The sequence below is a fragment of the Amycolatopsis mediterranei genome (assembly GCF_026017845.1).
GTDB classification, from domain to species: Bacteria; Actinomycetota; Actinomycetes; order Mycobacteriales; family Pseudonocardiaceae; genus Amycolatopsis; species Amycolatopsis mediterranei.
The window spans coordinates 2,162,145-2,207,242 of sequence record NZ_CP100416.1 but is presented as its reverse complement, the minus strand read 5'-3'; the positions used below and the strand labels follow the sequence as shown (position 1 = coordinate 2,207,242).

The window sequence follows — 45,098 nt, the reverse complement described above, 5'->3', positions numbered from 1 at the left end:
CGCGGGGGGGCGGCCCGGGCCCGGGCCCGCGGGGGGGTTGTGTTTGCGATTTCGGATCACGCGGTGCATGTCCTGTATTGGGGGGGTGGCGGCCCCCCGGGCGCGCCGCCGGGGGCGGGCCCCCCCCACGGACGGTGGAGCATCAGGAGGAGGCGGTCGCCTGCTCGGTGGCGGCCTCGGCCGGGGCCGCCTCGACGGCAGCGGCGGCTTCGGTCGCGTCGGCGGCGGCGGTCTCGGAGCCGGCGAGCAGCTCCTTCTCCCACTCGGCCAGCGGCTCGTCCGCGGCGACGCCCGGCTCCGGCTTGGAGTCGGCCGAAGCACCGTTGCGGCTGGAACGCTGCATCAGACCGGCGGCCGCGGCCTCGGCGACGACCTTGGTCAGCAGCGCGGCCGAGCGGATCGCGTCGTCGTTGCCCGGGATCGGGTAGTCGACCTCGTCCGGGTCGCAGTTGGTGTCCAGGATCGCGACGACCGGGATGTTCAGCTTTCGAGCCTCGCCGACGGCGATGTGCTCCTTCTTCGTGTCGACGATCCACACCGCGCTCGGCACCTTCGCCATGTCGCGGATACCGCCGAGGGTCTTCTCGAGCTTGTCCTTCTCGCGGGTCAGCGTCAGGATCTCGCGCTTCGTGAGACCTTCGAAGCCACCGGTCTGCTCCCGCGCCTCGAGCTCCTTGAGGCGGAGGAGGCGCTTGTGCACGGTCTGGAAGTTGGTCAGCATGCCGCCGAGCCAGCGCTGGTTGACGTAGGGCATGCCCACGCGCGCGGCCTCGTTGGCGATGGCTTCCTGAGCCTGCTTCTTGGTGCCGACGAACATGATGGTGCCGCCGTGCGCGACGGTTTCCTTGATGAATTCGTACGCGCGGTCGATGTAGGTCAGCGTCTGCTGCAGGTCGATGATGTAGATGCCGTTGCGCTCGGTGAAGATGTAGCGCTTCATCTTCGGGTTCCACCGGCGGGTCTGGTGCCCGAAGTGCACGCCGCTGTCGAGCAGCTGCTTCATGGTGACGACGGCCATTGCCGGAATCACACCTCTTCTGTGTAGTGCGCGCTCGCGGTGCTGCCGCGGACGCGCTGCTCGGTTTGTCGCTCCCGGCCGGGTGGCCGTTCGCCCTGGTGCCCGTACCGGTGCCCGGACCCCGGGAGTAGAGGACCCCAGGGACCGCCGGACCCCGTGCGCCCGCCGGGCTGTTTCCAGACCGGGGAACGCGCACGTGCACGCGAAGTCAGCCCGCTGAAACGGACTGCGCAGAAGATTCTACCCCCTCCCACCACCCCCTCCCCCACCGGCGGCCACTGGGCGACGCAGTTGTCCACATCGCCTCCGGTTATCCACAGATTCGCGATCGGCCCCCCACGGACCGCCGCGCTGCCGCACGCTGGAGCCATGAAGTCGATCATGCAGGTCCGACGGTGGGTGCCGGGGTGGTTGCTGGGCACGAGTGCGCTGGTCATGGCGCTTTTCGGAGGGATGCTGACCGGAGGAGGCATGGGCGTTCGAGCCCCGGCAGCGGCGGCTTGGGGAGGCGAGCTGCCGGCGCCGACGGCGCTGGGGATAGACGTGGTTCGAACGGGTGATTACCGGCCACCGCGAGCGGTGCCCTGGACGGGCGGCCTGCCACCGCCGGCGCCGGGTTCACCGCCTCCGACGCCTGGGGCAGCCGGGCACCGGGCAAGCCGCCTGGCTTCAACAGCGCCGGGCTACCAGCTCACCAAGCGGACGCCGGCCAGGACTCGGCCAGGCAACTTGGCGGCGCTCCCGGCGGAGCCGGCCCGGCGCCAAGCAGCGGCGGCGGCTCCGTCAAGCAACCTCCTCCCATCCGCGGCGGAGCCGGCCCGGTGGCCGCTCCAGGCGACACCACCCGAGTCTCAGGCAAGTCGGCTCGCAACCACCGCACCCCTATCGTCGGTTCAGCGCGCAATCTCCCCTACGGCCGCGCCGGCGCCGACCGTGTCCCTCGAAACCGCACGGGCGCAGGCCGTTTCCCTCGAAGGTGCGCCGGGGAAGGCCATTTCCCTCGAGGCCGCGCAGGCGCCCACCGTGTCCCTCGAAACCGCGCAGGCGCCGACCGTGCCGTGGGCGCTCGCGCTCATGGCCGACCCGGCCTTGCCACCGCCCGTTGTGGCCGAACCCGGGGCAGACCGTTCCCTCACCACGCGGCAACCGAGGCTCTCCTGGCCTCTTTCACCCGTTCCGGTGATCATCAAGTATTTCGACGCCCCCGATACCCCCTTCGGCCCCGGCCATCGCGGAGTGGACCTGGCCGCCGCGCCCGGGCAGGACGTGCTGGCCGCCGATGCGGGCGTCGTCGTCTTCGCCGGTTCCGTGGGCGGACGACCCGTGCTCTCCGTCGACCACGATGGCGGGCTGCGGACCACTTACGAGCCCGTCGTGCCGAAAGTGGCCGTGGGCGAACAGGTCTACCGAGGCCAAGTGCTCGGTACCGTCCTCGCCGGGCATCCCGGCTGCACGGTCGCAGCGTGCCTGCACTGGGGCGTACGGCGCGGCGAGGAGTACATCGATCCACTCGCGCTGACCGGCGAGGTGGGCGAATACCGGCTCAAGCCGTGGGGAGGTGGTCGGTGATCAGGTGCCGGTCTGCTCGACCAGCTTGGCGCGCAGCCGCATGACGGCCCGCGTGTGCAGCTGGCTCACCCGCGACTCCGTGACCCCGAGAACCTTGCCGATCTCGGCGAGGGTCAGGCTTTCGAAGTAGTAGAGGCTGACCACGATCTTGTCCCGCTCGGTCAGCTGCGCGATCGCCTGGGCGAGCTGGCGGCGGTTGTCCTGGTCGACGAGCACCGCGACCGGGTCGACGGCGTCGTCGTCGGGCAGCGTGTCGACCAGGGAGCCGCTGTCCTTGCCCGCGGCCACCAGGTCCTCCAGCGCGACGACGCTGGTCAGCTGCAGCTGGCCGTAGAAGTCGCGCAGGTCGTCGAGGCCGATGCCGAGTTCGGCGGCGAGCTCCGCGTCGGTCGGGGTGCGGTGCAGGCGGGCGCCGAGGCGCTCCATCGCGCGCTCGGCCTCCTTGGCCTTGCTGCGCACCGCGCGCGGCACCCAGTCCTGCGAACGGAGGTCGTCGAGGATCGCGCCGCGGATGCGCTGCATCGCGTACGTCTCGAAGCGCAGGCCGCGCTCGGGGTCGAACTTCTCGATCGCGTCGACGAGCCCGAAGATGCCCGACTGCACGAGGTCACCGACGTCGATGTGGGTGGGCAGCCCGGTGCCGACCCGGCCGGCGACGTACTTGACGAGCGGGGCGTAGTGCAGCACGAGCCGATCGCGCGACGCCTGGTCCGGGCTGTCGGCGAACTGCTGCCACAGGGCCGCGATCCCGGCGTCCACGTCGTAGCCGACCCGGGTTTCCGCGGGCGCGGCAACCTCACCGTGAGTGGTCACTCCGGCGGCTTCGGTCACGTGCGGGCCTGCGGTCATTGCACAGTCGTTCTCGGCATGCGGCTCAGTGTCGTCTCCGTGCTCGTGCGGATGCGCGTGCGCCGCCGGGCCTGCTGGTGACGACCCCGGCGAGCCTCCCCGGACCGCCTCAGGCCCTGGGGTGCGCTCGGTCATGGATCGCTTTCAACCGGTCGACGGTCACATGAGTGTAGAGCTGCGTCGTGGCAAGCGTAGCGTGACCAAGCAGTTCCTGAACGCTCCTGAGATCGGCACCCCCTTCGAGCAGATGCGTCGCGGCGGAATGCCGCAGGCCGTGGGGCCCCATGTCGAGTGCTCCGGGCACCGCCGTGACGGCGTCGTGCACGACGCGCCGCACCGCACGCGGGTCCACGCGTTTGCCCCGGACACCGAGGAAAAGCGCGGCCTCGGCGCTCTCACCACCGCTTTCGGTGATGATCTTCGGCCGCCCCTCGTCGATCCAGTCCGCGAGCGCCTCCGCCGCCGGAACGCCGAACGGGACGACCCGTTCCTTGCCGCCCTTCCCCAGCACCGTCACGACACGACGGGAGAAGTCGGCCTCGCCGACGTCCAGCCCGCACAACTCGGACACGCGGATGCCGGTGGCGTAGAGCAGCTCGACGATCGCGCGATCACGCAGGGCGACGGGATCACGTTGCGCCGCGCCGGCGGCCGACGCCTGCATGACTTCCCCCGCCTGCCCGGCACGCAGCACCCCGGGCAGGGTGCGGTGCGCCCGCGGCGCCGCGAGCCGCCCGCCCGGGTCGGTGGCCAGGACGCCGGTGCGGTGCGCCCAGGCGGTGAACGTCCGCGCCGAAGCGGCCCGCCGGGCGAGCGTCGTCCGGCTCGCCCCACCGGACTGCTGGGCGGCGAGCCACGCGCGCAGCCGGGCGAGGTCCAGCTCCGCGACCTCGCTACCACCGTCCACGACGAACCCCAGCAGCGACACCGCATCGCCGACGTACGCCCGGACGGTGTGCGCGGACAGGCCGCGTTCGAGCCCGAGGTGCCGTTCGTAGGCGGTGACGACGGCCCGCACGGGCTCGGGCAACGCGGCCCGCAGCGCGCGCAGGTCGGGACGGCGGGCCCGTCCGGAGCGTGGTGGCGGCATGGCTGTCACGCTGCGCGAACAACCGCCTTCGGTCAAGGATCGCCACGCGGCCCCACCGGACCGGCCGAACGTCGTCGACCATTTCGCCCGGATTTCGTCGTGGTCACGCGCTTTCCTTCCGTCGTCGCCAGCCGGCTTCCCCGCGGACGGCGAATCCGTCGATTTCCAGTTCGGGCAGCAACGCCCGCACCCGCCGCAACGGGAGGCCGGATTCGGCCGCGACCTCGGCGTCGGACCGGTCGGCGCGCACGGCCAGTGCCTCGAAGGCGCGCAACGCGTCGGGCCCCAGCCGGTCGGTACGCCGTTTCGGCCGGCTCGAAACGGTGTCCTCGGCGAGGCCGAACCGTCCGACGGTCTCGAGAACTTCGTCGACGGTGGAGACCAGCGTCGCTTTGGCGTCGCGGATCAGTTCGTGACAGCCGATGGACATCCCCGACGAAACCGGTCCGGGCAGGGCCATCACCACCTTGCCGAGGGCGCCGGCGGTGCTCGCGGTGTTGCGGGCGCCGCTGCGCCGTCCCGCCTCGACCACCAGGGTGCCCTCGGTGAGGGCAGCGATGAGCCGGTTGCGGACGAGGAAGCGGTGCCGCGCCGGCGGGGTGCCGGGCGGGTACTCGCTGATGACAGCGCCGCCGGAGCCGGCGATCCGGTTCAGCAGCCCGATGTGCCCTGCCGGATAGCCGTTGTCGACGGCGCATCCCAACACCGCGACGGTGACGCCCTCGGCGGCGAGCGCGCCGCGATGGGCCGCGCCGTCGATGCCGTAGGCGGCCCCCGAGAACACGGGCACGCCCCGGCCGGCCAGGCCGTAGGCGAACTCGGCGGCGTGGTGTTCGCCGTAGTCGGTCGCGGCACGAGCGCCGACGATGGCCACGGCCCGATCGGCCGCGGTGCCGAGCGCAACCTCCCCGGCAACCCACAAGGCCAAGGGCGGCACGGCTTCGGCAACGCCTCGCCCGGCCGCTTGGTCCAGAACGAGCAGTGGCCAAGCGGGCCACTCGTCGTCCTCGGGCACGACCAGCCGAGCGCCGGCCGCTGCGGCTCGGGCGAAGTCCTGGCTGACGAGGTCGTAGTCCCGCCGCGCCTCGGTCACCTTGAGCACTTCGTCCGGGCAATCGCCCCGCCGGACCCGCGCGGCTGCCGCTATCGGCCCGTGTTCGGCAACAAACGCAACGAGGGCGGCGGCCGGCGGCTCGGCCACCCGCAGCAGGTACGCGCGAGCCCGCCGCAGCTCATCGGCACTCATGCCCCCACCCGCTTCCGAACGTTCACCATCGGCACCGGCTCGCAATCGCCGGCGAGTGCCACGCCAGCCGACGCCAGCTGCTCGAGCCCTCGATCCCGGAAAGCCACCAGCCCGAGCTCAGCGATGAAGGCGACCAGGGCGGGTGCCAGTGGCTGGGCGACCCGCAGCAGGGAGGGGCCGGCCAGCCGCAGCTTGTCGGGTCTCATGCCGCCACCTGCTCCCGAACAGCCAACATCGGACTCTCCGGCAAACGCGACGCCGACTGACGCCAACGGCTCGACCACCTGCTTCCGAAAAACGACCCGACCGCACTCGGAAACGAAGACCATGGCAAGCGTCGATGGCTGGGCGACCCGCAGCAGGGAGGGGCCGGCCAGCCGCAGCTTGTCGGGTCTCATGCCGCCACCTGCTCCCGAACAGCCAACATCGGACTCTCCGGCAAAGGCGACGCCGACCGACGCCGACGGCTCGACCACCTGCTCCCGAAAAACGACCCGACCGCACTCGCGGACGAAGACAATGGCGAGTCCTGGCGGCTCGGCCACCCGCAGCAGCGAGGCACAAGCCGGCCCCAGCTTGTCGGGGCTCATGGCGTCACCCTCTCCCGAATGGCCGTTATCGACGCCGGCTCGTGACCGCCGACTGACGCCACGCGAGTCGACGCCGGCGGCTTGACCGCCTGCTCCTGAATAGCGACCTGTCCGCGCTCGGAGACGATCATGACGGCCGCCGATGGCTCGACCGCCCGCTCTCGAAAAGCGAGGCCGCCCCAGCTCGGAGACAGAGACCATGGCGGGCGTCGGTGACTCGATCGGGCCCTCTCGAAAAGCGACCGGTCGCATTCGAAGACGACAGCGACCACGGCGGCCGCCGGTGGCTTGACCGCATGGCCTTGACGAACGACCCGCGTGAGCTCGGAGGCGACGACCATGACGGCCGCCGGTGGCTCGGCCATCCGCCGCCGGGAGGGGGTGGCCGGCCGTGGCTTGGCGGGGGTCATGCCGCCACTCGCTCTCGGAACGCCAGTGCTGCGCCGACTTGTTCGGGGCCCGGGCGGGGCTCGGCGTCCAGGTCGGCCAATGTCCAGGCTATTCGCAAGCAACGGTCGGCGCCTCGGCCGCTCAGGGCGCCTCTGTTCATGGCTCTGTCCAGCAGGGTCGTTGCGTTGGCCGGCAGGGCGAACTGACGACGGAGGGCTGGGCCGGGTACCTCCGAGTTGGACAGCCAGCCGTGTTCGCTCCAGCGGTGTGCCGCGCGCTCGCGAGCTGCGAAGACGCGCTGGCGCACCGCTTCCGATGGCTCCGCCGCGCCGGTGTCGTGCGCGCTGATCGCGGTCAGCGGGCGCAACCGGACCCTCAGGTCGACGCGATCGAGCAGCGGTCCGGAAAGCTTGGCGAGGTAGCGGCGGCGGGCACTCGGCGAGCAGACGCAGTCCGATTCCTTCGGCGGCGCGCACGCACACGGGTTGGTCGCGAGGACCAGCTGGAACCGCGCGGGGTAGGTGATCGATCCCTTGACCCGGGAAATGCGCACCTCGCCTTCTTCGAGGACCGTCCGGAGCGACTCGAGGCACTGCCCGCCGAATTCGCAGACCTCGTCGAGGAACAACACACCTCGGTGTGCCCGGCTGATCGCGCCCGGTGAAGCGATCCCGCTGCCTCCGCCGATCAGCGCCGGCAAGGAGATCGAGTAGTGCGGGGCGACGAACGGTGGGACGGTGACCAGCGGCGAGAACTTCGACAGCGAACCGTCGACCGAGTGGACCGCGGTGACCTCCAAGGACTCCTCCGGTGTCAGCTGCGGGAGGAGCCCGGGCAGCCGCTTCGCCAGCATCGTCTTGCCCACACCGGGCGGTCCGGTGAGAAGGAGGTGGTGACCACCCGCCGCGGCGACCTCCAGGGCCCAGCGGGCCTCCGGCTGGCCGACGACGTCCGCGAGATCCGGCACGTCCGGCGGTGTCGCCGGGCCCGGCGGCTCCGGGTGGGCCAGCTCGGCTTCGCGATTCAGCCAAGCCACGAAGTCCCGCAGGTGCGGCGCGCCCGCGACTTCGATGCCGTCCACGAGGGCCGCCTCGACGAGGGAGTCCGTCGGCACGACGGCTCGTCCGTAGCCGGCCGCCCGGGCCGCCAGCAGGCCCGGGAGGATGCCGCGGACCGCGCGGATCCGGCCGTCCAAGGCGAGCTCGCCGAGCAACACCGTGCCGAGCAGGCGGGTGGCCGGGACCGCCCCCGATGCCGCGAGCACCGCCGCGGCGATGCCCAGGTCGAAGGCGGACCCCATCTTGGGGAGGTTCGCCGGGGACAGACCCAGCGTGACCTTGCCGTCGGGCCAGGGCTGCCCGGAATTGCGGACGGCGGACCGGACGCGGTCCTTCGCCTCGCGCAACCCGGCGTCCGGCAGGCCCACGAGGGTGATCCGGCTCAGCCCGCCGCCGAGGTCGGCTTCGATCTCGATCACCCGGCCGTTGATGCCGAGCAGGCCCGCGGACCAGGCTTTGGCGATGGGCATCAGAACGCCGCCTCGATGTGCTGCAGCCGCGGCCGGGTGCCCGGTTCCGCGAGGATCGTGACCACGTCGTAGCGCACGGAACACCAGCCGAGGCGGAATTCGCGGAGCCAGCGTTGAGCGGCTCGGCGGACCCGGCCTGCTTTCTCTTCGGTAACCGTTTCCGTGGGGAGGCCGAATTCGGTGCCGGAGCGGGTTTTCACCTCGCAGACGATGATCCGGGTGCGGTCGGTGAAGACGAGGTCCAGCTCGCCTTCGCGGCAGCGCCAGTTGCGGGCCAACAGGACGAGGCCGCGGTCCCGGAGGTAGCCGAGGGCGATGTCCTCGCCCCAGGCACCCAGATCGCGGCGGTGTCTTGCGAGCTCGTCGGTGCCCGTCATCGTGTTCGCCCCCTCGTCGGTTCGCTCCCGTCACCGGGGCGGTCCCGGCGATCACGGTGCGTGTGCGTTCGACGATGCCAGCGGGCGGACGGGGTTCACCAGACCCGGATCGCGCAGCTGTGGACAACCGGGGTGTTGGGGACAACTGGTCCACGGATCGGGCTCGAACGATCCGGACTGTCGGTGGGGTGTGCTAGCGAACGAGGCCGCGAAAAAGAACCGCGCCGGCTCGTCCAGCGAGCCGGCGCGGCCGGTAGGTCGGTCGGAACCGGGACTAACCCGAGAACGGCCCGTCTTCGGGGAGGCGGAGGTCCGGCTTGTCCAGCTCCTCCACGTTGACGTCCTTGAACGTGATGACCCGGACGTGCTTGACGAAGCGGGCCGGGCGGTACATGTCCCAGACCCACGCGTCGGACATGCGGACCTCGAAGTACACCTCGCCGCCGCCGTCCCGGACCTGGACGTCCACCGCGTTCGCCAGGTAGAACCGCCGCTCGGTCTCCACCACGTACGAGAACTGGCCCACTATGTCGCGGTACTCGCGGTACAGCGAGAGCTCCATCTCGGTCTCGTACTTCTCGAGATCCTCTGCGCTCATGAAATCCGCGCCCCTCCTCGGGATCGTGCTGCTGCTCCGCCGGCGGAGCGTTCATTGTGACCCACACCCGCGGCCGGGGCATGCAGCGGCAGGCTGAGTTGTGGCTCTAATGCCTCGTCGAGGACCGCGGCCAGGCCGGCCGCGCCGGGCGTCTCCATGGCTTTTTCCAGCGCCGCGTACGTCAGCAGGACCGGCCGCGCCGGGCGCAGGCCGTGCTTGACGGCCACCGTGGCCACGTTCGTGTACGACCAGCGGTGGACGTCGCTGGGCCCGTGCTCCCGCAGCGCCGCCAGGTGGTCGGATGTGCTGTACCCCTTGTGCACGTCGAACCCGTAGTGCGGGAAGTCGTCGTGGTAGCCCGCCATGATGCGGTCTCGCGTCACCTTCGCCAGCACGGACGCGGCCGCGATGCAGGCCACCGACCGGTCGCCCTTGATGACCGCCGTGTTCGGAGCCGTCAGACCCGGGACGCGGAACCCGTCGGTGAGGACGTAACCCGGCTGCACGCGCAGGGCCGCCGCGGCGCGGCGCATACCCTCCAGGTTCATCACCCGGATGCCGTAGAGGTCGACCTCTTCGGTCGGGATGACGATCACCGAGTAGTCGACCGCCCGGGCGAGGACCAGGTCGTAGACCCGGTCCCGCGCCTTGGCCGTCATCATCTTCGAATCCGTCAGCTCGATCAGCTTCGCCGCGTCGCCCTGCTTCAGCACGCAGGCCGCGACCACCAGCGGCCCCGCGCACGCCCCGGCGCCGGCTTCGTCCACGCCGGCGACCGGGCCGAGGCCACGGCGGTCGAGTGCACCCTGCAGACCCCAGAAGAGGTCGCCGCGCACCACGGCTCGCGGTGGCCGGATCGGCTCGGCCGCCGTCAGGGGAACGGGAAGTGTCAAGGCTGGATCACCCGTCTGCCGGCAAAGGTCGGGTGGCTAGGGTTTCCGCCCGGCCGCCCGGCGCAGTCCGGACTTCAGCTTGCGCCCGAGGAACAGCGCCGGCCACGCCGCCGCGATCCCGGCACCCAGCGGGAGCCCGCTCTGCCAGGCCGGCGCACCCAGTGCCACCGGCTGCCCCGACGCCTGCGGGTTGTGGTCGGTGATCCCGCCCCACCGGCTCGGCGGCAGGACGATGATCCGCGCCTTGCCGATGATGTTGTCCACCGGGACCGCACCGTTCACGCCGCCGCCGCCCTGGAACCGCGAGTCGTCGGAGTTGTTGCGGTTGTCGCCCTGCACCCAGACCATCCCGGCCGGCACCTTGACCGGCTCGAAGGTCTTCTGCTCCTGGACCGACGGGTCTTCCCAGTGGATGTACGGCTCGTCGAGCGACTTGCCGTCCACGATCATGCGCCCCTGCTGGTCGCAGCACTGGACGGTCTGGCCGCCGACCGCGATCACCCGCTTGACGAAGTCGCGCTCGTCCGGCGGGGCGAACCCGACCAGCGAGCCGAGACCGCGCAGGCCCTGGACGACGATGTTGCTCGACTCCTGCGGGGCGATCTCGTTGTTGATCCACGCCTGCGGACCCTTGAACACGATCACGTCGCCCGGGGAGGGCTCGGTGAAGTCGTAGGTGACCCGGTCGACCAGGATCCGGTCGCCGGTGCACCCGGGACACCCGTGCAGGGTGGCCTCCATGGAGCCCGAAGGGATCATGAAGACCTTCGCGAGGAATGTCTGGATCAAGATCGTGAGCACCAGGGCGATCACGAGCAGGATCGGCAGTTCCTTCCAGAACGACCGTTTCTTGGCGGGCTTGGCTCGCCGCCGGGATCCCCCGCGCTCCTCGGAACGGGACAGCCTGGGCTTGTCCTCTTCGGAGCGATCGGGGTCATCCTCGGGAGCGTTCTGGGACACGGGTTCGGCCACGTCGTCAGGCTACCGGTAACCGGGTGGTGACTCAGTTAGCCGAAGCGGTCTCGCGGTTTTCGCGCCGCTCCTTGATCTTGGCCTTCTTGCCGCGCAGGTCGCGGAGGTAGTACAGCTTCGCGCGCCGCACGTCACCGCGCTTGTGCACCTCGATCTCGGCCAGGTTCGGCGAGTGCACCGGGAAGGTGCGCTCCACGCCGACGCCGAAGGAGACCTTGCGAACGGTGAAGGTCTCCCGGATGCCGCCGCCCTGACGGCGGATCACGACGCCCTGGAAGACCTGGTTGCGCTCGCGGTTGCCCTCGATGACGCGGACGTGCACCTTGAGCGTGTCGCCCGGGCGGAAGTCCGGGATGTCGGAACGCAGCGACTGCTTGTCCAGCGCGTCCAGGGTGTTCATCGGTGGTCCGTCCTCGTCTTCGGTATGGCTTGCGTACAGATCCCGGGCGCGCAACGGTGCCGCTGCGGGCGACCCGGGGGGCTGCTGACGGGCTCGTGGACGACGAGGTCCACTCACGCCAACCTGTCAAGTATTACAGACCGGGCCACCGGTCAAGTAACCGGCCCCTTGGCCTGCTCGGGGTCCAAGCCCTCCAGGACCCCGCGATCGTGCTTGTCGAGACTACCTTCCGGCAGCGCCGCCAGGAGATCGGGGCGGCGCCGGGCCGTGCGTTCGAGAGCCTGGTCACGCCGCCAGCGGTCGATCAGCGCGTGGTTGCCCGACCGCAGCACGTCCGGCACGGCCAGGTCCCGCCACACCTCCGGGCGCGTGTAGCTGGGCCCCTCGAGCAGGCCGTCGGAGAACGAGTCCTCGGCGGCCGAACGCGCGTTGCCGAGCACCCCGGGCAGCAGCCGGACGACGGCCTCGACGATGACCAGCACCGCCGCCTCGCCGCCGACCAGGACGTAGTCGCCGATCGACACCTCGTCGACCGGCATCCGGCGGGCCGCGTCGTCGACGACCCGCTGGTCGATGCCCTCGTAGCGGCCGCAGGCGAACACCAGGTGCTGCTCCGCCGCGTAGGCGTGCGCCAGCTCCTGGGTGAACGGCCGACCAGCCGGCGTCGGGACGACGAGCCGCGTTTCGGGCCGGCAGACGTCGTCCAGCGCCGGGCCCCAGATCTGGGGCTTCATGACCATGCCGGGGCCGCCGCCGTAGGGTGCGTCGTCGACCGCGCGGTGCACGTCGTGCGTCCAGTCGCGCAGGTCGTGCACGCCGACCTCGATGAGGCCGCGGTCGATCGCCCGGCCCAGCAGCGCGGCGCGCAGCGGGTCGAGGTACTCGGGGAAGATCGTGACGACGTCGATCCGCACGCGGTCACCACTTCCAGTACGCGGTGGCCTCGGCGTGCCACGCGCTCGGGACGTCCTGGTCGATCGCGAAGGCCATGCCGAGCCCCTTCGCGATCTTGATACTGCGGTGCAGCGTGCGCCGGATCGGCGATCCGGCGGGCAGGTCCTTGTCGTCCGACCAGGTCTCGGTCTGCGTGACGCAGGTCTGCGCACCGAACCGGGCGGAGCCGCAGGGGGCGGGCGCGCCCCAGGTCTGCTCGTGCCGGAACCGGAAGGGCCGGCCGCTGCCCTGCTCCGTGACGGTCCCGTCCGCGACCAGCCGGTAGTCCGACGACGGCACGTTCCAGCGCACATAGTGCTGCCGGCCGCCGTCCGAGGAGATCGGGGAGCAGGTGCTCCCCCGGCAGAACGACTCGCTCGTCACGCGCTCGGTGTAGTACGTGCCGTTGCCACCCCAGCCGTCGAGCAGGATCCAGTCACCCGATCGAATGAAATGTTCCGCGTACGACGGCGGCCAGGCGACCGGGTCGCCCCAGGAGATCTCGGACTCGGTGGCCGACTGCGGCGACCACGCCCACTGGAAGGCCTTCTCCCCCGGCGGGGCGTACTGACCGGCGCTGCGCTGGAACATCAGCGAAAAGTCGCCGTAGACGGCAGCCGCGGCCTGAGCCGGCGGAGCGAGGACGACGACGGCGAGCAAGGCCGCGAACGCGGCCGTCCGGCGCCTCATTCGTCCAGGAGCCCTTCCGGTGGGTCGAGCACGACCCGGCCGCCGGCGATGTCCACGGTCGGGACGATCGCGTGGACGAACGGCACGAGCACCTCGCGGCCCTCGACGTCGAGCTCGAGGAGCTCGCCCGCCGGTGAGTGGACGATCTCGACGACCTTGCCCACGACCGTGCCGTCGGTCAGCTCGGCCCGCAGACCGGCGAGCTCGTGGTCGTAGAACTCGTCGGGGTCCTCGGTCGGCGGCAGCGTGGCCGTGTCGGCCAGGAGCAGCGCGCCCCGCAGCGTCTCGGCGACGTCGCGGGTGAGGACCTCCTCGAAACGCACCAGCAGCCGCCCGCTGTGTTCGCGGGCGGCTGCGATGGTGAGTTCCCTCTTGCTGCCGTCACGCAGCTTCGTCGTGACGGCCGCACCGATCTTGAACCGCTGTTCGGGCGAGTCCGTGCGCACGTCCACCGCGAGTTCCCCGCGGATGCCGTGCGCCTTCGCGATGCGGCCGACTACGACGTCCATCCTGACCGTTTCCGTGAAGGCTCAGCGGTCGGTGTCGACGACGTCCACGCGGACGCCGCGGCCACCGATGCCACCCATGACGGTTCGCAGGGCGGTCGCCGTGCGACCGCCCCGGCCGATCACCTTGCCGAGGTCGTCGGGGTGCACGTGCACCTCGAGCGTGCGGCCACGGCGAGTGGTCAGCAGCTCGACCCGGACCTCGTCCGGGTTGTCGACGATCCCGCGCACCAGGTGCTCGAGGGAGTCCGCGAGGAAACTCACTCGGACTTCTCGCCCTCAGCGGCCTCCGCCTTCTCGGCCTCGGCCTTCTTCGGGGCGGATTTCTTCTTCGGCGTGGTGGCCTCGGTGGAGGGCTCCTCGCCGGCCGCGGCCAGCGCCGCGTTGAACAGGTCCTGCTTGGACGGCTTCGGCTCGGCCACCTTCAGGGTGCCCTCGGTGCCCGGCAGGCCCTTGAACTTCTGCCAGTCACCGGTGATCTCCAGCAGGCGCTGGACCGGCTCGGTCGGCAGCGCACCGACACCCAGCCAGTACTGGGCGCGCTCGGAGACGACCTCGATCAGGCTCGGCTCTTCCTTCGGGTGGTACTTGCCGATCGTCTCGATGGCCTTGCCGTCCCGGCGGGTGCGCGCGTCGGCAACGATGATGCGGTAGTACGGCGCACGGATCTTGCCGAGGCGCTGCAGCTTGATCTTGACGGCCACGGGTGTGGGTTCTCCTCGAATCTCTCTGGTGCTGGGCTGGGCGCACGCGGGCCGAGTGGGGACACGGACGCGGGCACCCGAAGGTCAGGAGCTTTCGCACGGTGAGAGGGTCCGGCGGAAGCAGGCAGTGCACCATTCTGCCAGACGGCGCTCCCGGGACCGGAAACAGGCCTAGAAAGAGGCCACCCCGAGCGCCCCGAGCAGGATGGTCAGCGCCGGCAGGAAGTTGTTGACCTGGTGCGCGACGATGCTACCCGGCAGGCGGCCGGTGACCAGCCGTACCAGGCCGATCGGCACCGCGATGACCAGCAGCAACGTCGTCCGCAGGGGCTCCAGGTGGCTGGCCGCGAACACCGCCGTCGACAGCAGGAAAGCGGCCACGCGGCCCCAGCGCTCGCTCCGCCACTGCAGCTGTTCGGCCGCGCCCCAGAGCAGGCCGCGGTAGATGATCTCCTCGCAGATCGGGCCGAGCAGCCAGAGGTAGACGAACATCACCAAGGCCGCCGACACCGACATCCGGCGGTCCTCGACCAGCGCGCTGATCGCCGACGTCGCGTTCGCGTCGCCGACCAGCCTCGTCCACAGATAGGCGGCGAGGGTGGTGAAGACGAGCCCGACGCAGCCGTACCGGAACCCGGTCTTCACGTCGGCCCAGCGCCACTCGAGCCGCAGGTCGGACAGCGGCCCGTTGCCGCGGACGAACGTGATCAGCACCGCGACGCCGGCCGCGATCATCGTCGGCAGCATCGTGCCGAGCAGCACGACGCGCATCGGCAGCGGCCCGGGGCCGGTGTTGCCGACGAGGACGGACACGAAGGCCGCGGACGCCAGCAGCACGCCCTCGACGAGCAGGAAGGCGCCGAAGCCCCACCGGTGCCGCGGCACCGGCGGCAGGAAGGCGGTCGCGGCGGCCTCCTCGGGTTCGGGGAACGGCGTCGCGTCGGGAGCCGGGTCCCGGGGCTGGGAAGTGGTCACGCCTTGCCCTCCGCGTCGCTCGGCTCCAGATGTCGAGCCTAGCGGCCGGGATGTGATCGCACAGTATCCGTCCAGCTACTGTCCATCGATCTTCGCAACGTTCAGTGTGCGACGAACAGCAGCACCGCGGGCGGCAGGTTGTTGGCCGCGTGCGCGATCACCCCGGCGCTGACCCGGCCCGAGAGGTACCGGGCCAGGCCCATCGCGATGCCCTGGCCGAACAGCGCGATGGTGCGGGTCGGCTCGCCGTGCAACTGGGCGAACACGAGCGAGGTGAGCACCAGCACCGCCCACGGCGGGACCCGGTGGAACCACAGCGCGTTCCACAGCGTGCCGCGGACCAGCAGTTCCTCGGTGATCGGCGCGCCGGCGATGACGATCACCGCCGCGAGCACCAGCCACACCGTGTCGCCGTCGAAGGTGTCGGCGAGGTCGGTCAGCGGGCTGTCGGAGACGTCGTCGGCGCCGTAGACCGCGATCAGCATCAGGTTGAGCAGGTAGCCGACGACCAGCGCGAGCACCCCGCACGCGAGGCCGATCCGGACGTCGCGCCAGGTCGGCACGAGGCCGAAGTCGGTGCGCAGGCCCTCCCCCCAGCGCCACGAGCCGGCCGCCGGGCCGAGGCCGAGCAGCAGGTTGGGCACGAACGCCAGGAGCAGCAGCGGGCCGATGTCGTGCAGCTCGAGAGGGTCGAACTCGCCGACGTTGCGGTTGACCGCCGCGGCGATGATCAAGTTGGCCAGGTAGTAGCCGGCGATGCCCGCGAAGAACGCCACGAAACACCAGTGCGCCCCGAGCACGCGCCGTGCGCCGTCGTCGTCCGTCACGCGTCCCACGCTAAAGTGCCGCCCCCGCAAGGAAATCGGCGGGGGTCTAGGCGTACACGACTCCACCGAGCACGATGTGCGAAGGATGCCGGAGGACGCCCAGGTCCTCGCGCGGATCGCTCGGGTACACGAGCAGGTCGGCGGGCGCGCCGTCGTCGAGGCCGGGGTGGCCGAGCCAGTCGCGGGCGCCCCAGGACGCGCTCGCGAGGGCCTGCTCGCGGGTCATGCCCGCGCGGTGGAGCGCCTCGATCTCGTCGACGAGCCTGCCGTGCTCGACCATGCCCCCGGCGTCGCTGCCCGCGAAGACGCGTACGCCGGCTTCGATGGCCGAAGCGACCATCTCGCCGACGCCGGCGTGCAACGCGCGCATGTGCGCCGCGTAGGCCGGGTACTTGCCCGCCTTGTCGGCGATGCCCGGGAAGTTCTCGATGTTGATCAGCGTCGGGACCAGCGCGACGTCGTGGCGCGCCAGCTCGGCCAGCTGGTCGGCGCTCAGGCCGGTGCCGTGTTCGAGGCAGTCGATGCCGGCCGCGATCAGCCCCGGCAACGCCGCTTCGCCGAACACGTGCGCGGTGACGCGGGCGCCGAGGTCGTGCGCCACCTTGACGGCTTCGGCCAGGACGTCGTCCGGCCACAGCGGCGCCAGGTCGCCCACGCCGCGGTCGATCCAGTCGCCGACGAGCTTGACCCAGCCGTCGCCGGCACGGGCCTGCTCGGCGACGGCCTCCGGCAGCTGGGCGGGGTCGTCCAGCTCGATGCCGAGGCCGGGGAGGTACCGCTTGGTGAGGGCGAGGTGCCGCCCGGCGCGGATGATCGCCGGCAGGTCCGCCCGCCGCTGCAGCGGCCGGACGTCGATGGGGAGGCCGCAGTCGCGGATGAGCAGCGTCCCGGCGTTCCGGTCGGTGATCGCCTGGTCGGCCGCCTCCTCGAGCGACACGGGGCCGCCGACGCCGATGCCGGGGTGGCAGTGCGCGTCGACCAGGCCGGGCACCAGGAAGACGTCCCGGCCGAGGCTCTCGGCGTCCTCCACCGGCTCGAACGAGATCCGGCCGCCGGTGATCCACAGCTCCCGCGGCTCGCCGCCGGGCAGGATCACCCCGGCGGCGTGCAGTGTCTTCTCCAAAGCGCGGCTCAATTGTCCTTGGGGTTCTTCGGCAGCTTGAACTTCGTCGGGTCGAAGCCCGGGACGTCGTTCATGCCGCCCAGCTGCGAGAGGTCGGGCATGCCGCCCGGCATCTGCCCGCCCGGGGGCAGCATCGGCATGCCGCCGGGGAAGCCGCCGCGGACCTTGGGCTGGGTCGGGCCGCGCCCGCCCTTCTTGCCCTTCTTGCCCTTGCGCTTGGAGCTGCCGCCCCCGCCGCCGAAGCCGAACCGGCCGGCCATCTGGGCCATCATCTTGCGGGCCTCGAAGAACCGGTTGACCAGGTCGTTGACCTCGCGGACGGTGACGCCGGAGCCGTTGGCGATGCGCAACCGCCGCGACCCGTTGATCATCTTCGGGTCTTCGCGCTCGGCCGGGGTCATGCCGCGGATGATCGCCTGCAGCTTGTCGAGGTGCTTGTCGTCGACCTGGGCCAGCTGGTCCTTCATCTGGCCGGCGCCCGGGAGCATGCCAAGCAGGTTGCCGATCGGGCCCATCTTGCGGACCGCGAGCATCTGCTCGAGGAAGTCCTCCAGGGTGAGCTGGCCGCTGGAGAGCTTCTCGGCGGCCTTCTCGGCCTGCTTCTGGTCGAAGGCCTGCTCGGCCTGCTCGATCAGGGTGAGCACGTCACCCATGCCGAGGATCCGCGACGCCATCCGGTCCGGGTGGAAGGTGTCGAAGTCCTCGAGCTTTTCGCCGTTGGAGGCGAAGAGGATCGGCTGGCCGGTGACCTCGCGGACGCTCAGCGCGGCACCACCGCGGGCGTCGCCGTCGAGCTTGGTGAGCACGACCCCGCTGAAGCCGACGCCGTCCTGGAACGCCTGCGCCGTGGTCACGGCGTCCTGGCCGATCATCGCGTCGACGACGAACAGGACCTCGTCCGGCTCGACCGCGTCGCGGATGTCGGCGGCCTGCTTCATCAGCTCTTCGTCGACACCCAGGCGGCCCGCGGTGTCGACCACGACGACGTCGTGCTGCGCGTGTTTGGCCTCGGCGATGGCGCGGCGGGCGACGTCGACCGGGTCGCCGACGCCGTTGCCCGGCTCGGGAGCGAACGTGACGACGCCGGCGCGCTCGCCGACGACCTGCAGCTGCGTGACGGCGTTCGGGCGCTGGAGGTCGCAGGCGACCAGCATCGGCGTGTGGCCCTGCTTCTTCAGCCACAGTGCGAGCTTGCCGGCCAGCGTCGTCTTACCGGCACCTTGCAGACCGGCGAGCATGATCACGGTCGGCGGGGTCTTGGCCAGGTTGAGCCGGCGCGTCTCGCCGCCGAGGATCCCGACGAGCTCCTCGTTGACGATCTTGATGACCTGCTGCGCGGGGTTGAGCGCCTGGGAGACCTCGGCGCCCTTCGCCCGCTCCTTGATCTTCGCGATGAAGGTCTTGACCACGCCGAGGGCGACGTCGGCCTCCAGCAGCGCGATGCGGATTTCGCGCGCGGTGGCGTCGATGTCGGCGTCGGACAGCTTGCCCTTGCGCGTGAGCGTCTGCAGGGCGGCGGTGAGCCGATCGGACAGGGTGTCGAACACGGGTGTGCACGCTCCAGCTGGGTCGATGGTGGCGCGCCGGACTCAGCCGGCCTTGTCGAGGGTAGTCGCTCCGGCTCTCTCCCTCGCGGGTACGCAGGCAGTAGTAAGCCTATGTTTAGCAGCGTGGTGCCCCACTTTCGTGTGAAGCAGCAAAAATCAGTGGCATCGTCGGCGGATTTTGGTAAACATAGGTGCATGACCGCTGTAGCCGTCCTGACCGAACCGGCGACCGATGCCGACGAACCCGTGCCGCTGCGGCGGATCGCCGCGCTGTTCCGCCCGCACCGCGGGCCCCTCGGCGCACTGTTCGCGCTGATCGTCGTGCAGGCCGGCCTCGGCGTCGTCTCGCCGTTCCTGCTGCGCGAGATCCTCGACGACGCCCTGCCGCACCGTGACACCCTGCTGATCAGCCTGCTCGCGGCCGGGATGATCGTCTGCGCGGTCGGCAGCGGCGCCCTCGGCGTCGCGACCACGGGGCTGTCGAACACCATCGGGCAACGGGTCATGAACGAGCTGCGCGTCTCGGTCTACGGCCACCTGCAGCGGATGTCGCTCGGCTTCTTCACGCGGACGAAGAGCGGCGAAGTGCTCTCGCGGGTGTTCAACGACATCGGCGGGGTCGACAACGTGATCACCACGACCGCCGGGTCGATGGTGCAGAACGCGACCACGACGATCGCCATCACGGTCGCCCTGGTCCTGCTCGACTGGCAGCTCGCGGCGCTCTCGCTGGTCGTCGTGCCACTGTTCCTGCTGTTCACCCTGCGGCTGGGCAAGAAGCGGCGGAACCTGGCCCGCGGCCGGACCCGCCGGATGGCCCGGCTGACGACGATGGTCGAAGAGTCCCTGTCGGTCACCGGGGTGCTGCTCGCCAAGACGATGGGCAACGAGCGGGCGATGCGCGAGCGCTTCGGGGCGGAGTCGCGGGAGATCGCGTCGCTGGAACGGGCCGCCGCGCTGGCCGGCCGCTGGCAGACGGCGTCGAGGGCGATGAGCCTCACCGTGATCCCGGCGCTGGTCTACTGGATCGCCGGGCTGGCGCTGGCGGGCGGTGCGTCGCCGATTTCGCTCGGCACCGTCGTGGCGTTCACCAGCATGCTCAACCGGCTGGTGGCGCCGGCGAGCGCGATGCAGACGATCGGGCAGAACGTGGCGACGTCGAAGGCGCTGTTCGGCCGCATCTTCGAGGTCCTCGACCTGCCGGTGGAGATCGCGGACAAGCCGGGGGCGCGGGAGCTCCAGGTGCGCCGCGGTGACGTCTCGATGCGCGGCGTGTCGTTCCGCTACGGCGAAGACGGCCCGCCGACGCTGCGGGAGATCGACCTCGACGTGCCGGCCGGGACCACGACGGCCCTGGTCGGCTCGACCGGCTCGGGCAAGACGACGCTCGCCTACCTGGTCGCCCGGCTGTACGAGGTGAGCAGCGGTTCGGTGACGATCGACGGCACCGACATCCGGGACGTCACGCTGGCTTCGCTCGCGGCCGGCGTCGGGCTGGTGTCGCAGGAGACCTACCTCTTCCACGACACCGTGCGGGAGAACCTGCGCTTCGCCAAGCCGGACGCGACGGACGACGAGATCGAGCAAGCGGCGAAGGCCGCGCACATCCACGACACGCTCGCCGGGCTGCCGGAGGGGTACGACACCGTCGTCGGCCAGCGGGGCTACCGGTTCTCCGGCGGGGAAAAGCAGCGGATGGCCATCGCCCGGATCATGCTGCGCAGCCCGCCCGTGCTCATCCTCGACGAGGCGACCAGCGCGCTCGACAACCGCACCGAACGCTCGGTGCAGGCCGAGCTCGACCGGCTCGCCGCGGGCCGCACGACGCTGATGATCGCGCACCGGCTGTCCACTGTGGAGCACGCGGACCAGATCGTGGTGCTGCACGAGGGCCGGATCGCCGAAAGGGGGACGCACGAGGAATTGCTGGCGCGCGACGGGCGCTATGCCCGGCTTGTCCACGGGAGCACCTAATGTGGGGCCATGCAGAGCGAACCGGCCCGGACCCTTGACGAGACCGCCGCGCGGGTCACCGCGGACGCCGAACTCGCCGAGCTGTCCCGGCGGGTGCGCGAAGGCGTCGGGCGGCTGAACTGGCGGATGCGCGCGGAAGCGGACCGGCACATCCCCGGGCCGGCGGTACTCGCGGTGCTGAGCCGGCTCTACCGGGCGGGCACGCAGACGCCGACCGAGCTGGCCGAAGCGGAACGGCTGCAGCCGCAGTCGCTCACCCGCATCTTGGCGTCGCTCGACCTCCGCGGCCACATCGAGCGGAACCCGGATCCCGACGACGGACGCCGGTCGCGGGTCAGCATCACCGACGAAGGCCTGGCCGTCCTCCGCCGGTACAGCGCCCAACGCGAACGCTGGCTGGCCACGGCGCTCGAATCGACGCTGTCGCCGACCGAGCGTCAGCTGCTCCGGCTGGCCGCCGACCTGCTCATCAGGGTCGCGGACGCCTGAAAGCTGCCGTGGAGACCCCTCGATCCCTCCACGGCAGCCTTCGGACACCCCCTTGGTGTCCCGCGCCGCCTCCCCGCGGTGCGGGACGGGTTCCGGAACGGGCTGCTCCTCCTCCGGCCCGCCCCGGAACCCTGGCGCCTGGACGGCTCACCTCCCCAGGGGCCGTCCGGACTTCCCCCCTCGCCAGCGATCCGGTATCCGCTGACAGAAGGAAGTCTGCCGCGCCAGGGGCGGCGGGTTCAGTGTGAGAACCCTCAATTACCCGTGGGTAGTAATACTCAGCCGGACGCCTTCGTGCGTCCACGGCTGCGCGTCGCGGCTCGCTTCGCCGTCGTACGCGCCTTCGCGGCCCTCGAGGCCGCCGCCTTGGCCTTCGTGACGGCCGCGTTGCGCTCGTCCTCCGCTTCGGCGGCGCTCTCCTGCAACGCGGCCAGCAGGCGGGTGACGCCCTCGGCCTGTTCGGCGGCCGTCGGCTGGACGACCTCGGCGCCATCGATCTTCGCCTGGACCAACGCCTGGAAGGCCTCGCGGTAACGGTCGGGGTACCGGCCGGGGTCGAACTCGCCGGTCAGCTCCTCGACCAGGTTCACCGCCCGCCGCAGCTCACCGGGGCGGATGTCGACGTCGGCGTGCTGGAACGGGAAGTCGGGGGTGCGCACCTCGTCCGGCCACCGCATCGTCTCCAGCACGATCACCTGATCGCGCACGCGCAGCGCCCCGAGCGTCTCGCGGCGGCGCAGCGCGACGGTGACCAGCGCGAGCCGGCCCGACTGCTGCAGCGCCTCGCTGAACAGCACGTACGGCTTCGTGCCCGCCGGTTCGGGTTCGAGGTAGTAGCTCTTCGCGAACCACAGCGGATCGACGTCGGGCACCGGCGCGAACCCGCGGATGGCGATCGTGCGGCCCGGCATCGGGAGGGACGCGAGCTCGTGGTCGGACAGCAGGACGACGTCGCCACCGGGGACCGGGTAGCCGCGGATCATCTCCTCGGGCGGCACCTCGGCGCCGTCGACCTCGCACACGCGCTTGACGCGGACGCGGCCGCCGTCGGTTTCGTGCACCTGGTGCAGCGGGATTTCCCGCTCCTCGGTGGCGCTGTACGCCTTCACCGGGATGGCGTAACTGCCGAACCCGATCGTGCCTGTCCACACTGCGCGCATCCGTGCCACCTCCGCAGCTCCAGGCTAGACAGCGGCCCCGGCGGATCGACAGCTACAAACGGGTGTCAGGCGAGACGGATTCGCTCACACATTCGAACGACGGCGTGACCTCGTCGAGCGCCTCCGCCGAGCACCGGGAGGCGATGGCGGCCGCGCGGAGCACCTCGGTGACCACTTCGACGTCCAGCGGCGGCGCCGCGGCGAGGGCGGCCGAACCGCCTTCGACCCGGGCAGCCAGGCCGGCGAGTGCGTGGGAGATGGCTTCCTGGCCGGCGACCAGCTGGGCGACGACGTCGGTGAGCTCGGCCGTCGTGGCGCCCGGGCCACCGCAGCGCAGGCCGGCGGCGAGTTCCTCGGCGCACGAGCGCAGATGAGTGGCGACGACGGTCGGCGGCAGCGTCAGCCGATCCTGCATCGCTCACCCCCTCGGGCCGGTCGAAGCAGCCATAGTGCCACCGCACGCGGCGTCACCGGACGCGACACACCGCCAGTCGCATATTTGACCGAGCGTTCTCGATCCGGTTAGGGTTCGATCATGTCCCGGGTCAAGGAGTTCGACGTCGGCGAAGCCTGCGACGGCGCACTCACGCTCTTCCGGCGCCAGGGGTACGAGGCGACGTCCGTCAGCGATCTCGTCACGCACCTCGGCGTCGCCAAAGCCAGCCTGTACGCCACCTTCGGCACGAAGCACGACCTCTACGTCACGGCGTTGAAGCGCTATGCGGAACGCACCGACGCGCGGGTCATGGCCCAGTTGTCGGAGCCGGGTTCCGGAGTGGCCGCGGTGCGCCGGCTGTTCGACAGCTACACGGCCGAAATTCTCGGCGACGAAACGAGAATGGGCTGCTTCGTCGTCAACGCGGCGATCGAACTGCTCCCCCACGACCCCGAAGTCGCGCGGCTGGTGGAACGCAGCTGGGACACCCTAGAAGTCGCGCTCACCATGGCACTGGAGCGCGCGAAGGCCCAAGACGAACTCCCCGCCGGAAGCGACCCGGCGACGCTGGCGCGCTTCCTGCTCACGGTGCTTCAAGGGCTGCGCGTCCTGGGCAAGGGCACCGATGCCGCGAGCCGGGTGAACGCGGCCGTCTCTCAGGCCATGCGCCTGCTCATTCAAGAATGATTGGACCAGAAAGAAGGCACACGATGGGGGCACGTTTCGCGGGCAAGGTCGTCCTGGTGACGGGCGGCGGCTCGGGCATCGGACGGGCGACGGCCCGGGCCTTCGCGGACGAAGGCGCGACGGTGGTCGTCGCCGGGCGCGACGAGCGGCGGCTGGCGTCCGCGGTGGCGGAGATCGGCGGCGGCGCGAGCGCGGTGACCGTCGACGTGACCGACTCCGCGGACGTGGCGCGGATGGTGGCGACGGTCGTCGCGCGGCACGGCCGGCTGGACGTCGCGTTCAACAACGCGGGCATCCTCGGATCGCCGGCGGCGGCCGCGGACCTCGGCGAGGACGACTTCGGCGCGGTGATGGGCACGAACGTCACCGGGACGTGGCTGTGCCTGAAGCACGAGGTCGCGCACATGCGGGCACACGGCGGCGGCGCGATCGTCAACATGGCGTCGAACATCGGCGCGCACGGCAGGCTGCCGAACATGGCGGCCTACGCGGCCTCGAAGGCCGCGGTGAGCGTGCTGACCCGGACGGCGGCGCGCGACCACATCGCCGACGGCATCCGCATCAACGCCGTCAGCCCGGGCGCGACCGACACGGACATGTCCCGGCGCCCCGGCGAGACGGACGCCGGCCGCGCCGAGCGGCTGAAGAACGCGATTCCGCTGGGCCGGGTGGGTGCCACCGCCGAAGTGGCTGCCGCGGTGTTGTGGCTGGCTTCGGACGAAGCCGCGTTCACCGTGGGGCACGACCTGGTGGTCGACGGCGGCGCGACCGCCTGAGCGGTCCCACCCGGGCCCGCGGATGGGGGGTTGGCCGGCTCCTCCCCCGGCGGGAATTCACGACTCACGGTTGCGCATGGTGACGATTCCTCTCTCGGGCGGGAACGGACTGGGTACACGGCTGGGCTCAGGACTCGCGGTTGCGCACGGCACTTCTCCTTCCGGCACGCGGTCGGCTGGGTGGGCATCGGTTCAGGACTCGCGGTTGCGCACAGCAGCTCTCCCTCCGGGCGCGGGCGAACATCGGGACACGACGGCTCAGGACTCGCGATTGCGCACGACAGCCCTCCTTCCGGACACGGGCGAACAGGGTCACGACGGCTCAGGACTCGCGGTTACGCACGACGCCCTCCTCTCGACACGGGGGTGGCGGACAGCACGGGCTCACGACTCGCGGTTGCGCATGACAGCTCTCCTCTCGGCACGGGCAAACAAGGGACACCGCCACTCAGGACTCGCGGTTGCGCACGACAGCCCTCCTTCCGGACACAGGCGAACAAGGGACACGACAGCTCACGACTCGCGATTACGCACGACAGCCCTCCTCTCGACACGACAAACAGAGGTCACAGCGGCTCAGGACTCGCGATTGCGCACGACAGCCTCCCTCCGGCGGTACGCGCGGACTTCGGGACGGGGAGGCTCAGGACTCGCGGTTGCGCATGACGGCGTCCTCCCTTCACTGGTCCGAACGTGTGGCAATCATCGATCGCGGGCGCCCGGTGTGGTGGGGTGGATGCGGATCGTCGGATCACCCAGGGGAGTTGCACCGCCTTGAGTATGGACGGCGCCCGTCCGGCCCAACCCCGCACGGGACGGATCCGTGGGGCGCTGAACCCTGCTCACTGGATCCTCTGGCAGCAACGCGGGTCGCTGATCTTCTACTGCTTCCTCGTCGAGTCCGTGGCGCTCGCCGTCACCGTGCCTGCCGCCGTCACCATGCCCGCGCGCGGATGGGACCTGGCCGTCTTCGCCGTCCTCGCGAGCCTCGGCGTTCTGCAGGCCGAGCTGGGCCGGAAGATCGAACGCGTCCGGCGGCTGGTGTCCGACACCCCGCACATCAACCTGACGTCGGTCTGGACGTTCGCCGGCGTGCTGCTCCTGCCGCCCGCGCTCGTCACCGCGTTGATCGCCGTCCTCTACCTGCACCTCGCCACGCGCAGCCTCGCGCGGATGAAGCGCGTGCCGCCGTTCCGGATGACGCTGAACGCGACGCTGGTCGTCATCACCTGCTACTCCGCCGAACTCGTCCTGGACCGCCTCGGCGTCCCGGACATGTACACCGCGCTGACCGCGGGCTGGCGCGGCGTCACGGCCATCACGCTGGCCGCGGTGACGTACTTCCTGGTCTCGGCGATCACCATCGTCCCGGCACTGACGATCACCAAACGCACCGTCAAGGCGTTCTTCGGCGGCCTCGGCGACAACCTCCTCGAGGTCGCGACGCTCTGCCTGGGCCTGCTCACGGCGTTGACGCTGGCGACGCTGCCCGCGCTCGCCGTCGCGATCGTGCCGCCGCTGCTGGTGCTGCACCGGGCGGTGCTCATCAAGCAGCTGGAGATCGCCGCGACGACCGACGAGAAGACCGGCCTGTTCAACACGACCGGGTGGCACCTGCTCGCTTCGCGCGAATTGGCCCGGGCCCAGCGCAGCACGCGCAGCACGTTCGGCGTGCTGATGATCGACCTGGACTACTTCAAGCTGATCAACGACGAGCACGGGCACCTCGCGGGCGACACCGTGCTGCGCGCGGTCGCGGCGACGATCAAGAGCGCCGTGCGCGACTACGACTCGGTCGGCCGCTTCGGCGGCGAGGAGTTCGTCGTCCTGCTGCCCGACATCGGACCGGCGGCCGTGCTGGCGGTGGCCGAGCGCATCCGCTCGGCGATCGAGTCCCTGCGGGTCGAGTACGAGGACGGCAGCCGCATCCGCGCGATCGGCGGCCTGTCCGCCTCCATCGGCGTCGCGACCTACCCGGACGGCGGCACGGCCGTCGACCGGCTGCTGCAGGCGGCCGACAAGGCCCTGTACCGGGCCAAGGACGCGGGTCGCAACCAGGTCGTCGAAGGCACGGCGCCCGCCTGATCCCACCGGAGAAACCGTCGCTGACCAGGCGACTTGTCAGATTTGCTCGACTGAGCTAAATTTTGCTCATGCGAGCAAGAACGTTCACCGAGTCCGGCAGGCGCGCGCAGATCGTGCGGGCGGCGATCGCCGTGATCGCCGAAGCCGGGTACCTCAAGGCGTCGTTCAGCCGGATCGCGAAGCACGCGGGCCTGTCGAGCACGGGGATGATCAGCTACCACTTCGCCGGCAAGGACGACCTGCTCGCCGCCTGCGTCACCGAGATCGAAGAGATCACCGGGGCGTTCATGCAGCCGCGCATCGACGCCGCGGTCGGGCACGTCGCCCAGCTGCGCGCCTACGTCGAGGCGAACGTCGACCTCGTCGGCGAGCACCCCGCCGAGGTCCGGGCGCTGATCGACCTCATTAAGAACGCCGGCTCGCGCAGCGACGCCGTCAACGGGCGGCTCGCCCTGTTCGAAGAGCACTTCCGCACCGGGCAGGCGGCCGGCGCCTTCGGCACCTTCGACGCCCGGACCGCGGCGCTGTCCTTCACCTCCGGGCTCGACGCCGTCGTCGCCACCGCGGCGGCGGACGTGCCCGAACCCGCCGAGCTCGCGCGCATCGGCCGCGAGCTCGCCGACCTGTACGTGCGGGCCACCGCACCCGAATCCACGGGGGAATCCGAATGATGATCGAGCAGAAGACCGAACCCGACGCCGGCCTGCGCCGGGTCGTGCGCGCCAACGTGCGGAACGTCGTGTTCGAAGTGATCGTCCCGATGGCGCTGTTCTACGGCCTGCGCGCCGCGGGGGTGAGCCAGTGGTGGGCGCTGATGGCCGGTGTCCTGGTCGCCGCGCCGTACGTGGTGTGGACCGTCGCCCGCAACCGCAAGATCGACCTCGTCGCCCTGGTCACGCTCAGCGTCCTGGTGCTCTCGGTCGTGCTCGGCCTGCTGTCGGACGACCCGCGCACGCTGGTCATCCGCGAAGGCTGGACAGCGGCGCTGGGCGGCCTGTTCGGCGCGTGGATGCTGGTGACGGTCTTCGTCGGCCGCCCGGCGCAGCTGACGCTCGGCCGCACGATCGCCGAGATCAAGCGCGGCGCCGAAGGAGCCGACGCGTGGGCGGGCCGCTGGGACACCGATGCCCGGTTCCGGCGCGGCCTGCGGATCAACACGGCTGCCTGGGGCGCGGTGCTGCTGGGCAGCGCGGTGGTGCACATCGTGCTCGTCTACACGCTGCCGATCGACCTCATCGCGCTGGTCACCAACGTGGCGTGGTTCGGCGCGCTGGCCCTGCTGATCGCCTGGCACGTCTGGTACCTCCGCAAGGAGAACCTCGATGCCTGACGTCCTGGTCGCGGGCGCCGGCCCGACCGGCCTGCTGACCGCGTTCGAGCTGGAACGCGCCGGGGCCGACGTCCTGGTTCTCGAGCGGGACGCCGAGCCCACCACGCAGTCGAAGGCCCTCGGCCTGCAGCCCCGGTCCGTCGAGGTGCTGGCCGACCGCGGGCTGCTCGCCGCGATCGAGCCGCACGTGCGGGCGAAGCTGCCCGCCGGGCACTTCTCCGGCGTCCCGATCGACTACACCGACCTGCCCACGTCCTTCCCGTACCAGCTCGGCGTGGAACAGGCCCACGTCGCGGCGGCGATCGAGGCGCGGCTGCGCACCCCGGTGCTGCGCGACGCGGCCGTCACCGCCGTGGCGCAGGACGACGAGGGCGTGACGGTCACCGCCGGCGGGCGCGAGCACCGGGCCGGCTGGCTGGTCGCCGCCGACGGCGGGCACAGCACGGTCCGGACGCTGCTGGGTGCGGACTTCCCCGGCAGTCCGGCGCGGAGCTCGCTGGTCGTCGCGGACATCACCCTCGCCGTCAAGCCCGCCGGACTCGCGGAGGACTGGCAGCTGCCGTCCTCGGGGTCGGGGTACCTGCTGCCGCTGTCCGAAGGGCGCTATCGCACGGTCGTCTTCGGCGAAGAGCAGCAACGGCTCGAGCGCGACGAACCGGTCACCGCCGGCGAAGTGCAGCGGGCGCTGACCGCCGCGCACGGACCGGAGATCCTGGTGGGCGACGTGCTGTGGGCGTCGCGGTTCGGCGACGCGTCCCGGCAGCTGGAGCGCTACCGCCACGGCCGGGTGCTGTTCGCCGGCGACGCCGCGCACATCCACCTCCCGGTCGGTGGCCAGGGCCTCAACCTGGGCCTGCAGGACGCGGTGAACCTGGGCTGGAAGCTGGCCGCGACGGTCCACGGCACGGCACCGGACGGGCTGCTCGACAGCTACCACGACGAGCGCCACCCGATCGCGGCGCGTGTGCTGGTCAGCACAAGGGCGCAGGCGGTCCTCGGCGTCCCCGACCCGGACGCGGTCGCGGTCCGGGCGGTGGTCACGGAGCTGCTGGCCGTGCCCGAAGCACGCCGGGCGGTCGCCGCGGAGCTGTCGGGCATCGGGGTGACGTACCCGGGGATCACCGGCCGCGCGACCGATGTCCCGGCCAGCCAGGACGGCCGCGCGGTCCTGGTCGGCGCGACCGTGCCGGCGGGGTGGGCCGGGCGGGTCGAGGGCCGCGAGGGGGCGGCACCTCGGCTCGTCCGGCCCGACGGGTACGTCGCGTGGGACGGCGGACCGGGGCTCGACGAGGCACTCCGCCGCTGGCTCGGCACACCCGCCTAGTGTCGTGCGCCCCAATGTGGTTTTCGGAGCGGTCAACGCACCAAAGGCCACATTGGGGCGCATCACTCCCCCGCGGCCGCTAGGAAGCCGCCGCCAGGACGGCCTGCTCGACCTCTCGGCGCCAGCCCGGCTCGATGTGGCCGCTGCGGGGCGTCACCGCGAAGGAGTCCACCACCGCGCCACCCAGCGTCGACGCCTTCGCCCAGCGGACCTCCGCGTCGCACCGGCGCAAGGCGCCCGCCACCCGGAACAGCAGGCCGATGCGGTCGGCCGCGCGCAGCTCCAGGACCACCGTGTCCGGGCCCGTCGTCTCGTCGTCGAACCAGAGCACCTTCGGGGCGACCGGTGGCGGGGGGCCGTAGTCGCGCTCCTTCGCCGCCAGCCGCTGGGTCAGCGGCAACGTGCCCGCGACCGCCCTGGCGAACTGCTCCCGCAGCAGGGTCGCGTCCGGCAACGACCCGAACTTCGGGGACGCCGTGAACACGCCCGCGCGGCCGCCGTCGTGACCGCGCAGGACCGCCGAGTGGACCTCCAGGGAATTCAGCGCCAGCACGCCCGCCGCCGGAGCGAGGAGTTCCGCCCGGGCCGGGACGGCCAGCAGGACCGTGACCACCTTGCCGTGCGAGCTGATCCGGATCTCGCCCGTCCCCGACGCCACGGCCGCCGCGACGAGCTCGCGCTGTTCGTCGTCCATCGGTTCCGGGGCGGTGAACCCCTTGCCGTGCAACACTTCTTCGCAGCCTGCCGCCAGCTGCGCCAGCAGGCGCGCCTTCCAGTCCGTCCAGACTCCCGGCCCGGTGGCCAGCGAGTCGGCCTGCGTCAATGCGTGCAGCAGCTCGACCAGGACGAGGTCGCTGTCCAGGGTCTTGACCACCCGCGCCACCGTGGCCGGTTCGCTGATGTCGCGCCGCGTCGCGGTGTGCGGCAGCAGGAGGTGGTGGCGGACCATCGCCGACACTGTGGCCGCGTCGGCCGGGCTGAGCCCGAGCCGGGCCGCGACCTGGGCGGAGATCTTGGCGCCCAGCTCCGAGTGGTCGGCGTCGCGGCCCTTGCCGATGTCGTGCAGCAGCGCGCCGATCAGCAGCAGGTCGGGGCGCGACACCGTGGTGGTCAGCTTGGCCGCCTCCACGCAGGTGCGCACCAGGTGCCGGTCGACCGTCCACTGGTGCACCGGCGAGCGCGGCGGCAGGTCGCGGACCGCGCCCCACTCCGGGAACAGCCGGGACCACAAACCGGTGCGGTCGAGCGATTCGACCGCGTCGACCAGGCCTTCGCCGGCGCCCAGCAGCTCGACCAGCGCGTTCAGCGCCTCGGCCGGCCACGGGGCACGCAGCTCCGGTGCCGACTCGGCCAGCGCCTTGAGCGTGCCGAGCGCGATCGGCTTGCCCGTCCGCGCCGACGCGGCGGCAACCCGCAGCAGCAACGCCGGGTCCTTCGCCGGGACGGCGTCGCGGGCCAGCGCCACCTCGTTGCCGTGCAGCACCACGTTTTCCGCGAGCGGTGTCCGGGACGGACGCCGTCCGAAGCGCGTCTTCGGCGGCTCCACAGTGGACCGGAGCGCGACGTCGAGTGCGTACGCGATCGTGCGCCCCGCCCCGGAAAGCTTGCGGGCCAGCGTGAACCGGTCGCCGAAGCCGAGTTCGGCGGCGACCAGTTCGGCTTCCGGCGCGGACAGGACGTCCCGTTCACGCCGGATCTCGCGCCGCAGCTCGGTGCGGACGTCGAGCAGGAGCCCCTTCGCTTCCAGGAGTTCCTCGCCCGGACGCGCGGTGAGCTGCGCCGCGGCGAGGGCTTCCAGGACGGCGAAGTCCCGCAGCCCGCCCCGGCCGTGCTTGAGGTCCGGCTCGGCGGACTGCGCGATTTCGCCGCTGCGGGCCCAGCGCTGCCGGACCGACGCGGTCATGTCCGGGATCTGCTTGCGCGCGGTGCGGCGCCACTGGTCCCGCGCCGCGGCCACCAGCCGGCCGCTCAGCTCGGCGTCCCCGGCGAGGTGCCGGGCGTCGAGCAGGCCCATGGCCACGCGCAGGTCCTCCGAAGCGACCTTCAGCGCCTCACCGGGCGTGCGGACCGAGTGGTCCAGCCCGATTTTGGCGTCCCACAAGGGATACCAGAGCGCGTCCGCGATCTCGCCGACGCCGCTGTTGCCGTTGTGCACCAGCAGCAGGTCAAGATCGGAGAACGGCACCAGTTCCCGGCGGCCGAGCCCGCCCACGGCGACCAGCGCGACACCCGGTTCCGCGGTGTCGACGCCGGCCGCCGAGGCTCCCCTGCCCAGCCAGAACTCGTAGAGGTCGACCAGGGCCGCCCGCAGTGCGGACGCCCCCAGCCTCCCGTGCCTGCCCTCGAGCAAACGCTCGGTGGCCTTGACCAGTTCGCCCCCGTCGGCCATCCCAGACGCCTTATAGAGCGTCCGTGCCGCGCTCGCCGGTCCGTACCCGGATGACGGTCTCCACGGGCGTCACCCACACCTTGCCGTCACCGATCTTGCCGGTGTGCGCGGCCGTGGTGATGGCCTCGAGGACCTTCTCCACGTTGGTGTCGTCGGTGACGACCTCGACCTTCAGCTTGGCCACGAAGTCCACCGAGTACTCGGCACCGCGGTAGACCTCGGTGTGGCCCTTCTGCCGGCCGTACCCCTGGACTTCGCTGACCGTCATACCGAGCACGCCCAGCTGTTCCAGCGCGGAGCGGACGTCGTCGAGCGTGAACGGCTTCACAATCGCCGTGATGAGCTTCATGCCTTGCTCTCCTCGAGTTTCGTGGCCGCCGTGGCGGACTTGACCGGGATGGTGTTCGGGTGCCCGAGGCCACCGCCCGTCCCGGTGAAGTCGTAGGCGCTCTCCGCGTGCTGGGCTTCGTCGATGCCGCTGACCTCGTCCTCGGTGCTGACGCGGAAGCCGCCCGCCTTCTTGATCACGAAGCCGATGATGAAGGACAACACGAAGGAGTACGCGAGCACCGCACCGGCGGCCGCGGCCTGTCGACCCAGCTGGGTGAACCCGCCGCCGTAGAACAGGCCGTCCGCACCGAGCGAGTTGACGCTGGTGGTGCCGAAGAAGCCGATCAGCAGCGTGCCGACGATGCCGCCGACCAGGTGGACACCCACGACGTCGAGCGAGTCGTCGAAGCCGAACTTGAACTTGAGCGAGATGGCCAGCGCACAGAGGAGACCGGCGATCAGGCCGATCGCGATGGCCCCGAGCGGGCTCACGAAACCACACGCCGGGGTGATGGCGACCAGGCCGGCAACCGCACCGGAAGCCGCGCCGAGGGTGGTCGGCTTGCCGAACTTGAGCTGCTCCACGATCAGCCAGCCGAGCACCGCGGCGGCGGTGGCGACGGTGGTGTTGGTGAACGCGACCGCGGCGAGGTCGTTGGCGGCCAGCGCCGAACCGGCGTTGAAGCCGTACCAGCCGAACCACAGCAGCGAGGCACCGAGGAGCACGAACGGCACGTTGTGCGGCCGGCCGGTGTCCTTCGGCCAGCCCTTGCGCTTGCCGAGCACGATCGCCAGCGCCAGGCCCGCGGCACCGGCGTTGATGTGGACCGCGGTACCACCGGCGAAGTCGAGTGCCTTGAGGTTGTTCGCGATCCAGCCGCCGACGGCGTTCTCGCCGACGAAGCCGTTGAACGAGAACACCCAGTGCGCGACCGGGAAGTACACGACCGTGACCCAGACGACGACGAACAGCGTCCAGCCCCAGAACTTCGCGCGGTCGGCGATGGCGCCGGAGATCAGCGCGGGGGTGATGATCGCGAACATCAGCTGGAACATCACGAAGGCGAGGATGGGCAGGCCATCCGAGCCGGGCCAGGCCACCGCCGGTGACGTGTCGGTCGCGGCGACCGCAAAGCCGGCGAGCTTCCCGAAGGTGTTTTCGAGGCCGGCGAAGTGGAAGTTACCGACGAAACCTCCGAAGGCGTCGTCGCCGAAGGACATCGAGAAGCCGTACAGGGCCCACAGCACCCCCACGACGGCCAGCGCGATGAAGTTCATCATCAGCATGTTCAGGACGCTCTTCGCGCGGACCATGCCGCCATAGAAGAACGCCAGTCCTGGGGTCATGAGCATGACCAGCGCGGCGCTGGCCAATACCCATGCGGTGTCTCCTGCGTTCAGCACATCGTCCTCCCGTGCCCTGGGTTGGTGCGTTGGCAGTTTTGGCGCGCGGTGTTTCACGGGGCGGCGCGCGAGGTTTCACCCGCGTGAACTGTCCGCGCCCGGTTGTTACGGCCAGGTTTCCCAGGACCCCTCCTCGGGTGTCCGGTTGCGAAACGTCGTGGTCGAATATCCCCATGACACCGGCCGACCGCGGGAATGACCCACTGCCACCCCGGGTCGTCGCGGCACTGCGGTGTTCGGTGTGCGGTGACCCGATCGGCGCAGCGGGACCCACGCTGCGTTGCGGGAACCGCCACTCTTTCGATCTAGCGCGCCAGGGTTACGTGAACCTGTTGCACGCGCGAATCCCGGCCGGGACGGCGGACACCGCACCGATGGTCGCGGCGCGCGCGGACTTCCTCGCGTCGGGCGCCTACGAGCCGCTGGCGGACGAGCTGGCCCGCGTGTGCGCGGACGCCGGCGGCCTGGTGATCGACGCGGGCGCGGGCACGGGGTACTACCTCGCCCGGGTGCTGGAGGCGTCGGAGGCGTTCGGCCTCGCGCTGGACGTCTCGGCGGTCGCGCTGCGGCGGGCGGCGCGGGCCCACCCGCGGCTGGGCGCGGCGGTGTGGAACCTGTGGGAGCCGTGGCCGGTGGGCGACAGGGTGGCGTCTGTCGTGCTGAACGTCTTCGCGCCGCGCAACGGGCCGGAGTTCCACCGCGTGCTGCGGCCCGGCGGCCTGCTGGTCGTCGCGGCCCCGGCCCCGGACCACCTCCGCGAGCTGGGCGACCTGGTGCTGGCCGTCGACGAGCGCAAGGACGAGCGCCTCGACGCCACCCTCGGCGAGTACTTCACGCGCACGGACCGCACGGAGGTCCGGCGCGAAGTGGCGCTGACGCCGCGGCAGGTCCGCCAGGCGGTCGAGATGGGCCCCGCCGCGTTCCACCTGGACCGCGACGGGCGCCGGGAGCGGCTCGACGCGCTTCACGAGCCGCAGACCGTCACGGTGTCGTTCACGGTCTCTACCTACCGGCGACGCTGAGTCTGGAAGGGTGAGGGGGTGAAGCCCGACTGGACCGCCTCCGCGACCCGGCTCGCGGACGCGGAGTGGGTGCGGGCCCGCATCGGCGGCGCGGCGAAGCTGTACGGCTGCGCGCGACCGGAGGTGCTGGGGACGATCTGGTGGTACTCGCTGTCGTCGGTGCTGGTCGGGCCGGCGGTGGAGGGCCTGGTGGCCGGGACGCCGGTCGATCCGTCGCTGGACGCCGTGGAGCTCGACCTCGTCGCCGACGGGCGCTTCCTCGGCGCCCGGTCCACCCGTCCGCTCGACGGCGGCCTCCCCGCACTGGGCGCCGCCCTCACCGGCGCCCTCGGCACCGCGATCGCCACCATCGCCGCCGTCAGCGGGGCGCGCGAGCGCGCGCTCGGGGCGATCGCCACCGACTCGATCGGCAACCGGCTGCTGTGGACGCCGGATCCGGAGCGCGCGATGACTCTCGCCGGACCGCTGGTGGACGCGATCGACCTGAGTCTGCCGAAGCCGCGGTTCGTCCGCGTGGGCCGCACCCCCGCCGTCCGGCGTGCTTCGTGCTGCCTGATCTACGAAGTCGGCAACCCGAAGTGCGTGAGCTGCCCACGTCAGACGCCCGAAGAGCGCGAAGCACGCCTTCGCGCTGCCTTGGGTTAGAGAACCGCCAGCTCCAACCCGGCGAGCCGGTCCGGATCGGCGATGACGTCGATGCCGGTGATGCGGTCATCGTCGACGCGGAACGCCAGGACGACCGCCAGGCGCCCTTCGCGCACCATGAACAACCCGGGGGCGCCGTCGACCAGGGCGAGTTCGCTGGCGCGAGCCCGCTCGGACGCCAGGATCGCGCCGCGGCGCACGCTCTCGACGCCGCGCAGCACGACCGGCGCCGGGGTCGGGCCGGCGAACCGGTCGGCGTGCAGCACGACGTCCGGGTCGAGCAGGGCCAGCAGTGCTTCGAAGTCGCCGCCGCGGGAGGCCGCCAGGAAGGCTTCGACGACCTTGCGCCGCCGGGGCAGGTCCGCGTCCGCCGGGGCGCCGCCCTTCACCCGGCGGCGGGCGCGGCTGGCGAGCTGCCGGGTGGCGGCCGGGGTCTTGCCGATCACCGGCGCGATCTCGTCGAACGGCACCGCGAACATGTCGTGCAGCACGAACGCGACGCGCTCGGCCGGGCCCAGTGCGTCGAGGACCACCAGCAGCGCCCGCCCGACGGTGTCGGCGAGTTCCGCCTCTTGCCCGGGGTCGCGGCGGTCGTCGTCCGGTTCGGGCTGCCCGTCGAGGGGCTCCTCGCGGTGGTTGCGGCGCGTGCGCAGCAGTGACAGGCAGACGCGGGCGACCACGGTCGTCAGCCACGCGGGGATGTTGCCGATCTCGCCGGCGTCGGTGCGGTGGAACCGCAGCCACGTCTCCTGGACGGCGTCGTCGGCTTCGGCCGCCGAGCCCAGCATCCGGTAGGCGACCGCCCGCAGCCGCGGCCGCTCCTGCTCGAACCGCTCGGTCAGCGTGTCCACCGTGTCCCGTTCCTTCCACCGTGCGTCGTAAGCAGTAGACCCCGCGGTGGGGACGGATGTGACCGGAACGGAAGTGATCCCGGTCATTCGGCGGCGGCGTGGCGCAGGGCCTCGGCCAGCAGCGCCGCGGGTTCGGACAGCGGCCCCGGCAGCCGCGCCAGCACGACCCGCCGCCGCTCCGAGGGGCCGCCGCGCACCTCCAGCACCCGCACCCCGGGCGGCACCGCCTCGGCCAGCGACGCGGGCAGCGTCGTCAGCCCGCAGCCGGCGGCGACCAGGCTCAGCTTGGCCAGCCAGTCGCGGGCGGTGTGGGCAATTTCGGGCCGCTCGTCCAGCCCCGGCCACACGCCCATCAGCGTGTCCTCCCCCGCCGACGGCCCGGCGATCCAGCGCTGCCCGCGCAGGTCCGCGACGTCGACCGGGCCGGCGCCGGCCAGCGGGTGGCCCGTCGGCACCGCGAGGCGGAGGGTGCGCTCGGCGAGCGTCTCCCGGTGCAGCGCCGGCGTCTCGGCGTCCGGCGGCCGGAACGGCGGGGCCGAGCCGAGCACGGCCAGGTCGACCGTGCCCGCGCGCAACGCCCGGACGAGGACCGGCGTCGTGCCCTCGCGGGTGAGCACGGTGACGGCCGGGTGCGTGCGCCGCAGTTCGGCGACGGCACGCGGCACCAGCACCGCGCCCGCGCTGGGGAACCAGCCCAGGCGGACCGTGCCGGCGTCGGCGGGCAGCCCGGCCAGCTCGCGCCCGGCCGCGTCGATCTCGTCGAGCACCGCGATCGCCCGGCGCAGCACGACGGTCCCGGCGGTGGTGAGGCGGACGCCGCCGGGCCGCCGCTCCAGCACCGGCGTCCGTGCCACCCGTTCGAGTGAGGCGATCTGCCGCGACACCGCGGACTGCGTGTAGCCGAGCGCCGCCGCGGCCGCCGTGAGCGTGCCGCGCTCGGCGACCTCGCGGAACACGCGCAGGGCCACCAGGGAGACGTCACCGAAGTCCATGACGTTCACGCATACCAGGGTTGCCGGATTCTCGCTTTTCGCATGAGCCTGGCCGTCCTAACGTGGCGGTATGACACGCACCGCCGTGGTGACCGGGGCCAACCAGGGCCTCGGCTTCGCCCTCGTCCGCGGGCTCGCCGCCCGCCTCGCTCCCGAAGACCTCGTCCTGCTGACCGGCCGCGACGCCGGGCGGGTGGCCTCGGCTGCCGCTGCCGTCGCCGCCGATCCGGCGACGCGCAGCCGGGTCGAAGGCCGCGTCCTCGACGTCTCCGACGCGGACGCCGTCGCCCGCTTCGCCGAGCCGGTCGACATCGTGATTTCGAACGCCGTCGGCCCGCTCGACCCCGCCCGCCCGCAGGCCGAGCAGGCCGACGTGTTCCTCGGCGTCGCGAACGGCGGCACCCACGCGGTGCTGCGCTCGTTCGGGCCGGTCCTGCGCCCGGGCGGGCGGCTGCTCGTCGTGGCCAGCTCGCTGGGCACCTTGGGCCACCTGCCCGAGCCGCTGCGGCCGCGCTTCGACGGCGTCTCCCTGGACGAGGTGGAGGAGGCGGTCGAGGACTGGCGCGCGGCGATCCACGACGGCACGGCCGCCGAGTCGGGCTGGCCGGAGTGGATCAACGTGCCGTCCAAGGTGGCGCAGGTCGCGGCGGTCCGCGCGGTGGCAGCTCGGCGGAGGGACGCCGACCTCGCGGACGGCACCCTGGTGGCGGCGGTCTGCCCGGGCCTGGTGGACACGCGGGCGTCCCGGCCGTGGTTCAGCGACTTCAGCCAGGCCCAGACCCCGGACGAGGCGGCACGGGCGGTGCTGGACCTGGTGTTCGGCGACGTCGACCCGGCAACCCACGGCGAGCTGATCCGGTTCGGGCGGGTGCTGCCGTGGCGCAGTGGCAGCCCGCGCCGGCACGAGGACCTGATCGGCTAGAGGTGGACCGCCCCGATCGACCGCTCAGAGCACGCAGAACTCGTTGCCCTCCGGATCCGCCATCACGAAGTGATCGGGACGGCCGTCGAGCTCGTTCTCGCGCAGGACGGTCGCGCCGGCGGCGGTCAGCCGGGCGACCGCCTCCACGACCCGCTCCCAGCGCGTCTCCCACGGCACCTCGCGCCCGCCGCCGGCCTGGACGTCCAGGTGGAGGCGGTTCTTCGCGACCTTCGCCTCGGGCACCTTGAGGAAGCTCAGGCTCGGCAGGACGCCTTCGGGATCGGTGAGGTACGCGCCGTCGTCCCACTCCGCCTCGGGCACGCCATGCTGGGTGAACCACGCTTCCCAGCTCGCGAACCCCGCCGGGGGCGGGCGTTCGATGTAGCCGAGGGCCACCGACCAGAACCTCGCGACCGCCCGGGGTTCCGCGCAGTCGATCGTCACGCTCCAGCGCACCGTCACGGGGTGGAGCGTAGCCGCGCCCACGGCCTGAGAGCGCGTGTCATCCGGGGGATGATGCGGTTACCGTGAACCACGATGAGTGAACGCAGCTGGGGCTTCCGCACCCGCGCCCTGCACGCGGGTGGCACGCCCGATCCCGCGACCGGCGCGCGGGCCGTGCCGATCTACCAGACCACGAGCTTCGTCTTCGAGGACGCCGCCGACGCCGCGAACCTCTTCGCGCTGCAGAAGTACGGCAACATCTACAGCCGGATCGGGAATCCGACCGTGGCCGCCTTCGAGGAGCGGATCGCCAGCCTCGAAGGGGCCATCGGCGGCGTCGCCACCGCCAGCGGGCAGGCCGCGGAGTTCCTCACCTTCAGCGCGCTCACCGAGGCCGGCGACCACATCGTGTCCGCGAGCGGGCTGTACGGCGGCACCGTCACCCAGCTCACCGGCACGCTCCGGCGCTTCGGCGTCGAAACGACCTTCGTCAGCGGCGGCATCGACGACTACGCCGCTGCCATCACCGACCGGACGCGGCTGCTCTACACCGAAGTGATCGGCAACCCCGGCGGTGGCATCGCCGACCTCGCCGCGCTGGCCGACCTCGCGCACGCCCACGACGTCCCGCTCGTGGTGGACGCGACCCTCGCCACGCCGTACCTGTGCCGCCCGATCGAGCACGGCGCCGACATCGTGCTGCACTCGGCGACGAAGTTCCTCGGCGGCCACGGGACCACGCTCGGCGGGATCGTCGTCGAGTCCGGGAAGTTCGACTGGGGCAACGGGAAGTTCCCGCGGATGACCGAGACCGTCGACAGCTACGGCGGCCTGAAGTACTGGGAGAACTTCGGCGAGTACGCGTTCTGCACCCGGCTGCGCGCCGAGCAGCTGCGGGACATCGGCGCGGTCCTCTCGCCGCACTCGGCTTTCCTGCTGCTGCAAGGGGTCGAGACGCTCCCCCAGCGGATGGACGCGCACGTGGCGAACGCCCGCCTGGTCGCCGAGCACCTCGAGGCCGACCCGCGCGTGGCCTGGGTGTCCTACGCCGGGCTGCCGTCGCACCCGCACCACGAGCTGGCCCGGCGGTACCTGCCGGCCGGGCCGGGCGCGGTGTTCTCCTTCGGCATCGACGGCGGCCGCGCGGCCGGCGAGAAGTTCGTCGAATCGGTGGAGTTGCTGTCACACCTGGCGAACGTCGGCGACGCGCGGACGCTCGTCATCCACCCGGCGTCGACCACGCACGCCCAGCTGTCGGAGGAGCAGCTCGCGGCCGCGGGCGTCGGCCCCGACCTGATCCGGCTGTCGGTCGGCCTCGAAGACGTCGAGGACATCCTCTGGGACCTCGACCAGGCACTGGGCAAGGCGGTGGCCGGATGACCCACGACGCCGGAGCGGTCGAGCGGCGCGCGATCCTCACCCGGACGAAGTCGGTGACGCTGCTCGGCGCGTCGGCCAACCCGGCGCGGCCCAGCTACTTCGTGGCGACGTACCTGCTCTCCTCGACGCGCTACGAGGTCAACTTCGTCAACCCGCGGCTGGACACGCTGTTCGGGAAGCCGGTGTACGCCTCGCTCAAGGACGTCCCGGGTGGCCCGGACCTGGTCAGCGTGTTCCGCAAGCACGACGACCTGCCCCAGGTCGCCGACGAGGTCATCGACGCCGGCGCGCGGACGCTGTGGCTGCAGCTCGGGTTGTGGCACGAGCCGGTGGCCGGCCGGGCGCGCGAAGCCGGGCTGGACGTGGTGATGAACCGGTGCGTGAAGATCGAGCACGCCCGCTTCGCGGGTGGCCTGCACTTGGCCGGGTTCAACACGGGCGTGATCAGCTCCCGGCGGCAGTCGGCGCCGTAGAGACGCGTGTCAGGCCGTCGACCGTGACCGCCGTTCCGGCGCGCTCCAGGCGTTCGAGGCGGGCGGCAGGTGCTGCTCGAACCCGGGCAGCACGCGACCGTCCGAGCAGGCCGTGAGAGGCTGGCGGCATGGCCAAACCGACCCCGCTCCAGTTCCGCAACCTCCTCGTCGCCCTCGTGGCGGCGGCGGGCTTCGTCTGGAGCATCGTGACGGGCCTGCCGTGGTGGGTCAGCACGATCGTGGGCTGCGCGTGCGTCCTGTCACTGGCCTCGGCCTACCTCAACCGCCCGGGTGCGAACGGCTAACGCGTCTTCGCGTACCTCGCCTTGAGGTTCGTGCGGCCCGCTTCGGTGAGGCGGCCGAAGAGCCGCAAGCGCGCCAGGCCGCCGTCCGGGTAGATGTCCACCCTGGCCTCTGTCACCTCGGGGCCGTCCGGCAGCGCGAACCGGTGACGGGTGTCCGGCTGCAGGCGGGTCTTCGGCAGCAGCTCGACCCACTCGCCGTAGGTGTCGCGGCCGCTGAGCGACGCCCAGCCCGGCGCGTTGCCCTTCAGGTTGCTCGTGTCCAGCTCCGCGAAGCGGACGATTCCGGCGCCGGCCAGCCGCAGCGTCACCCAGTCGTTGCCGGAGTCGCGGCGGCGGGCCGTCTCCCAGCCCTCCGCCTGGTGGGCGGCCAGACCCGGCGAGAGGATGTTGTTCGGCGACGAATAGAACCGGTTGCTGCAGCCCGTGACGAGTGCGCCGTTCTCCAGCGCCGCCAGGTCGAGCGCGTCCAGGTCGAGCATCGCCGGGTCCGGGATCGGCGCGCCGTGCACGCGCAGGCGCGCCACGCCGCCGTCCGGGTGCTGCGTCAGCCGCACGTGCGTGTAGCGCCGCGAACCGTTGACCGCGTAGAAGTTCTCCGTGTCCCCGGCCGCCGGGGCGCGGTCGATCAGGGGGTCCCAATCGGCCGTCGCCACCTCCGCCGCCGACGGGTAGCCCGGGAGCGACGTCGCCTCGACCGAGACGAACGGCGGGTAGTTGCCCTTGAAGAACGCCGTGTCGACGATGACGCCGGTGATCGTGCCGGCCAAGCCGAGCCGCACGATGGCCTGGTCGTCGCCCGGTTCGCGGTGGCGGCGGGTCTCCCAGCCGTCGTAAACCTGGCCCTTCGGCCCGAACGTCTCCACGCGGTGCGCCGGCACCCACGGGTTGACGAGGTTCTCCTTCTCGGCGAACAGCTCGTCGGTGGCCCACATCACCGTCCCGCCGAAGCGGCGGGAGGCGAGGTCGGGCAGTTCTGTCCACTCCGGACGGTCGGACACCACGGCCTCCATTTCAGCAGTTGCCCCGGGTCAGCAGCGCGCCGCGCGGCTCGTCACCGGTGATTTCGGCGCCCCGCAGCCAGGTCGAGCGCACGACCCCGGCGAGCGGCCGCCGGTCGTAGGCGCTGACCGGGTTGCGGTGCTTCAGTTTCGCGACGTCGACCACGAACGCCTCCTCCGGCGCGAACACGCAGAAGTCGGCGTCGTACCCCACCGCCAGGTGGCCCTTGCGGCGCATCCCGGCCTGCGCGGCCGGGCGCTCGGCCATCCAGCGCACGACGTCGGTGAGCGCGAACCCGCGCTGCCGCGCCTGCGTCCAGATCGCCGGGAGCCCCAGCTGCAGGCTGGAAATCCCGCCCCACGCCTCGCCGAAGTCGCCGCTGTCGAAGCGCTTCAGCTCCGGCGTGCACGGCGAGTGGTCGCTGACGATCGTGTCGATGACGCCGTCGGCGAGCCCCTGCCAGAGCAGCTCGCGGTTGGCCGCCTCGCGGATCGGCGGGCAGCACTTGAACTGCGTCGCGCCGTCGCGGATCTCCTCGGCGACGAAGCTGAGGTAGTGCGGGCACGTCTCCGCCGTCAGCGCCACACCGTCGCGGCGCGCCGCGACGATCAGCGGCAGCGCGTCCGAAGAGGACAGGTGGAGGATGTGCGCCCGCGCGGAGTTGCGCCGGGCCGCCTCGATGACCTGCGAGATCGCCAGGTTCTCGGCCGTGCGCGGCCGCGAGTGCAGAAAGTCGACATAGCGACCTCCGTGGGGTTCGGGTGCCTCGTCGATCTCGTGCGCGTCCTCGGCGTGGACGATCATGAGCGCGTCGAAGGAACTCAGCTCCCGCAACGCTTCGTCGAGCCCGGCCGGATCCAGCGGCGGGAACTCGTCGACGCCGGAGTGCAGCAGGAAGCACTTGAAGCCGAACACACCGGCCTCGTGCAGGCCGCGCAATTCCCCGGCGTTGCCCGGGATCGCGCCGCCCCAGAAGCCGACGTCGACGTGCACCCGGCCGGTCGCCGCCTTGCGCTTGACCTCCAGGGCCGCGACGTCGACGGTCGGCGGCAGGCTGTTGAGCGGCATGTCCACGATCGTGGTGACCCCGCCCGCCGCGGCCGCGCGGGTCGCCGTCTCGAAGCCCTCCCACTCGGCCCGGCCCGGATCGTTGACGTGGACGTGCGTGTCGACCAGCCCCGGCAGCAGCACGACGTCGTCGTCGAGCTCGAGGACGCGATCGCCGGCCAGCGCCGCGCCGCCGGGTTCGACCGCGACGATCCGGCCGCCGTCGATGCCGACGGTCGCCGGGACCTCGCCCTCGGCCGTCACGGCCCGGGCGGCACGCACCACAAGATCCATCCGAAAGCCCTTCTGTGGGAGGATGACCACCGCCGATTTCACAGAACGGAAAGACGGTTTCGCACAACGACAGTAACCACGGCGCGCGCCGCTCGTCAACGACGGACGTAGCACGGTGCCAATTCGGCCGAAAGCAGGCGGAAACGGTCCGAGGCGAACCCGCCCACCGGCACCCGTTCCGCCGTGACTGCCGGTCGAATTGGCACCATTGACACAGTACGGTCATCCTTGTGCGGCTTGAGGCGGAGTTCACCAGCGAACCGTTCCACGGCGAAGGTTCGCCGCCCGAGCACGCCGTCGCCGCCCGCGACGCCGCCGCGGAAGCCGGGCTGGACACCGATTTCGGGCCGCTCGGCACGCTCGCCCGCGGCGAGGCGAAGGAGCTGCTCGAAGCCCTCCCGGCGATCGCGAAGGCCGCCCTGGAAGGCGGCGCAACCCGCGTCACGCTGCAGCTGCGGCGGGCCGACGACCCCGGCAGCGCACCGGTCGTCGAGCTGAACGACGCGCTGGCCCGGCTCATCGCCGACGTCGAGCGCGAACTGGGCGCCAAGCTGGGCGACCTCGACCGGGCGGGCAAGCAGCGGGCGGTGCGGCTGCTGCGCGAACGCGGCGCGTTCGGCCTGCGGAAATCGGTCTCGTCGGTGGCCGACGCGCTGGGCGTCACGCGGTTCACCGTCTACAACTACCTCAACCGGGAAGCGGACTGACCAGCGCATTCAACAAAATGTTGACGGAACTCCGGCGCCGACGTACGGTCAGCGGGACGCCACCCACGAGGAGTTCCGCGTGCTGCTCACCGAGTTCAACACCACCGACGTCCGGCCGCTGCTGACGGCGTGCCTCGCCGTCCCGCGCTGGGTCGACGCCGTGCTCGCCGGGCGTCCGTACGCCGACGTCGAGGCACTGAAAGCCGCCGCCGACCTGCCGCTGAGCAGCGACGAGATCCGGCAGGCGATGGCCGCCCACCCGCGGATCGGCGAAAAACCCGCGGAGGGCTGGGCCCGGTCGGAACAGTCCGGTGTGGACAACCCGGACGCGTTCGCCGCCGCGAACGCCGAGTACGAAGCCAAGTTCGGGCACGTCTACCTGGTCTGCGCGAGCGGCCGCAGCGGTGAAGAACTGCTGGAGATCCTGCGTGAGCGATTGGCCAACGACCCGGCGACCGAACTCGCGGTCGCCGGCCGTGAGCTGCTGAAGATCGCCGAACTCCGGCTCGCGAAAGCGGTGACCGCGTGAGTCTCGTGACCACCCACGTCCTCGACACGGCGGCCGGGCGCCCCGCGACCGGGATCGCCGTCCGGTTCGAGACCGCCGGCGGGAAGCCGATCGCCGAGGGCCGCACCGACGACGACGGCCGCATCCGCGACCTCGGCCCGGAAACCCTGGAGCCGGGCGGCTACCGGCTGGTCTTCGACACCGGCGCCTACCTGGGCCCGGACGCGTTCTTCCCGGAGGTCGCGCTGACCTTCCGGATTTCCGACGGCACCGCGCACCACCACGTGCCGCTCCTGCTCAGCCCGTTCGCCTATTCGACCTACCGAGGGAGCTGACCGTGGCCATCACCCTGGGCCCCAACCAGTACGGCAAGGCGGAGGTCCGCCTGGTGACGGTGCGCCGCGACGGGCCGGTGCACCACCTGAAGGACCTGACGGTGTCGACGTCGCTGCGCGGCGAGCTGGCCGCGACGCACCTGACCGGCGACAACGCCGGGGTGCTGGCGACCGACACGCAGAAGAACACGGTGTACGCCTTCGCGAAGGAGGCGCCGGTCGGTGAGATCGAGGACTTCGGCCTGCGCCTGGCCCGGCACTTCGTCGGCACGCAGGAGAACATCACGGGCGCGCGCATCAAGATCGACGAGCACGGCTGGGACCGGATCGCCGTCGGCGCCGAGCCGCACGACCACGCGTTCAGCCGATCCGGCGACGAGCGCCGCACGACGGCGGTGACGGTGCAGGACGGCCGCGCGTGGATCGTGTCCGGCATCGACGGCCTGACGCTGCTGAAGTCCACGGGTTCGGAGTTCCACGGCTTCCCCCGCGACGAGTACACGACCCTGGCGGAGACGGGCGACCGGATCCTGGCGACGGCCGTCACGGCGAAGTGGCGTTATCAGGGCGAGGACATCGACTGGGCTTCGAGTCACCGCGAGATCCGGCGGGTGATGCTCGAGACGTTCGCGACGAAGCACAGCCTTTCGCTGCAGCAGACGCTGTACGCGATGGGTTCGGCGGTGCTGGAGGCGCGGCCGGAGGTGGCCGAGGTGCGGTTGTCGCTGCCGAACAAGCACCACTTCCTGGTGGACTTGAGCCCGTTCGGGCTGAAGAACGACAACGAGGTGTTCTATGCGGCGGACCGGCCGTACGGGCTGATCGAGGGCACCATCCTGCGCGACGACGCCGAGGACGCGGGGCCGGCCTGGGACCTCCACTGACCGTCCCCCACCCTCTCCGGCACGGCTCCGGCAAAGTCTTTGTGCTGGTCAGGTGGGTATTCCGAGCAGGGTGAGGGCTCG

49 protein-coding genes are annotated in these 45,098 nt (G+C 71.6%); 19 read left to right on the top strand and 30 right to left on the bottom strand.

Features of this window, described 5'->3' with window-relative positions; genetic code table 11:
- Positions 1-142 precede the first annotated feature (142 nt).
- A complete protein-coding gene (rpsB, locus tag ISP_RS10525; RefSeq protein WP_013223862.1) occupies positions 143-1,018 on the bottom strand; it encodes a 30S ribosomal protein S2 in 876 nt (291 codons plus the stop codon).
- Between the two features lie 933 nt (positions 1,019-1,951).
- On the opposite strand from rpsB, the gene ISP_RS10520 reads away from it, so the two are divergent.
- Positions 1,952-2,587 (top strand): M23 family metallopeptidase, encoded by a 636-nt coding sequence (locus tag ISP_RS10520; protein ID WP_013223861.1) that lies wholly within the window; start codon positions 1,952-1,954, stop codon positions 2,585-2,587.
- On the opposite strand, the gene ISP_RS10515 is transcribed toward ISP_RS10520, so the two are convergent.
- The 19 genes from ISP_RS10515 to ffh all read right to left on the bottom strand — a co-directional run bounded on the left by ISP_RS10515 (position 2,588) and on the right by ffh (position 18,825).
- Complete coding sequence (locus ISP_RS10515; RefSeq protein WP_013223860.1) at positions 2,588-3,436, bottom strand: FliA/WhiG family RNA polymerase sigma factor; 849 nt, start codon at positions 3,434-3,436, stop codon at positions 2,588-2,590.
- A gap of 109 nt (positions 3,437-3,545) precedes the next feature.
- A complete protein-coding gene (locus ISP_RS10510) occupies positions 3,546-4,526 on the bottom strand; it encodes a tyrosine recombinase XerC (RefSeq protein WP_013223859.1) in 981 nt (326 codons plus the stop codon).
- Between the two features lie 103 nt (positions 4,527-4,629).
- Complete coding sequence (gene dprA, locus ISP_RS10505) at positions 4,630-5,772, bottom strand: DNA-processing protein DprA (protein ID WP_176742183.1); 1,143 nt, start codon at positions 5,770-5,772, stop codon at positions 4,630-4,632.
- Entirely contained in the window at positions 5,769-6,362 is a 594-nt protein-coding gene (locus tag ISP_RS10500) for a hypothetical protein (RefSeq protein ID WP_014466737.1), read from the bottom strand. Before ISP_RS10500 ends, dprA begins: the two co-directional genes overlap by 4 nt.
- 406 nt (positions 6,363-6,768) lie before the next feature.
- Positions 6,769-8,280 carry a YifB family Mg chelatase-like AAA ATPase gene (locus ISP_RS10495; RefSeq protein WP_013223857.1) on the bottom strand — a complete coding sequence of 504 codons (1,512 nt, stop codon included), beginning with the start codon at positions 8,278-8,280 and terminating at the stop codon, positions 6,769-6,771.
- Positions 8,280-8,657, bottom strand: a complete 378-nt coding sequence (locus ISP_RS10490; protein ID WP_013223856.1) for a YraN family protein — start codon at positions 8,655-8,657, stop codon at positions 8,280-8,282. Before ISP_RS10490 ends, ISP_RS10495 begins: the two co-directional genes overlap by 1 nt.
- A gap of 274 nt (positions 8,658-8,931) precedes the next feature.
- Positions 8,932-9,255 carry a DUF2469 domain-containing protein gene (locus ISP_RS10485; RefSeq protein ID WP_003096226.1) on the bottom strand — a complete coding sequence of 108 codons (324 nt, stop codon included), beginning with the start codon at positions 9,253-9,255 and terminating at the stop codon, positions 8,932-8,934.
- Positions 9,252-10,094: a ribonuclease HII gene (locus ISP_RS10480; RefSeq protein WP_013223855.1), complete on the bottom strand. Its 843-nt coding sequence runs from the start codon at positions 10,092-10,094 to the stop codon at positions 9,252-9,254. Before ISP_RS10480 ends, ISP_RS10485 begins: the two co-directional genes overlap by 4 nt.
- 90 nt (positions 10,095-10,184) lie before the next feature.
- On the bottom strand, positions 10,185-11,120 hold the full coding sequence (gene lepB / locus ISP_RS10475) for a signal peptidase I (RefSeq protein ID WP_013223854.1): 936 nt from the start codon (positions 11,118-11,120) through the stop codon (positions 10,185-10,187).
- A gap of 31 nt (positions 11,121-11,151) precedes the next feature.
- Positions 11,152-11,520 carry a 50S ribosomal protein L19 gene (gene rplS / locus ISP_RS10470; protein WP_013223853.1) on the bottom strand — a complete coding sequence of 123 codons (369 nt, stop codon included), beginning with the start codon at positions 11,518-11,520 and terminating at the stop codon, positions 11,152-11,154.
- Between the two features lie 152 nt (positions 11,521-11,672).
- Complete coding sequence (trmD, locus tag ISP_RS10465) at positions 11,673-12,434, bottom strand: tRNA (guanosine(37)-N1)-methyltransferase TrmD (RefSeq protein ID WP_013223852.1); 762 nt, start codon at positions 12,432-12,434, stop codon at positions 11,673-11,675.
- Between the two features lie 4 nt (positions 12,435-12,438).
- Positions 12,439-13,143 (bottom strand): hypothetical protein, encoded by a 705-nt coding sequence (locus ISP_RS10460; RefSeq protein WP_013223851.1) that lies wholly within the window; start codon positions 13,141-13,143, stop codon positions 12,439-12,441.
- Positions 13,140-13,652 (bottom strand): ribosome maturation factor RimM, encoded by a 513-nt coding sequence (gene rimM / locus ISP_RS10455; RefSeq protein ID WP_013223850.1) that lies wholly within the window; start codon positions 13,650-13,652, stop codon positions 13,140-13,142. Before rimM ends, ISP_RS10460 begins: the two co-directional genes overlap by 4 nt.
- A gap of 21 nt (positions 13,653-13,673) precedes the next feature.
- Positions 13,674-13,913 (bottom strand): RNA-binding protein, encoded by a 240-nt coding sequence (locus tag ISP_RS10450; RefSeq protein WP_003103110.1) that lies wholly within the window; start codon positions 13,911-13,913, stop codon positions 13,674-13,676.
- Complete coding sequence (gene rpsP, locus ISP_RS10445; protein ID WP_013223849.1) at positions 13,910-14,353, bottom strand: 30S ribosomal protein S16; 444 nt, start codon at positions 14,351-14,353, stop codon at positions 13,910-13,912. The genes ISP_RS10450 and rpsP overlap by 4 nt, the downstream gene beginning before the upstream one ends.
- Positions 14,354-14,524: 171 nt before the next feature.
- The gene (locus tag ISP_RS10440; protein WP_013223848.1) at positions 14,525-15,328 is read right to left on the bottom strand and encodes a CPBP family intramembrane glutamic endopeptidase; all 804 of its coding nucleotides are present in this window, start codon (positions 15,326-15,328) and stop codon (positions 14,525-14,527) included.
- 101 nt (positions 15,329-15,429) lie between these two features.
- Entirely contained in the window at positions 15,430-16,155 is a 726-nt protein-coding gene (locus tag ISP_RS10435; protein WP_013223847.1) for a CPBP family intramembrane glutamic endopeptidase, read from the bottom strand.
- Positions 16,156-16,201: 46 nt separating this feature from the next.
- A complete protein-coding gene (locus tag ISP_RS10430) occupies positions 16,202-17,278 on the bottom strand; it encodes an amidohydrolase family protein (protein ID WP_013223846.1) in 1,077 nt (358 codons plus the stop codon).
- Positions 17,279-17,286: 8 nt separating this feature from the next.
- On the bottom strand, positions 17,287-18,825 hold the full coding sequence (ffh, locus tag ISP_RS10425; RefSeq protein WP_013223845.1) for a signal recognition particle protein: 1,539 nt from the start codon (positions 18,823-18,825) through the stop codon (positions 17,287-17,289).
- Between the two features lie 195 nt (positions 18,826-19,020).
- On the opposite strand from ffh, the gene ISP_RS10420 reads away from it, so the two are divergent.
- Positions 19,021-20,799, top strand: coding sequence for an ABC transporter ATP-binding protein (locus ISP_RS10420; RefSeq protein WP_013223844.1), 1,779 nt, complete (start codon positions 19,021-19,023; stop codon positions 20,797-20,799).
- A gap of 9 nt (positions 20,800-20,808) precedes the next feature.
- Positions 20,809-21,288, top strand: a complete 480-nt coding sequence (locus tag ISP_RS10415) for a MarR family winged helix-turn-helix transcriptional regulator (RefSeq protein WP_013223843.1) — start codon at positions 20,809-20,811, stop codon at positions 21,286-21,288.
- Between the two features lie 278 nt (positions 21,289-21,566).
- Here the strand turns inward: ISP_RS10415 and ku are convergent, their stop codons facing one another.
- Together ku and ISP_RS10405 are read right to left on the bottom strand one after the other, a co-directional pair.
- The gene (ku, locus tag ISP_RS10410) at positions 21,567-22,448 is read right to left on the bottom strand and encodes a non-homologous end joining protein Ku (RefSeq protein WP_034286213.1); all 882 of its coding nucleotides are present in this window, start codon (positions 22,446-22,448) and stop codon (positions 21,567-21,569) included.
- A gap of 52 nt (positions 22,449-22,500) precedes the next feature.
- Positions 22,501-22,863 carry a hypothetical protein gene (locus tag ISP_RS10405; protein ID WP_013223841.1) on the bottom strand — a complete coding sequence of 121 codons (363 nt, stop codon included), beginning with the start codon at positions 22,861-22,863 and terminating at the stop codon, positions 22,501-22,503.
- A 120-nt stretch (positions 22,864-22,983) separates the two neighbouring features.
- On the opposite strand from ISP_RS10405, the gene ISP_RS10400 reads away from it, so the two are divergent.
- The 6 genes from ISP_RS10400 to ISP_RS10375 all read left to right on the top strand — a co-directional run bounded on the left by ISP_RS10400 (position 22,984) and on the right by ISP_RS10375 (position 29,086).
- Entirely contained in the window at positions 22,984-23,571 is a 588-nt protein-coding gene (locus tag ISP_RS10400; protein WP_013223840.1) for a TetR/AcrR family transcriptional regulator, read from the top strand.
- 23 nt (positions 23,572-23,594) lie between these two features.
- On the top strand, positions 23,595-24,347 hold the full coding sequence (locus tag ISP_RS10395) for a glucose 1-dehydrogenase (protein WP_013223839.1): 753 nt from the start codon (positions 23,595-23,597) through the stop codon (positions 24,345-24,347).
- A 780-nt stretch (positions 24,348-25,127) separates the two neighbouring features.
- Positions 25,128-26,432, top strand: coding sequence for a GGDEF domain-containing protein (locus ISP_RS10390; protein WP_013223838.1), 1,305 nt, complete (start codon positions 25,128-25,130; stop codon positions 26,430-26,432).
- 68 nt (positions 26,433-26,500) lie between these two features.
- Positions 26,501-27,103 carry a TetR/AcrR family transcriptional regulator gene (locus ISP_RS10385; RefSeq protein WP_176742119.1) on the top strand — a complete coding sequence of 201 codons (603 nt, stop codon included), beginning with the start codon at positions 26,501-26,503 and terminating at the stop codon, positions 27,101-27,103.
- Positions 27,100-27,762 (top strand): VC0807 family protein, encoded by a 663-nt coding sequence (locus ISP_RS10380; protein WP_013223836.1) that lies wholly within the window; start codon positions 27,100-27,102, stop codon positions 27,760-27,762. The genes ISP_RS10385 and ISP_RS10380 overlap by 4 nt, the downstream gene beginning before the upstream one ends.
- A complete protein-coding gene (locus tag ISP_RS10375; RefSeq protein WP_013223835.1) occupies positions 27,755-29,086 on the top strand; it encodes an FAD-dependent oxidoreductase in 1,332 nt (443 codons plus the stop codon). Before ISP_RS10380 ends, ISP_RS10375 begins: the two co-directional genes overlap by 8 nt.
- A 79-nt stretch (positions 29,087-29,165) precedes the next feature.
- Here the strand turns inward: ISP_RS10375 and ISP_RS10370 are convergent, their stop codons facing one another.
- From ISP_RS10370 to ISP_RS10360, 3 genes are read right to left on the bottom strand one after another with little or no spacing between them, the layout of a single operon-like run.
- The gene (locus ISP_RS10370; protein WP_013223834.1) at positions 29,166-31,475 is read right to left on the bottom strand and encodes a [protein-PII] uridylyltransferase; all 2,310 of its coding nucleotides are present in this window, start codon (positions 31,473-31,475) and stop codon (positions 29,166-29,168) included.
- 10 nt (positions 31,476-31,485) lie between these two features.
- Complete coding sequence (locus tag ISP_RS10365; protein ID WP_013223833.1) at positions 31,486-31,824, bottom strand: P-II family nitrogen regulator; 339 nt, start codon at positions 31,822-31,824, stop codon at positions 31,486-31,488.
- On the bottom strand, positions 31,821-33,209 hold the full coding sequence (locus tag ISP_RS10360) for an ammonium transporter (protein WP_071831524.1): 1,389 nt from the start codon (positions 33,207-33,209) through the stop codon (positions 31,821-31,823). The genes ISP_RS10365 and ISP_RS10360 overlap by 4 nt, the downstream gene beginning before the upstream one ends.
- A 173-nt stretch (positions 33,210-33,382) precedes the next feature.
- On the opposite strand from ISP_RS10360, the gene ISP_RS10355 reads away from it, so the two are divergent.
- On the top strand, positions 33,383-34,231 hold the full coding sequence (locus tag ISP_RS10355; protein ID WP_063606956.1) for a putative RNA methyltransferase: 849 nt from the start codon (positions 33,383-33,385) through the stop codon (positions 34,229-34,231).
- 18 nt (positions 34,232-34,249) lie between these two features.
- Positions 34,250-34,876 carry a (2Fe-2S)-binding protein gene (locus ISP_RS10350; RefSeq protein ID WP_013223830.1) on the top strand — a complete coding sequence of 209 codons (627 nt, stop codon included), beginning with the start codon at positions 34,250-34,252 and terminating at the stop codon, positions 34,874-34,876.
- Here the strand turns inward: ISP_RS10350 and ISP_RS10345 are convergent.
- Positions 34,873-35,727, bottom strand: coding sequence for a sigma-70 family RNA polymerase sigma factor (locus tag ISP_RS10345; protein ID WP_013223829.1), 855 nt, complete (start codon positions 35,725-35,727; stop codon positions 34,873-34,875). The two genes, ISP_RS10350 and ISP_RS10345, sit on opposite strands and share 4 nt — an antisense overlap.
- Positions 35,728-35,810: 83 nt before the next feature.
- Positions 35,811-36,719 carry a LysR family transcriptional regulator gene (locus tag ISP_RS10340; protein ID WP_014466733.1) on the bottom strand — a complete coding sequence of 303 codons (909 nt, stop codon included), beginning with the start codon at positions 36,717-36,719 and terminating at the stop codon, positions 35,811-35,813.
- A gap of 70 nt (positions 36,720-36,789) precedes the next feature.
- Between ISP_RS10340 and ISP_RS10335 the strand changes: the two genes are divergently transcribed.
- Positions 36,790-37,641 (top strand): SDR family NAD(P)-dependent oxidoreductase, encoded by an 852-nt coding sequence (locus tag ISP_RS10335; RefSeq protein ID WP_013223827.1) that lies wholly within the window; start codon positions 36,790-36,792, stop codon positions 37,639-37,641.
- A gap of 24 nt (positions 37,642-37,665) precedes the next feature.
- Here ISP_RS10335 and ISP_RS10330 read toward each other — a convergent pair whose 3' ends face one another.
- Complete coding sequence (locus ISP_RS10330; RefSeq protein ID WP_014466732.1) at positions 37,666-38,103, bottom strand: VOC family protein; 438 nt, start codon at positions 38,101-38,103, stop codon at positions 37,666-37,668.
- A 75-nt stretch (positions 38,104-38,178) separates the two neighbouring features.
- Between ISP_RS10330 and ISP_RS10325 the strand changes: the two genes are divergently transcribed.
- The 3 genes from ISP_RS10325 (at position 38,179) to ISP_RS10315 (ending at position 40,243) form a co-directional block, all read left to right on the top strand.
- On the top strand, positions 38,179-39,465 hold the full coding sequence (locus tag ISP_RS10325; RefSeq protein ID WP_013223825.1) for an O-acetylhomoserine aminocarboxypropyltransferase/cysteine synthase family protein: 1,287 nt from the start codon (positions 38,179-38,181) through the stop codon (positions 39,463-39,465).
- Positions 39,462-39,938: a CoA-binding protein gene (locus ISP_RS10320; RefSeq protein ID WP_013223824.1), complete on the top strand. Its 477-nt coding sequence runs from the start codon at positions 39,462-39,464 to the stop codon at positions 39,936-39,938. Before ISP_RS10325 ends, ISP_RS10320 begins: the two co-directional genes overlap by 4 nt.
- 128 nt (positions 39,939-40,066) lie before the next feature.
- Positions 40,067-40,243, top strand: coding sequence for a hypothetical protein (locus tag ISP_RS10315; RefSeq protein ID WP_014466731.1), 177 nt, complete (start codon positions 40,067-40,069; stop codon positions 40,241-40,243).
- Here the strand turns inward: ISP_RS10315 and alc are convergent.
- Both alc and allB read right to left on the bottom strand, forming a co-directional pair.
- Positions 40,240-41,253 carry an allantoicase gene (alc, locus tag ISP_RS10310; protein ID WP_013223823.1) on the bottom strand — a complete coding sequence of 338 codons (1,014 nt, stop codon included), beginning with the start codon at positions 41,251-41,253 and terminating at the stop codon, positions 40,240-40,242. The two genes, ISP_RS10315 and alc, sit on opposite strands and share 4 nt — an antisense overlap.
- Position 41,254: 1 nt before the next feature.
- On the bottom strand, positions 41,255-42,583 hold the full coding sequence (gene allB, locus ISP_RS10305; protein WP_013223822.1) for an allantoinase AllB: 1,329 nt from the start codon (positions 42,581-42,583) through the stop codon (positions 41,255-41,257).
- A gap of 230 nt (positions 42,584-42,813) precedes the next feature.
- On the opposite strand from allB, the gene ISP_RS10300 reads away from it, so the two are divergent.
- The 4 genes from ISP_RS10300 to pucL all read left to right on the top strand — a co-directional run bounded on the left by ISP_RS10300 (position 42,814) and on the right by pucL (position 45,017).
- The gene (locus tag ISP_RS10300; RefSeq protein WP_013223821.1) at positions 42,814-43,290 is read left to right on the top strand and encodes a helix-turn-helix domain-containing protein; all 477 of its coding nucleotides are present in this window, start codon (positions 42,814-42,816) and stop codon (positions 43,288-43,290) included.
- Between the two features lie 79 nt (positions 43,291-43,369).
- Positions 43,370-43,819 (top strand): 2-oxo-4-hydroxy-4-carboxy-5-ureidoimidazoline decarboxylase, encoded by a 450-nt coding sequence (gene uraD / locus ISP_RS10295; protein WP_013223820.1) that lies wholly within the window; start codon positions 43,370-43,372, stop codon positions 43,817-43,819.
- The gene (gene uraH, locus ISP_RS10290; protein ID WP_013223819.1) at positions 43,816-44,133 is read left to right on the top strand and encodes a hydroxyisourate hydrolase; all 318 of its coding nucleotides are present in this window, start codon (positions 43,816-43,818) and stop codon (positions 44,131-44,133) included. Before uraD ends, uraH begins: the two co-directional genes overlap by 4 nt.
- A gap of 2 nt (positions 44,134-44,135) precedes the next feature.
- Positions 44,136-45,017 carry a factor-independent urate hydroxylase gene (gene pucL, locus ISP_RS10285; protein WP_013223818.1) on the top strand — a complete coding sequence of 294 codons (882 nt, stop codon included), beginning with the start codon at positions 44,136-44,138 and terminating at the stop codon, positions 45,015-45,017.
- Positions 45,018-45,098: the final 81 nt, after the last annotated feature.

Excerpts from the sequence above, each read along its gene's own strand:
- ISP_RS10490 (WP_013223856.1), bottom strand. The coding sequence starts at position 8,657 with ATGACGGGCACCGACGAGCTCGCAAGACACCGCCGCGATCTGGGTGCC.
- ISP_RS10370 (WP_013223834.1), bottom strand. The coding sequence starts at position 31,475 with ATGGCCGACGGGGGCGAACTGGTCAAGGCCACCGAGCGTTTGCTCGAG.
- ISP_RS10355 (WP_063606956.1), top strand. The coding sequence starts at position 33,383 with ATGACACCGGCCGACCGCGGGAATGACCCACTGCCACCCCGGGTCGTC.
- ISP_RS10415 (WP_013223843.1), top strand. The coding sequence starts at position 20,809 with ATGCAGAGCGAACCGGCCCGGACCCTTGACGAGACCGCCGCGCGGGTC.
- rpsB (WP_013223862.1), bottom strand. The coding sequence starts at position 1,018 with ATGGCCGTCGTCACCATGAAGCAGCTGCTCGACAGCGGCGTGCACTTC.
- ISP_RS10495 (WP_013223857.1), bottom strand. The coding sequence starts at position 8,280 with ATGCCCATCGCCAAAGCCTGGTCCGCGGGCCTGCTCGGCATCAACGGC.
- ISP_RS10380 (WP_013223836.1), top strand. The coding sequence starts at position 27,100 with ATGATGATCGAGCAGAAGACCGAACCCGACGCCGGCCTGCGCCGGGTC.
- ISP_RS10315 (WP_014466731.1), top strand. The coding sequence starts at position 40,067 with ATGGCCAAACCGACCCCGCTCCAGTTCCGCAACCTCCTCGTCGCCCTC.
- alc (WP_013223823.1), bottom strand. The coding sequence starts at position 41,253 with ATGGAGGCCGTGGTGTCCGACCGTCCGGAGTGGACAGAACTGCCCGAC.
- ISP_RS10400 (WP_013223840.1), top strand. The coding sequence starts at position 22,984 with ATGTCCCGGGTCAAGGAGTTCGACGTCGGCGAAGCCTGCGACGGCGCA.
- ISP_RS10340 (WP_014466733.1), bottom strand. The coding sequence starts at position 36,719 with ATGGACTTCGGTGACGTCTCCCTGGTGGCCCTGCGCGTGTTCCGCGAG.
- ISP_RS10390 (WP_013223838.1), top strand. The coding sequence starts at position 25,128 with ATGGACGGCGCCCGTCCGGCCCAACCCCGCACGGGACGGATCCGTGGG.
- ISP_RS10395 (WP_013223839.1), top strand. The coding sequence starts at position 23,595 with ATGGGGGCACGTTTCGCGGGCAAGGTCGTCCTGGTGACGGGCGGCGGC.
- rimM (WP_013223850.1), bottom strand. The coding sequence starts at position 13,652 with ATGGACGTCGTAGTCGGCCGCATCGCGAAGGCGCACGGCATCCGCGGG.
- ISP_RS10510 (WP_013223859.1), bottom strand. The coding sequence starts at position 4,526 with ATGCCGCCACCACGCTCCGGACGGGCCCGCCGTCCCGACCTGCGCGCG.
- ku (WP_034286213.1), bottom strand. The coding sequence starts at position 22,448 with ATGCGCGCAGTGTGGACAGGCACGATCGGGTTCGGCAGTTACGCCATC.
- ISP_RS10500 (WP_014466737.1), bottom strand. The coding sequence starts at position 6,362 with ATGAGCCCCGACAAGCTGGGGCCGGCTTGTGCCTCGCTGCTGCGGGTG.
- dprA (WP_176742183.1), bottom strand. The coding sequence starts at position 5,772 with ATGAGTGCCGATGAGCTGCGGCGGGCTCGCGCGTACCTGCTGCGGGTG.
- ISP_RS10320 (WP_013223824.1), top strand. The coding sequence starts at position 39,462 with ATGACCCACGACGCCGGAGCGGTCGAGCGGCGCGCGATCCTCACCCGG.
- ISP_RS10375 (WP_013223835.1), top strand. The coding sequence starts at position 27,755 with ATGCCTGACGTCCTGGTCGCGGGCGCCGGCCCGACCGGCCTGCTGACC.
- ISP_RS10485 (WP_003096226.1), bottom strand. The coding sequence starts at position 9,255 with ATGAGCGCAGAGGATCTCGAGAAGTACGAGACCGAGATGGAGCTCTCG.
- allB (WP_013223822.1), bottom strand. The coding sequence starts at position 42,583 with ATGGATCTTGTGGTGCGTGCCGCCCGGGCCGTGACGGCCGAGGGCGAG.
- ISP_RS10460 (WP_013223851.1), bottom strand. The coding sequence starts at position 13,143 with ATGAGGCGCCGGACGGCCGCGTTCGCGGCCTTGCTCGCCGTCGTCGTC.
- ISP_RS10405 (WP_013223841.1), bottom strand. The coding sequence starts at position 22,863 with ATGCAGGATCGGCTGACGCTGCCGCCGACCGTCGTCGCCACTCATCTG.
- ISP_RS10325 (WP_013223825.1), top strand. The coding sequence starts at position 38,179 with ATGAGTGAACGCAGCTGGGGCTTCCGCACCCGCGCCCTGCACGCGGGT.
- ISP_RS10420 (WP_013223844.1), top strand. The coding sequence starts at position 19,021 with ATGACCGCTGTAGCCGTCCTGACCGAACCGGCGACCGATGCCGACGAA.
- ISP_RS10515 (WP_013223860.1), bottom strand. The coding sequence starts at position 3,436 with ATGACCGCAGGCCCGCACGTGACCGAAGCCGCCGGAGTGACCACTCAC.
- ISP_RS10335 (WP_013223827.1), top strand. The coding sequence starts at position 36,790 with ATGACACGCACCGCCGTGGTGACCGGGGCCAACCAGGGCCTCGGCTTC.
- rplS (WP_013223853.1), bottom strand. The coding sequence starts at position 11,520 with ATGAACACCCTGGACGCGCTGGACAAGCAGTCGCTGCGTTCCGACATC.
- ISP_RS10385 (WP_176742119.1), top strand. The coding sequence starts at position 26,501 with ATGCGAGCAAGAACGTTCACCGAGTCCGGCAGGCGCGCGCAGATCGTG.
- ISP_RS10365 (WP_013223833.1), bottom strand. The coding sequence starts at position 31,824 with ATGAAGCTCATCACGGCGATTGTGAAGCCGTTCACGCTCGACGACGTC.